Source organism: Bartonella sp. F02, assembly GCF_026929975.1.
In the GTDB taxonomy this organism is placed as follows: domain Bacteria; phylum Pseudomonadota; class Alphaproteobacteria; order Rhizobiales; family Rhizobiaceae; genus Bartonella.
In genome coordinates, this window is the sequence record NZ_JANHOK010000004.1 from 57,672 (window position 1) to 115,342 (window position 57,671).

A 57,671-nucleotide genomic window follows, 5' to 3' on the forward strand; every position below is an offset into this window, starting at 1 on the left:
TGACATCGCGCAAAATAACTCTCTCACTAATTTCCACATAGCGACCCAATTTACAGCCATGCAATCGTGCTGTAGTGTTAATATGTGGCTCGCTATCATGAAATCGAAGATCTTTTTGAATATCCATTTACATTTTACCAATTTTTTTTACATAAATAACTGAAAAAAATAGCTCAACCAAACAAAAAAAATAATGATAAAATGCTCTTTTGCGATATCAAATTATTTTATGAGATAGAACTCTTTATCACACTTGTAATGCAAACATATGTTTTCAGTGCTAAAACAAGGATTGCAAAGCTGAAATGACAAAGTTATAGTCTTTTGATTATTGAAGGAAGTAAAACTATGAAAACTATCATACGCATCTTAGGGTTGACGATTGTCTTTATTTCAGGTGTTTTTGTTTATGATGCCTTAATGAATAAACCTTTAGGTGATAACTTTACGCTCACTTCCTCTAACGGAGAAATCGTTACAGAAGCTGATATTCGAAGCAAACCTTCAGCGCTTTTTTTCGGTTATACTATGTGTCCTGATATCTGCCCTACGACGCTTGCTGATTTGAGTCAGTGGCTTACGGAACTTGGATCAGATGCTGATAAATTAGGAATATGGTTTGTTACTGTTGATCCTGAACGAGACACACCAGAAGTGCTTCGCGAATACCTCAGTAATTTTAATGATAAAATTATTGGAATAACCGGTGATCCTGAAAAAGTTCGTAACATGATCGACTCTTTCAATATTGTTGCTGAAAAAGTACCTGGTGACAACGGAAACTACACTTTTAATCACACAGCAGCAATCCTTTTACTTAAAAAAGGTGGAAAGTTATTCGGGACAATTCCTTATAATGTTGAAGAAAATGAAGTAAAAGATGAAATCGCCATTGAACGCTTAAAAAAGCTTGCTTCAAAATAAATTCAAAAACGCGTAGTGAAAAAAACAATATGTCACAGCAAATTCGTTTATATTGTACAGCTTCCAAAAATGAAGCAGAGCAGTTTTATACTCTTCTGGAAAGAGCCTTTGATGAAGAAGGATATCCTCTTGCACTAACAGAAATCGATGAAAAAAATGCTGTCTATGAGCTTTCATTGTATATTGATCAAAATAATCAAGAAAGTATTTGCAAACGTTTTGCTCATATTCTTTCTCTTAGTTCAGATAAAATTAAAATGGAAGTTCTGCCCGATATCGATTGGGTTCAACAAAGTCTTGAAGGACTAAAACCTATCCATGCTGGTCCATTTTTTCTTCACGGAAGCCACAGTCGAGAAGATATTCCACCTCATATGTTGTCTATCGAAATTGAAGCAAGTCAAGCTTTTGGAACAGGTCATCATGGAACAACATCCGGTTGTTTAGAAATGATTACCAAAGTGATGCACAACGAAAATCCTAAAAATGCTCTCGATCTTGGAACAGGAAGCGGTGTCTTAGCTATTGGTATTGCCATGCTCAAACCTATAACTATTCTTGCATCTGATATTGATCCAATTGCTGTTCAAGTCGCACAACACAATATTACACTCAATGGAGTAGAAAAATATGTTACAGCTATCACCGCTCCAGGTCTCCATCATGAAAAAATCGCCTCACATGCGCCTTTTGACCTTATCGTCGCGAATATCCTTGCTAATCCTTTGATTGAACTTGCTCCAGAAATAACACAGATAATGCAAAAAAATGGATCAATCATCTTATCTGGGATTCTTGAAGAACAGCATGATAATGTTTTAAACGTCTATATAAAACATGGCCTAAAACATATTGAAACATATCACCGCCAAGGGTGGGTTACTTTACATTTAAAATAAACGAAAAATGCTATTATGTACCAATCTTTTGAAGCTATAAGCAATCCTTTTCACTCAGCAGACCGCATTTCAGCTCTTCGTCAAAAACTAGATCATTTTGGATTAGATGGATTTCTCATTCCACGAACAGATGAACATCAAGGAGAATATGTTCCTCCACACGCTCAGCGTCTTAGCTGGCTAACAGGTTTTACTGGATCAAATGGAACAGCATTAATTTTAAAAAACAGAGCCATCATATTCACAGATGGTCGGTACACACTCCAAGTCCGTCAACAAACCGATCCTAATATTTTTGATTATGAAGATCTAACAACTTGCTCACCATCACAATGGCTTGAACAAAATGGTCAACAGCTTTCTATTGGTTTTGACCCATGGCTTCACACTATTGCAGCAACAGCAGCCCTAAGACAAGCTGTAGAGATAAATTCAGGCGGACAACTTATAGCAGTCGAGCATAATCTCATTGATATGATCTGGGATGATCAACCGCCATTACCACAAACGGCTCTATCAATTCAATCTCTCAAATATGCAGGCTACCGTCCTGATGAAAAATTAGCAGTAATTTGCAAAAATATACAAAAATCCGATGCAAGCGCTTTTATTTTCACAGACTTATCTTCTATTGCATGGCTATTCAATATACGAGGCAATGATGTTTCTAACACACCTTTTTCTCTTTGCTTTGCCATTGTCCCTGTTAAAGGAATGCCTTCCTTATTTATTAATAGCAAAAAAATTGGCGCAGAACAAAGACAATATCTAGAAAAATATACAGAATTATATGAACCAGAAAAATTTATTCCAACAATAAAAACTTATATTCAAACAGGTATAGTTTTTGCTTTAGATCCATTGCTCACATGCGAAAAACTGCACACTGTTATTAAAGAAGAAAAGAGTTCTTTTATTCCACTAACCGATCCTGCAGCTTTACCACGAGCCACTAAAAATAACACAGAATTAAACGGTGCACGCAAAGCACATTTGCGTGATGGTGTAGCGCTAACTCGCTTTTTTTCTTGGTTAGATAGACAAACACCAGGAACAATTGATGAAATTTCTGCCGCTCAAAAACTAGAAGAATTCCGTATAATAACAGCAAACGAAATGGGAGAAAAACTCGAAGATTTATCTTTTGATACAATCTCTGGAGCGGGTGCTAATGGAGCAATTATTCATTATCGTGTTACGACAGAAACAAACAGAAATCTTAATGCCGGTGAGCTTTATCTCGTTGATTCAGGAGGGCAATATCGAGATGGCACGACAGATGTCACACGTACCGTGGCCATTGGTCATATTGGAACAGAAGAAAAGCGTTGTTTCACGCTTGTCTTAAAAGGTATGATCGCTCTCTCTACCGCCTATTTTCCAAAAGGAACACGAGGGCAAGACATTGATGTTTTAGCGCGTATTGAATTATGGAAAGCTGGTTTTGATTATGCACATGGAACCGGTCATGGAGTGGGTTCTTATCTCTCTGTTCATGAAGGACCACAAAATATTTCGCGTTACGGAAGCCAAGAACTTCTTCCTGGAATGATTGTTTCTAATGAACCAGGATATTACCGCAAAGGAGCTTTTGGCATTCGCATTGAAAATTTAATGATTGTAAAACCAGCACAAAAAATTATAGCTGGTGATATAGATATGCTTTCATTTGAAACATTGACAAATTGTCCTATTGACCGAAAACTCATTTTACCAGAACTTTTAACCTCACAAGAACGACAGTGGCTTAATGATTACCATGCGCATGTTTATCAGATGAATGCGCCTTACTTAAATAAAGAAGATACAGACTGGCTAAAAGAAGCAACAACCCCTCTTTAATACGATAAAAACCTTTTTCTTATAGTTTTTCTTTAAACCTTTCTCTAAGTTTTCTGTAAGAGGTTTTGAGTGAAAAAATAACGTCTATAATGGATAGCATGCAACCGTTACATCAGTATATTTTGTGACGTCTCAAAAAAATAAAACTTAATACCCTTTTATCAACTGAAGCCAAGATTCTTCATCTATAATCTCAATTCCCAATTCTTTTGCTTTGGTCAATTTCGATCCCGCTTCAAGTCCAGCAACAAGAAGATCAGTTTTTTTAGAAATAGAACCAGATGTCTTTGCACCTAATCGTTCCGCCAATGCCTTTGCTTCATCACGTGACATATGTGTAAGAGTTCCAGTAAAAACAATCACTTTGCCTACAATTGGAGAAGATTCGACCATAACAAGTTCTTCATCAAGAGGAGTTACTTCTTGAAGCAGAACTGACAAAATGTCACGATTATGTTGTTCTTGATAAAAATCAACAATTGCTTCCGCTACACGAGGTCCAATTCCTTCGATATTCGTTAGTTCTACCCATGCTTCATTCCCTTTATCAGTCTTATCTCGTGGCATAATAGCGGTTATTGCCGCTGCTTCAAAAGCAGTATAACTGTGATAAGAACGTGCGAGACGCCGTGCATTAACCTCCCCAACATGACGAATTCCTAAAGCAAATAAAAAACGACTTAAAGAAATTTTTCTTCGAGCATTAATGGCATTATAAAGTTTGCGAACAGAAACCGTTCCAAAACCTTCCATATTTTCTAAGCGAATGAGTGAATGTTCTTGACGCCGCTGTAAAGTAAAAATATCTGCTGGCGAATGAATATAAAGCGCTGGATCTTGAGCATGAAAGAAAAATTCAACTTGTTTTTCACCAAGCCCCTCAATATCAAAAGCATTCCGTGAAACGAAATGACGAATACGTTCAATCGCTTGCGCAGGACAAATAAGCCCCCCCGTACATCGACGTACTGCTTCATCCACTTCGCGAACAGCATGACTGCCACAAGCAGGACAAAGATCAGGAAAAACAAAAGCCTGTGCATCTTTGGGACGCTTTTCAATGATAACGTCAACAATTTGAGGAATGACATCACCAGCACGCTGCACAATGATAGTATCACCGATACGGATATCACGTCCTTCTCGAAGTGTTTCACCTTTATTGCCAATTCCTTTGATATAATCTTCATTATGCAAACTGGCATTCGTGATGACTACACCACCCACTGTAACAGGTATAAGACGCGCTACAGGTGTTAATGCTCCCGTTCTCCCTACTTGAATATCAATATCTTTTAAAAGAGCCATCGCTCTTTCTGCTGGAAATTTATGTGCAATTGCCCAACGTGGCGAACGAGATACAAAGCCCAACCGCATTTGCAGTGCTAAATCATTAACCTTATACACAACACCATCAATGTCATAATTTAAGTGCGGGCGACACTCTTCAATAGAGTGATAATATGAAATAAGATCTTCGACTTTTTCAAAAACGTTTGTTAATGAATTAGTAACAAAACCATATTCTTTTAATTTTTCTATCATCTCTATTTGACTGTGAGCAGGCATCTCACTCACCTCGCCCCAAGCGTAAGCAAAAAATTTGAGCTTTCTTTTAGCTGTTACGCGTGAATCAAGCTGACGTAAAGAACCAGCAGCAGCATTTCGAGGATTCGCAAAAGGTGACTTCCCCTCCTCTTGTTGGCTCATATTGAGCTCTTGAAAATCATCTCGTCCCATATATACTTCACCACGAACTTCTATAATATGAGGAAATTCTCCCTGCAAAATCTGTGGAATGTCAGAAATTGTCCGTGCATTTAAAGTAACATTTTCACCTACATACCCATCACCACGCGTTACAGCACGAACCAGTTTTCCTTTTTCATAACGCAAAGACAAAGATAAACCATCAATTTTCGGTTCCGCTGTTATTTCTAGTATCTGTGTTTCTGGCAGTTGTAGAAAACGGCGAATACGTTGCATAAATTCACTAACATCTTCAAAATTAAATGCATTATCAAGAGAAAGCATTGCTTGTGCATGAACAGATTTTTCAAATTTTTCAGAAACCGGCGCACCCACTTTATAAGAAGGAGAATCTGCACGAATTAATTCTGGAAAAAGAGCTTCAATTTCCTCATTACGACGACGAAGTGCATCATAGTCCGCGTCCGAAATTTCAGGTTGATCTTCATTATTATAAAGCACATCATGACGTGCTATCTCTTTAGCTAACCACTCTAATTCACTTGCTGCTTCCAAAGCAGTTAAGTTCGTAACATCTTTTTTACTCATCAAAACTCTATTCCAAATAGCTAGCTATAATCATATAAATCTGCTCTCTTTGGCACAAAAAAGAAGCCAAATGAGCACCATTTTTGTATCATTTAATTCGTTACATTTTCGCTAAAAGCTTTTTGGCTGCTGCACGGGCTTCTTCAGTAATTTCTTCTCCAGCCAACATGCGTGCAATTTCTTCTATGCGTTCGTGTTCCTCAATTTTATGAACAGCTGTAATAAACTGTCCTTTGTCAACACTTTCAATTTTTGAAATCAAAAAATGAGTATGCGCTTTCGAAGCAACCTGAGGCGCATGGGTAACAGCAAATACTTGCACATTTTTTGATAAATGAAGCAGACGTTGCCCAATAGCAGCCGCAACTGCTCCTCCAACACCTGTATCAATTTCATCAAAAATCAGTGTAGGCGCAGATCCACGATCTGCCAAAACAACTTTTAATGCCAATAAAAAACGTGATAACTCACCACCAGAAGCAACACTCAATAGTGGTCCAGCCTGTGTTCCTGGATTTATTCGCACCCAATATTCAACACGATCGATACCATCTGGGCCGCGTTTTTCAATACTACTTTGTATTTCAACGATAAATTCTGCTTTTTCTAATTTTAATGCTGGTAACTCATTCATTACACTGGCAGATAGATGATGTGCGACTTCTTGACGTTTTTTAGAAAGCGACTGTGCTAACGTGTCATATTTCTTTTGTGCTTCTCGTGCTTCAGTTTCTAAATGCTGCAATGTCACTTGAGCCGTTTCAAAATTAGAAAGTTCATTCGCCATTTTATCGCGTAATTGAGCTAATTCAGCTACAGTAACACGATATTTTCGTGCAAATCCCCGAAGAGAAAAAAGACGTTCTTCTATTTGTTCCAATTCACCAGTATCAAAATCTAACGCCTGCATAGCAACTTCAATCCCCTCCTGTGCTGTTGCAAGTGCATGCAATGCACTATCAATAGATTGCACCACAGGCGTAATCAGCTCTTGCGCTTCAGGAATTTTTCGCTCTAAACGTCTCACTAAATTGGAAAGTACAGGAATTGGTGATTTTGAACCATTTAAAAGATCATTGGCTTCTTTAATGTCTATTGCTATTTTTTCTAATTTAAGCATATCCGCACGGCGATTGGATAGCACTTCTTCTTCATCAACTTTGAAATCAAATTTATCAAGCTCTTCCACACTCGCACGAAGATAATCAGAATCACGCAGAGCATTTTCCACTTTAAGACGCTGTTGCTGTACACGTTCTTCTAATTCGTTCCATATCCGATAACACTCACGTAAATGCTCTGTTTCCTTTTCAAGCCCACCAAAAGCGTCTAATAATTGACGATGCGTCCCAATATCAACAAATGCACGATCATCATGCTGTCCATGAATTTCAACTAACAAGCGACCAACATTGCGCATCAATGCAACACTCGCAACTTGATCATTAATGAAAACACGACTACGACCATCTTTTGATTGGACACGTCTTAAGATAATATCACCTTCATCATCAAAACCACTTTCACGAAGTAGTTGACGTGCGGGATGTGCAAGAGGAACATCAAAAACAGCTGTCACCTGCCCACGTTCTGCACCATGGCGCACAAGCGAAGCATCACCTCGCCCGCCAAGAGCTAACGATAAAGAATCGAGCAGAATAGATTTTCCAGCACCCGTTTCTCCCGTTAAAATAGACAGCCCTTCTGCAAAGCGAACATCGAGCTTTTCGATCAAAACTATATCATGAATCGAAAGCTGCACCAGCATATGAAATTAACGCACTTTATTCTTGTTACCACTCAAAACATTTGAAATCCAAGAAGATTTATGCTCGTGCGGTAATATATTACTTTTTCGTAGCAAATTATAAGCAAATTGATACCATTGACTTGTAGGATAACTACGCTTCAAAATAGCTGTAGCTGTTTGCGCTTCCATGATTAAACCAAGAGATAAATTAACTTCAGTCAAGCGATAAAGGGCTTCTTCAATTTGATGTGTATCGGAATATTCTTCAATGACCGTACGAAAACGTCTACTTGCAGCAAGATACTTTCGTCCTTTTTCATAATAACGACCAATCTGCATTTCTTTACCAGCCAATTGTTCTCGTGCCAAACGTATTTTAGCTTTCGCATCCTTAACATACTTAGATTGCGGATAAAGTTCTATTAAAAGCTGCATAGCAGCAATAGCTCGTTTAGTTTCTTGCTGATCACGCGTAACATCACGAATTTGGCTAAAAGAAGAAAGACCAATGATATAATAAGCATAAGCAGTATCATCTGCTGAAGGATGCAGCGTCACATAGTGTTGTGCCATACTAATTGCATCATCATATTTACCTAATTTATAATTTACAAAAGCACCCATCACTAAAGATTTACGCCCCCACTCCGTATAAACATGCTGTTTCTCAATAACAGAAAACTTCTTCGACGCTTCCTCAAGTTTTCCTGCATTCAGATAAGCAACAGCTTGTTTATACAAAACATCTGGTGGATCTATTGTTAAAACATGCGCTGAAGGATTAATAGTATTATTCCCTTTATTGAAGCATCCTGACAGTACAAGTACGCCCCCTCCCAAAAAACCAATTAATATTTTGCGTACAACGTTAGATTTCCTATGTGCTATATTGTTAGTATATATATTATTTATCATAGTTTTTCTAACCTCCAGAAAATACCACCCTAGTAAAACACTCATCATAAGCGGTTTATACTCTTACACCCTCGGCCTCATAACCGAATTTATAAGCATCCCAAAAATCATTTGCCTCAACAACAAAATAGAATACAGCTATTTTTTTCAAATTTACTCTTATTTTACCTATAAAGTGCTTTTTTCATAACATGATTCGTCAACCAAAACAGCTTTAACTAATTGCGAATTAAGTTTGTGGCCACCATAGTAAGAGCGAAATAAACCAATAAAAGGCGCTCCCAACAAAGCAGTATCACCAATAGCATCAAGCATTTTATGCCGAACACACTCATCTTCAAAATAAAGTCCAGTTGGATTCATAACTTGATCATTAAGATCAAAAATTAAAGAATTTTCCAAAGAAGATCCTAATCCTTTTCCTAAAACTTGCAACTGCTCTAAATCTTTAAGAAACCCAAAGGTTCGTGCACGCGATAAATCATCCCTAAATTTCTGTGATGTCAGATCAAAAATGAATTGTTGCTTTCCAATAGCAGGGGAAGAAAAATTGATTGTAACATCAAACTGACATCCATCGAATGGCAAAATTTCTGCGAAACCATTCATTGTTTCAATACGCACTGGTTTTTTTATAATAAAATAGGTTCGTAATGCAGACTGTTGCATAACACCAACGTGTTCAAAACTCTGACAATATTGCCAAGAAGAACCATCTAAAATAGGAACCTCATTACTCGATACTTCAATAACAAGATTATCCAAATTATAAGCCGCAATTGCAGCCATCAAATGCTCAATCGTCTCAACCCTTACATCTCCATGTCCGAGTGTTGTTGACAATGTAGTTTTTCCCGTTTGAAACGCATGTGCTAAAAATTTTTGTTCTTTAATACCTAATCCACAACGTTTAAAAACAATACCATGCCCAATATCAGCCGGATATATTTTTACTACAGACCTTTCCCCACTATGAACTCCATATCCTTCAAATGTCACGATATCTTTAAGTGTTGATTGATATTTGTTCACTGAATTTATAACATCACTTTCCTATTTTTTTAATAATTTTTAGAGTATCCATAAAATTACTAAAAAATCATCATACCATAATAAACCCGCTTATTATAAGCGGGTTTATAAAGAACAACAAAAAAATTATACAAGTTTCACACAATTTTCTGTCATAAAAACTTTTACTTTACGAAAAAATCTTTCTATTCATTAATGTGCTTGACGCCGTAAAAATGCAGGTATTTCCAACTGCTCTTCTTCACCAATAAAAGCCTGTTGATCTCGTGATACACGTGACTGTACATCCGAAGAACGACGAGGAGCATAAACAAGAGAATCCTGAGATAAAGCCTGAGAACTTTTATTAGAGACATAAGGCTCTCTACTCTGAACAGGCTTTACCGCAGGTTCTAAACGAGCTTCTGGTTCAACCTCTTCACGATAGATTAAACTTTGTTTCAAACGCTGCCAAAGATTACGAGGTCCCTGATCAGCAGTAGAAGATCCTCTATTTTCAACATGAGAAACGGAAGGAAAATCTTTTAACTCAGGCATACGCATCGAAACTGAACGTGGCTGCGCTTGTACTCTCTTTTCTTTATGTTCAACAACTTCAGTTGCTTCATCAGAAATGCGCACTGCCGCTTCCATATCCATAGCTATAGCTGTAGATTGTTGAGCAATACGACCAACCTGCATACGCTGCGTATTGTATACTTGTCCCTGTGAAACATTTTGCTCATAAAGATTAGGATTCACGCTTCGTGTAGAGATTGCATCTGTAGGCTGCACAAAAATTTTACTTTTTGGACGAAACTGCTCTTCAAGAGATTGATTTCCACCAACTTCAAATGTCTCCATCGTCTCTGTCGCTGTCTCAGAACGTGATGATGGCGTTTGTTGAATCTGAGATGAAGACTGTGATGAATTATTTTCACTTTTTCGCAATGGAGCCGTAGGTTTTTGAAGTTTAGGATTAGAAGGTTGAACAATGTCACTTCCTTCACGATCAATTCCCGTTGCAACAACCGACACCCGAATAACGCCTTCAAGCGATTCATCATCAATAGCACCAAAGATAACATTCGCATCAGAATCAACTTCTTCACGAATACGATTAGCAGCCTCATCCACTTCAAATAAAGTCATATCACGACCCCCAGTAATGGAAATCAAAAGACCGCGAGCACCACGCATAGAGGTATCATCTAACAACGGGTTAGCAATCGCAGCTTCAGCTGCAGCCAAAGCACGCCCTTCTCCAGATGCCTCACCTGTTCCCATCATCGCACGACCCATTTCATGCATAACAGAGCGAACATCAGCAAAATCAAGGTTAATAAGCCCCTCTTTTATCATCAAATCCGTAATAGAAGCGACACCAGAATACAAAACCTGATCAGCCATAGCAAAAGCGTCTGCAAATGTTGTTTTTTCATTCGCAATACGAAAAAGATTCTGATTAGGAATCACAATCAACGTATCAACAGATTTTTGCAATTCTTCTATACCAGCTTCCGCCGTTTTCATACGGCGCGCACCTTCAAATTGAAACGGTTTTGTTACAACACCAACGGTCAAAATACCTTTTTCACGCGCTGCCCGAGCGACAACAGGCGCTGCTCCTGTTCCAGTACCTCCGCCCATACCAGCAGTAATAAAAACCATATGAGAATCCGCAAGATGATCAATAATCTCATCGATACATTCTTCTGCAGCAGCTTGCCCAACTTCCGGCAAAGCGCCAGCACCCAAACCTTCTGTAACGGCTGCACCAAGCTGAATAACACGTTCAGCCTTTGACATAGCTAAAGCTTGTGCATCCGTATTGGCAACGACAAAATCAACCCCTTGAAGAGCTGCATTAATCATATTATTTACGGCATTCCCACCACCACCTCCAACACCAAAAACGGTAATACGTGGTTTCAATTCCGCGATATCTGGCCGATGCAGATTAATCGTCATTTTCTTTTCCTTCTCATAAGACATCGCAAGCCAAGCGATGAAATTTAACTTACTTTAACAGACTTACTTAAAAACTCTCACGCAACCATTGACCAACACGCTGAAGATATCCACTCGTGCCTGTCGATAAATGTTTCACTGCAGCTTGCACTGTTTTTTCTTCAAACCCCACCAATTGCGGATAAACCAACAATCCAACAGCAGATGAAAATGCCGCCCCTTTTGCAAGAGAAGGAAGCCTAGAGACACCTAAAGGCCGTCCTATACGAACATTTCTTCCCAATATTGTACGTGCCATCTCAGGCAAACCAGTTAACTGACTTGCTCCCCCTGTCAAAACAACACGCTTCCCAATAATATGACCAAAACCAGAACGATTTAAACAATCACGTAACATTTCTAATATTTCTTCAACACGCGCACGAATAATACGACCAAGAACAGCCCGAGGATACTGAATTTCATGATACTCACTTCCAATTTCCGCCACATTAATCATACGTCGATCATCAGCACTCTCCAGAAACGTCGAACCATACATAACTTTTAAGCGTTCCGCTTCTTCAATAGACATAGAGAATCCACGCGCAACATCAAGAGTCACATGATGTCCACCAACTGCAAGTGTATTCGCGTGAACAAATTTTCCTTCAGCAAATACCGAAAATGTGGTTGTACCACCACCAAAATCAATGCATGCAGCTCCTAAATGCGCTTCATCACCAATTAAAACAGCAAGACCACTAGCAAAAGGTGTCGAAACCATTGCCTCAACGCTTAAATGTGCCCGATTAATGCATACTTCTAAATTACGCAAAGATGCGGTTTCCGCTGTTACAACATGCACATCAACACCAAATAATTCTCCAACCATTCCAACGGGATCAGAAATTCCTTTATCCCCATCCAATGTATAAGACACTGGAATTGAATGCATAATATGGCGTTCAGCATCAAAAGTTTGACGAGAAACATCTGCTAATGCTCTACGCATATCGCGCGGAGTTACTTCACGCCCTCCCAAGCGTACTGTTCCTTTCACAAAAGTACTTTGCAACCGGCTCGAAGAAAAATTCACAATCACCGAATCCACAATCAAACCAGCCATTTTTTCTGCTGCATCAACAGCCAAACGTATTGACTGTTCCACAGCAAACATATCCATTACAACCCCAGACTTAATCCCTCGTGAACGCTGGACACCAAAACCTAAAATCTCTACAGAATGCGTGCGACCGTGCAAATATTGCGTATATTCTAAAGGACGCAAACAAGCAATAAGACAAACAATCTTACTTGACCCAACATCAAGAACTGTCAGAAAACGCGCCTTACGCCCCCCTCCATGATGTGATCTCAGTAACATCATAAACTCCCTGCCTTTAATTTCTTTAAGATACGTTCTTCCTCTTTGACATTAGCATAATAACGCGCTAATTCCTCATCAGATAAAGCAACAGTCATGCGATCAGAAAGACGCAAATCAATACTTAAAATATTACGAGACAAAAGATCTTCTATTACTCCTCGCTCAATAAGAGAAGCAAGTCTTTCAATAGCTTTCTTCTCGGGCAACATAATCTGCATTCCATTATCTAAGAAAATATCCCAACGCCGATCACCTACACGCACATAAGAACGAATCCGAGTATGCAAGTGCGGATACGCAGAAAGTGCTTGTATAAAAAATTGAGCTTCCTTTTGCGCACCAGAACCAACCACAAGAGGCAACCCAGAAACCAAATCTGCTTGGAATGGAACAATGACATACCCTGTGCGATCAATAATATCCACCATACCATTATGTTGCCAAATCGCATAAGGTTCACGTTCAATCATAGCAATTTTTATCTGATTAGGATAAATTTTTTGAACAACAGCCGATTGTATCCAAGGTTGCTGTTCCAAAATAGAACGTGCTTTATCAACGTCAAAATCAACAATTGATAACTGAGCATTCAGCCCCAAAACTGTCAAAACATCTTTCTTCGCAGTACGTTTATTGCCACTCATATAAACATCCGTAATCATAAGACCGACACTAGATGTTGTAGTTTTCACAACATTCTTCATACGCCCACTCGATGAAATTCCATAAAGCGCAGAAAGAAAGAAAAAAAGCAAAACAGCAAAAGAACCAAAATGGCGCGGAACATAATTATCTAACAAAGCGAACTGGAGAACAAACCCTGAAAAGCGACGATAAAAACGCGGCAAAAATGCTCCTGAGCACACCGCTAAAGTATCTACCTTCTCAACACTCAACGCATACATGACGCGTCCTCCACCATCCACTTAACAAGATCACCGTAAGTACGGCCACTTACTTTTGCAATATCAGGGACAAGAGAAGTTGGCGTCATACCAGGCTGCGTATTAATTTCAAGCCAAACCAGCTCTCCTGTTTCCTCATCAAAACGAAAATCAGAACGACTAACACCTCGACAACCAATAGCCTGATGCGCCGTTAAAGACATTCTTTGCACCTTTTGGTAAATATTTGGTGAAAGTTGAGCAGGGCAAATATGAAGAGATCCACCAAACTTGTATTTCGAGTCATGATCATAAAACCGAAAATGTTTATCCGGCATAATTTCACAAACATCTAAAACTTCATCACCCAAAACAGCACAAGTAAGCTCACGCCCTCCAATATATTTTTCAACAATCACCTCATCTTCATACCCCCACTGTGCACTCACAATACTTTGTGGAGGCAAAACTTCACCACTCCTCACAATCACAACACCAAAACTCGACCCTTCACGCACGGGTTTAATCACATAAGGCGGCTCCATTGGATGCTCTAATTCTATAGCAAAACGATTCATCACACGAGAAGGAGCAACTGTAACACCAGCGCTCTCCGCAACAATTTTTGCACGCCCTTTATCCATTGCTAACGCCGATGCCATAACACCAGAATGCGTATAAGGTATTTTCAAATATTCAAGAATCCCTTGGATACATCCATCCTCACCAAACGTTCCATGCAGTGCATTCAAAGCAACATCTGGCTGCATTTCTTCCAAAACAGAAGCAATCCGGCCATCAACATCAACACGACTTACACGATATCCTTGCTTCTCAAGAATATCAGCACACCCCTCACCAGAAGATAAACTAATAGAGCGCTCAGATGAAAACCCGCCCATCAGCACAGCAATATGCTTATCCTCCATAACATTATCCCTCTTTACACACTAGATATAGATTTCTAAAAATCGTAAACACTACACATAGGAAAAAGTATGATTTATCCTTGCGAATCAATCATCTAGCATTTGCTCTAATGAATCAGAATCACACGCATGAAGCAAGAGCTTCTCTGTTAATTTGTTGATTTTTAATGTATTTTTTTATTATCTCTTTGAAATGACTCATTTTTTAGAGACATAAAAATAAATTGATGAAATTATTCAAAAAAAGAAACAATACGCCCTAGTTCAAATTGACCAACACGCTGTATTTCCCACTGTAGCGAATGAGCCGAATGTGAAAAAACGCGAGCGCGAACTGTCTCTCCCAATGTTTCAAGATCATAACCTGTCGCTTGCCCCGTATTAATCATAAAATTACAGTGCATTTCACTCATTTGCGCATCACCAACTCGTAAACCACGGCACCCTGCTTCATCAATAACGCGCCATGCAGATATCCCTTCAGGATTACGAAAAGTTGATCCGCCTGTTTTTTCGCGAATAGGTTGCACTGTTTCCCGATGATGTACAACCTCATCCATTGCAGCACGAATTTTATCTTTATCTCCTAGCTCTCCTTCTAATAAAGCAGCCGTAAAAATAAGATTTTCAGAAACATCACAATGACGATAAGAATAATGCATATCTTCCAAACTCAAAACATGATGCTGTCCTTGACGATCAAGGGCATAGACCTCAACAACGCGCGCAGCTGTTTCAAGGCCATTAGCCCCAGCATTCATTCTTAAAGCTCCCCCGAAAGATCCAGGAATACCATAATAAAAATGGAACCCAGAAATTCCAGCATTTAAAGCTGCTGTTGCTAAATGCTTATCGGGCACACCCGCACCAACTAAAAAACGCGTTGAAGAAATTTGTTGAATCTTTCTAAAATTTTTCTCTGAAAGACGAATAACAACACCAGGAATCCCTCCATCACGCACCAAAAGATTAGAGCCAATCCCTACAATGGTTACTGGAACAGATTTAGGAAGCACTTGAAGAAATAAAGCTAGATCAGTTTCGTCAGCAGGTTGATAAAAAAGTTCAGCCAATCCACCCGCACGAAACCACGTCACCTTACGAATATCAACATTGGGCGTTAATTTCCCTTTTATATCACTTAATACTGGACGCAATTGAGCTAAAAGCGCTTCACCATCAATGGGCTGAAAATCCATCATCACGATCTCAATCCTGCTAATTGATTTGGAAAATCATAAGCCCATTGTGTAATATTACCCGCACCAAGAAAAACCACATAATCTCCAGACTGAGCAAATTCAGCCACAACAGAAACAGCATCCTCTAAAGATTGAATCAAACGCACATCACGATGACCAGCCATTTGAATATGCTCTACTAAATCTTCAGAACCGAAACCAACAATAGGCTCTTCACCAGCTGCATAAACTGGTGCAATCATCACTATATTAGCATCATTAAAGCAAGTAACAAAATCATCAAACAAATGATGTAAACGCGAATAACGGTGCGGTTGCACAACAGCAATAACACGCCCTTTTGTACTTTCTCGAGCCGCACATAAAACAGCTTTTATTTCAGCTGGATGATGTCCATAATCATCAAATATTTCAACACCACGCCAACTCCCCACTTGTGTAAAACGACGTTTAACCCCTCCAAACTCTGCTAATCCTTTTCGAATAAACTCATTTGAAATTCCAAGCTCATGAGCAACGGCAATTGCTGCAGTTGCATTAGAAACATTGTGTTGTCCTGACATTGGTAAAACTAAATCTTTAAGTTCAGTTTCGAGACCTGTTTTGCGTGAGCGAATGAGAATATCAAAATGTGTTTTCTGACCTTCCATAACAAGATTAAGAAAACGGATATCAGCTTGTGGATTTGATCCATAAGTAATCACACGACGTTCATCAATCCGACTAGCCAGTGCCTGCACCTCTGGATGATCAAGACATATAACGGAAAATCCATAGAAAGGGACATTCTTGACAAATTGTTGAAAAGCCTCACGAACAGCATCAAAACTACCATAATGATCTAAATGCTCAGCATCTATATTCGTAACCACAGCAATATCAGCAGGCAATTTTAAAAATGTACCATCACTTTCGTCAGCTTCAACGATCATCCAATCACCGTTCCCTACACGGGCATTGGTTCCATATGCATTGATAATGCCTCCGTTAATAACAATTGGATCAAAATGGCCAGTATCTAAAAGCGCTGCAACCATTGATGTTGTCGTTGTTTTTCCATGCGTTCCACCTATAGCGATTGCACGACGAAAGCGCATCAATTCAGCAAGCATTTCCGCTCGCCTCACAACCGGTAAATTTTTTTCCTTAGCAGCAATATATTCAGGATTTGTTTTCTTTATAGCAGTAGAAATCACAACAACTTCTGCGGCTCCTAAATGATCAGGATGATGCCCTATATAGACTTTAATCCCTTTATTCCGTAAACGCTCAACATTTATGCTATCCGATTGATCAGATCCTTGAACTTCATACCCAAGATTATGTAAAACCTCAGCAATTCCACTCATTCCAATACCGCCGATCCCCACAAAATGAATAAGGCCAATATTAAGCGGCATTTTCATCCCAAAACTCCCTTTTAATATCTGATAATGATTGTCCTGCAATCAGCCCTTCTGCAACATGAGCAAGAAGATTAGTTGCATGAGATTTTCCAGCTTTTTTTGCAGCCATTGCCTGTTTTGTCAATAAATGTGGCTCATAACAAATTTTCGTTAGAAAAGAAGCGAGAGTTTGCGCATTTAAATCTTTTTCTCGCATAATTTCAGCTCCTCCTGTCTCAGCAAGTATAGCAGCGTTTTCTGCTTGATCATGATCAAGAGCTTGAGGATACGGAATAAGTAAAGCTGGCCGACCAATCACAGCAATTTCACAAACTGTTGAAGCACCAGCACGCGACATTATAAAATGCGATCGAGCAATACGCTCAGCCATATCATCAAAAAAAGGAGCAATTTCTGCTTGCACTCCCATATCCGCATAAATTTTTGCTAAATTTTCTGATTCACCACATGTCTGCTGAACAATACGTAAACGCTTCCGCAATTTTTCATCAAGCAAAGCAATCGCCTCAGGAACAACTTGCGAAAAGAAAGAAGCTCCTTGACTTCCACCAAAAACCAAAAAGTGAAATGGTTCTTCACCCATAGAAGGAGAATAGGGAATCTCTGCAGCCTTGAGAATAGCATCACGAATAGGATTCCCTGTTAGAAACATTTTATGAGTGTAAACGCTATCCATTGATAATAAACCACCTGCTATTGCATTAACTCGAGCTGCCAACATCCTATTTGCACGCCCCATAACTGCATTTTGCTCATGGATAAATGTAATATAGCCCATGAAGGTAGAAATTAAAACGGGTGGGAAACTAGGATACCCTCCAAATCCACCAACAAGAGCAGGACGCAATTTACGAAAAAGTAACCACGATTGCCCCATTCCTTTCAAGATATGCCAAAATGTTTTTATAAGCGCAAAAGGGCAGCGTCGTTTTAATGTTGCCGATGAAATAATATGAACATGTTCTTCATCAAAATGACGCACAAAACGTCTTGCTCTTTCATCCGTTGCCAGATGAACATCATATCCACGCCGCCTTAACTCAACTGCAAGAGCTTCTGCAGGAAAAAGATGTCCTCCTGTACCGCCAGCAGCTAAAATAACAACTTTTTTATGTGTCATAAGAAGCATCCGAAATGATAGGTGTTGAAAAAGCTGAATGTCGCGCTTCTGGCCAACGGCGCGTCAAACTCAGTAAAATACCCATAGAAATAGCGATCGCTATCATAGATGAACCACCATAAGAAATAAATGGCAATGTCATTCCTTTTGGAGGAATTAAATGAAGATTAACGGCCATATTAATTCCTGACTGAAAACCAATCATCATCGCCATCCCAGTAGTCGCCAGACGTGTAAATAAATCACGCGTATTTGAAGCTATATAGAGTGAACGTACAACAATAAAACAAAAGAGAACTACAATAAATAAACAGAGAACAATACCATATTCTTCAGCGGCAACAGAAAAGACAAAATCAGTATGACTATCAGGAAGAAGACGCTTAACTGTACCTTCACCAGGGCCTTGTCCAAACCATCCCCCATTTAAAATAGCTTCACGCCCTACATCAACTTGAAATGTATCACCTTCACCGGTTAAAAAACCGTTGATCCGTTCACGCACATGATGAACAAAAGAATAAGCCAAAAAAGCACCCAAAGCACCTAAAGCAAGTAATATTCCAATAACGACAAGAGAAACACCAGCAATAAAAAACAAACCTCCCCACGTTAAACTGATCAAAAGAGTTTGGCCGATATCAGGCTGTAAAATAAGGAGAACAGAACAAAGAGCATAAAGAACAATCGCTAATACATAACCCCAAATACTTTTACGCCGTATCTGCTCTGAAAATAGCCAAGCAGACATAATAACAAAAGCTGGCTTCATAAACTCTGAAGCTTGTACAGAAAAACCAAAAACAGAAATCCAACGCCGTGCTCCTTTTAATTCAGGCCCTAATAATAAAGTAGCAACCATAAGCATAAGCGTCACAATCAACAAAAGAGCACATAAACGACGGATATTACGAGGAGTAAAAAAAGAGAGAATAACCATTGTAAAAAACGCAGGAATACTAAAAATGATATGCCAACGAACAAAATAAAAACTATCAATAATTCCTATTTTTTTTGCAACAGAAGGACTCGCTGCAAAAGAAAGCATAATGCCAATTCCTATCAGAATGATACATACAGCAAAGATAGAGCGATCAATCGTCCACCACCAATTAGCAATTGGATCTCGACTTGCACGAGTAACCATGATCCTCACCGTACCTTTTTATCAGCTTATTAAGAGCGATATAACTTCTTTATTTTTTAATAAATATTCGAGAGATAGATTATACCTAAAAAGATTCTGGATTATTAACACAGAAACATTTTTTTAAAATTCATTCTCTTTTAACTGCATGACAAGAGAAACAAAAGCATCACCACGCACTTCATAATTTTGAAACTGATCATAACTGGCACAAGCTGGTGAAAATAAAATAACCGCTTCTTTTTTTTGCTCACGAGCTACATCAGCAACTGCTTCTCGTATTGCATTTTCTAAAGTAATACTCATTGAAAAAGGACAAGCCGAACCAATAACGCGCGCAAATTCTTCTGCTGCATTTCCAATCAAATACGCTTTACGAATTTTATAAAAAAAATCCTTAAGCGAATTAATCCCCCCCTCTTTTGCTTCTCCTCCAACAATCCAAAAAACATTTTCAAAAGTAGAAAGGGCAGAAGCTGACGCATCTGCATTGGTTGCTTTACTATCATTAATAAAAACAACAGATCCAATTGTACGTACTGTCTGCATTCGATGGGAAAGCCCTCTGTAATTGGCTAAATATTTTTCTATGTGTGGATCGGTAATTTCTAAAGCTTTTAACGTCGCTAAAACCATCAATGCATTTTGCGCATTATGATGACCACGTAATGCCGTCATATGAGCAAGATCTGCTAATTGATGTAAACACCCATGACGAACAAAAAAAAGTTTTGTGCCATCCGCATAAAATCCATTTTCAAGAAAACATTCTTTAGAAATTGCCTCAACTGGATAACCTTCATTAACAAGCTGCTGATACAGAGTTTGGCAAGGAATATCATCAACCGCTACAAGAGCATGAAAAGCTCCAGCAACTAAACGTCTTTTAATTTGTGTATAATGAGCAAACGTCCCATGGCGATCAATATGATCAGGTGTTAGATTCAGCAAAACACCCACTGTTGGTTTAAGAGAAGGCGCTAGGTCAATTTGAAAAGATGAACATTCAATAACATAAATACGATTTTTAACAAATGGTTTCAGCATTAATATTGAAGGTCCAATATTGCCTCCTACCTGCACATCATAACCCATCTGTTCTAAAACATGGCCAAGCAAAGCAGATGTTGTCGATTTTCCGTTTGTCCCTGTAATAGCAATAAACGGAACATCTCGATCACAAAAGCTATGCTGTTCTAAAAAATCATTCCGCGCACGAACAAATAATTCAATATCTCCAACAATCTCTATATTTTCTTGGTGCGCTTTTTTGACAACCCAATGAGGTTTAGGATAAGTTAAAGGAACTCCAGGAGCTAAAATTAATGCAACAAATTCTGACCAATCTTCATGATGAAGATCTCTCGTTGGGATATTTTGCTTACAAGCTTCTTCGATAGCATAAGAATTATCGTCCCAAGCAACCACCTCTGCACCACCAGCTATCAATGCTTGCGCTGCAACCAACCCTGATTGCCCTAGTCCAAATAAAGCAACCTTTTGACCTTTATAACATTCAACAGGAATCACGATCGTTACCTCAACTTAAGTGTTGAAAGACCAATTAATGCTAAAACAATTGAAATAATCCAAAATCGTATAACGATTTGGCTTTCAGTCCATCCCTTTTTCTCAAAATGATGGTGTATTGGTGCCATGAGGAAAACACGCTTTTTTGTTAATTTAAAGTAACCAACTTGAATAATAACGGATAACGCCTCTAAAACAAAAAGCCCGCCAATCACACCCAAAATAATTTCATGTTTGGTTGCTACGGCAACAACACCTAATAATCCGCCAAGAGCCAATGAACCAGTATCGCCCATAAAAATAGCTGCCGGAGGCGCATTAAACCATAAAAATCCAAGACCAGCACCAACAACCGCTCCCAACAAAACAGTTAATTCTCCTACCCCAGGAACATAATGAATCTGCAAATAATTCGCAAAATTCATATTACCAGAAAGATAAGCAATGAGCGCAAAAGACAAAGCCACAACCATGACAGGAACAATAGCAAGTCCATCAAGGCCATCGGTAAAATTAACGGCATTACCGGTTCCAACAATAACACATGCTGTAAAAGGAAGAAAAAACCAGCCTAAATCAATAAAATATTCTTTCAAAAAAGGTAACGCTAAACCCGATGAATTAATTTCTAGAATAATAAAAGACGCCCCAATCGCAATTAAAAATTCTAGCCCTAATCGCGCTTTCCCAGAAAATCCTTTATCTGTTTGTTTGGTTACTTTTAGATAATCATCATAAAAACCAATTGCTCCAAAAAGCAGCATAACCAATAATGATACCCAAAAATAAATATTCAATAAATTACACCATAAAAGAGCTGATACGACAACACCGCTTAAAATCATCAACCCACCCATTGTAGGTGTTCCAGCTTTTTTAAAATGAGTTTGAGGACCATCAGCTCTAATTGGTTGTCCCTTACCCTGTCGCACCTTAAGAGAAGCAATAATGCTCGGACCAAATAAAAAAACAATTAACCCTGATGTTAGCATAGCTGCTATTGTGCGAAATGTAATATAGCGAAAAACATTAACACCTGGAAGCCAATCACTTAACAAAGATAAAAATAGCATCATAGCACAAAAACCTTATCCAAATTATCAGGAAATCACTTTATAGCGATTGAACATTTCAGTCACAATACGTGATAAACAAATGCTATGGGAAGATTTAATCATCACCAGATCTCCATTTGAAACTTCTGCAAAAATCAAAGGCAAAATTTCTTCAATATATTCTGCATAATGAACTCTAACAGATGCAGGAAGATCCATAGCCAAAAACTTCATTTCCTTACCAATTAAGAAAACTGGATTAGCACCAGAGTGACCTATGGGATCGACCAATTCACGGTGCAATTTCTCACTATAATCTCCTAATTCAAGCATATCACCTAAAACGGCGATTCTTCGACCTTTCTCACCAACTGGCCCTGTAGCAAGCAGATTAAGAGCAGCACGCATAGAAGCAGGATTGGCATTATAACTTTCATCAATTAAACGAAATTCACCCCCTCCGGGTAAAGACAATTGGTAACGAATCCCTCGACCTTTTGGAAGAGAAAAACTGCTTAAAGAAAAGATAACACGTGTAATATCAGCACCAACAGCATCACACGCTGCAATAACCCCTAAACTATTTTGCACAATATGCCGACCAGGAGCTCCAATTTTAATCATTGCATTGTGAGAAGAAATACGTGCAAGCATACAAGAGCAATCTGCTAACAGACGAATCTCTTTTGCTTGATAATCCGCACAATGAGCTTCCCCAAAACTCACAATATTTTTTACACCGTATTGCTTTGCTTTGTGAATTAAATAAGAGAAAAAATCACTATCCGCATTTAAAACAGCCACACCATTATCACTCAACCCTTCAAAAATTTCAGCTTTTGCATTTGCTATTTCTTCAATATTTTTGAAAAATTCCATATGTCCGGCAGCAATATGTGTAATCAAAGCAACATGTGGGCGCACTAATTTTACCAAAGGACGAATTTCATCTTTATGATTCATACCAATTTCAAATATAGCATAATCACAATCTTCAGGGAGACGCGCCAAAGTTAAAGGAACTCCCCAACAATTATTTAGAGAAGCAAGATTAGCATGAACTTTCCCAACAGATTTAAGAACATGTTGGAGAATATCTTTTGTTGTTGTTTTTCCAACAGAACCCGTTACTGCTATAATCTTAGCTGTTGAGCGCTTACGGGCTGCCTGCGCGAGACTTTCTAAAGCTTGTAAAACATCAGGAACAACAATCAACGGAGCTCCTATTTTTTTCATCTCTTCCAAATGATTTTGCTCGATCACAAGAACACCCGCACCCTGTTTATAAGCATGCATAGCGAAATCATGACCATCAAGATGATGACCTTTGATACAAAAAAAAATATCACCTTCTATAAGAGTTCGGCTATCAATAGAAACTCCTGAAAAAGTTTCTGGTAAAGCTCCAATTACAAAACCATTGATTGCAGTCAGAAGTGTTTGTCGATCCCATAAAACCATTATTGATTCCGCTCTTTCAAAGCAGCCATTGCTTTCAAACGATCTGAAAAAGGATAAGTTTTCTGCCCTATAATTTGGCCTTCTTCATGACCTTTCCCAGCAATAATCAATGTATCACCAGTTTCAAGCATCTTCACAGCAAAATCAATTGCTTCACCACGATCTGCTATTTCTATAGCTTCCGGAACCGCCTGTAAAATATCTTTTCTAATTTTTTCTGGAACTTCAGTACGAGGATTATCATCTGTTATAATAACAATATCAGCTTTATTTCGTGCGATTTCTCCCATGATCGGCCTTTTTCCTTGATCTCGATCACCTCCACAACCAAAAACAAGAATTAAACGTCTTTGCGTAAAAGGACGAACAGAAAGTAAAACTTGCTCCAAAGCTTCTGGTTTATGGGCATAGTCGACATAAACAGGAGCATTATTCTCTGTTTTTCCAATTAACTCTAATCGCCCAGATGCTCCTTGTAATTTTTCAAGAAAATTAAACACTTTATCTGGAGATCCATTTGTGACAATCGCTAAACCTGCAGCCATAAGCGCATTAGCAACTTGGAAATCTCCGATTAAAGGTAAATCAAAGGTATAAATATTGTTTCCCATACGACATTCAACATATTGCTTTGAACGTTGATGCTCAACACGATTAAGCGTGATAAACTGCCCTTTACGCCCAATTGTTAACACACGACGACCTGCTTTTGTGACATAATCAATCACTTTTTGCGAATAAATATCATCGGCAAAAATCAAAGCAGGAGCATCTTGCGGCAAAAGAGTATCAAATAATCTCATTTTAGCACGAAAATAATCATCGACATCTCTATGATAATCCATATGATCTCGTCCTAAATTAGTAAAAGCAGCAGCAGAGAGCTGCACTCCATCAAGCCGACTCTGATCAAGTCCATGCGAAGAAGCCTCAAGCGCAGTATGCGTAACACCCTCTTCTGCCATTTCACATAATAAACGCTGCAACATTACTGGATCAGGTGTTGTTAGAGAACCATAATCATGACGTTTAGGAGAGATAATTCCTACCGTTCCTATACTCGCAGCACGAAGCCCAACATGTGTCCAAATTTGCCGAGTAAAAGATACAACAGATGTTTTTCCACTTGTTCCCGTAGCAGCTACGATAGTTTCAGGTTGAGAATTATAAAACCGTGCAGCTGCTATAGCTAAATGATGACGCACATTGGCAACACGCAAAATTGGAATAGATGAATGATCAAATACAAATTCACTATCTGTAACGATAATCTTTGCACCACGCTTTATAGCATCGTCTATATATTTTCTGCCATCTTCATGACTTCCTTTAAGAGCTACAAACACATAACCTGGTAACACTTCTCGAGAATCTATGCTTATTCCTGTAACTTCAAGAGAGGAAAGACAATCATCTTTAATACACTCTGTAAATAATGTTCCAAGCAACATGATGGCTTATCCTTATATGAATTGTATTAATTTTATTGTGTTTTATATAGCTCAAAATTTTTATTTCTATTTAAAATCGGCTCATATTCCTTTTTAAAATCTGATTTTACTCCAAGAAAACTCGCTGAACGGCGAATAATATTAGAAAGCATTGGCCCCGCATTCATTCCTGCCGTTGCCGAGCGTTTTCCTTCTTCAGGCTTAGGTTCATCAATAATTGTTAAAACAACATAAGAAGGATTATCGATAGGAAAAGAAGCAAGGAAGCTATTAAAATTTTTTGTTTTAGAATATTTTCCATTCTCAACTTTTTCAGCTGTTCCCGTTTTGCCACCAATACGATATCCTTCTACCTTTGCATTACGCCCTGAACCGATATCACTATTTAATTTATAAAGGTAACGCATATCTTGACTTGTTTGTGACTTTAAAACTCGCTTAGCTTTTTTCAACGCCTCTTCTCGAGTTCGTTTTAAAAATGTCGGTTCAATCAACCAACCACCATTCATTAAAGCAGCTGCTGCAACTGCTGTCTGTAATGGTGTTGTTGCCATACCATGCCCGAAAGAAATCGTCATAGAATTAATATCGCGCCAATGACGCGGCAATATAGGATGAGCAACTTCAGGCAGTTCTATTGTCATCCGATCCAATAGGCCAAGTCGTTTTAAAAAATCACGATGCTCATTAACACCAACTGCTAATGCCTCTTTAGCAGAACCAATATTAGAAGAATAAACAAAAACCTCCCATAATTTTAAAGGACGATTTTTCCCGTGGAAATCATGAATAAAATAACCTCGACTTGCATGAATTGGTTTTGAAGCATCGATAACACTATTTAAATGAAAAAGACCTGAATCAAGCGCCATTGCTGTCGTAAAACTTTTGATAATCGATCCCATTTCAAAAGCTCCAGCTGTCATTCGGTTCAAACGATTATTTTTGAGAGCATCAACAGGATTTCCAGGATCAAAATCTGGAACAGATGCCATAGCGATCACTTCACCGGTATGAATATTTAAAATGACAGCACCCGCAGCAATTGCTTTATAGCGTTTCATAGCTTGCATCAATTCATCACGAACAATTGTTTGAACGCGAATATCAATCGAAAGCTGAACAGGGCTTAAAGACGTTTCCGTTCCAAGACCATTTTCACGCAGAACACTCAACCCAGTATCATCAATATATTTTTCCATTCCCGCTATACCCTGATTATCAACATTCACTATACCGAGAATATGAGAAGCGACAGGTCCACTGGGATAAAAACGACGTATTTCATCGCGAAAACCAATACCCGGAATACCAAGCGCCATAATTTGTGTCTTTTGCATCGGCGTCAATCCTCGCTGGATCCAAGAAAAATTGGATTTTCTTTTTAAACGGTGATAGGTCTCCTGCCAATTAAGCTTTGGTAAAACTGTTGAAATTAATTCAATAGTCTCATCCACATCAATAATGCGATGCGGTTCAGCAAAAAGAGAGTAAGTTTTAATATCTGTCGCTAATAAACGTCCATGGCGATCAATAATCTCTGGTCGTGTCGATAATTGCTGTATTTCTGGATCTTTTATCTTTGCAGGTTTTCCACCTTCAAGACCATAAGAAATAAGACACCATCCTATAATCCCATATAAAACAAGAAAACATATTAAAGAAAAAATCAAACGTGAACGACCAATATGTGGATGATAAACAGAAAAATCCTGTGAATTCAATTGACTATTTAAGCGCTTGTTTTTACGCGAAAACAGGCTTGATAATTTCATCACCGTAAGCCTTTTGAGACATCACTATTCATAGGATAAACATGATTATCAGCGAGAAACGTTTTACTATCTTCAAAATTATTTTGTCTAATCAATTCTTCAATTTGATCATTTAAACGTATCGGAATATCTTTGAATTCAACGACCTGATGAGGTTGTATCATCTCTAGTCCCAATTCTTGTTGATAACGTTCTGCAAGTTTTTTCATACGTAAGGGATCTGTCATCACAGCCCATTCAGCACGAAAAAGATTGATCATATTTTTTTCCGAAGCAATCTCATGTTCAATGCGACGCACTTCGCCAATTTGTTTTTGGACATCATACTTTATTTTATATGTAAAACCTGCAGTACAAATCATAATGATCACTAAAACGACATCTAATGTGCGAAAAACTACCATTTCTTATTGCCTTCAAAATCAGCAATTTCTGCCAAACCAAATAATTTCATATCTTCTGCAATAACATCTGCCTGAGTACGAATGCCAACGCGCAATCTTGCAGAACGTGCACGAGAATTTTTCTGCAACTCTTCTTTATCTGCAATTTTAACACCTCTAAACAAAGGAATAAATGTTGCTGAAATACTTTCCACCTCTGGAAGATAGCGTGATCCTTTCTTTTCACCTGAACGAGCAGAAAAAAATTTTTTTACCATACGATCTTCAAGAGAATGAAAACTAACCACTCCCAAACGACCTCCTGGTTTCAAAATGCGTTCAGCAGCAAATAAACCACGCGCAAGCTCACCTAATTCATCATTGACATAAATGCGAAGCGCTTGAAAGACACGGGTCGCAGGATGAATACGATCTCCTGGTTTACGCCCTACTAAAGATTCAATCGCATGAGCAAGATCGCTTGTCCGTAAAAAAGGTTGAAAATGACGACGCTTTTCAATCATCCGCGCAATTCGACCCGCATAGCGTTCTTCACCCAATATCCGAAATAATCGTGCCAAATCATCCACTTTTAAATGGTTAACCACATCACCTGCAGTAAAACCGCTCTGCGCCATTCGCATATCTAACGGACCATCTTTTTGGAAAGAAAATCCTCGTCCTGCTTCATCCAACTGCATGGAAGAAACACCAATATCAAGGATGACTGCATCCACTTTTTCTTCAACAACACGATCCAACTGAGAAAACTCCGTTTGTACCAAACGAAGACGTGGAGAAAATTTATCGACAAGTGATTTCCCTTCACGAATTGCTTCAGGATCACGATCAAGAGCAATCACATTTGCCCCAGCTTCTAGAAAAGCGCGCGTATACCCTCCAGCACCAAAAGTGCCATCAATGACTTTAGCTCCAGATAACGGCGCAAGATCAGTTAAAACTGATTGCAACAAAACTGGAACATGACGCTCAATTTCTTTATACTGTTTTACCAAAATAACTCATCTTAATTTATATTTTTCAATATTAACAAACGCCAATTGCAAAAAATCATAAATTGCAAAAGATATTGTCATCACTAAAACTTTAATTTTCATACCCATGATTACATGGCTTATTTTATAGAAAATGGATTAAAGTTTACTCAATCCATTATACATTGGCTCATTATGTTTAAAAAAATGTTATGATTTTTAAAAATACTCTTTCTTGAATATATCATTCAAGAAAAAATAAAATCGATAGAAGTTTTATATAAAAATTATTGATAATATAAAAATATCAGTCGGCCTATAAGCCGGGTTCTGTATAGTAAAGCTTGTGCTCTACATGGCAACCATTCATCTGGGACAGATGTTACCATCCGCCTCGTGCAACCTACCCAAATGACTCACCTGGAAAATGGCTGCAAATTAAACTTTGCGCGTCATTTCTATTCGGTCTTGCTCCCGGTGGGGTTTACCTTGCCACACTCATTACTGAGTGCGCGGTGGGCTCTTACCCCACCCTTTCACCCTTACCTATAAAAATAGGCGGTTTGCTTTCTGTGGCACTTTCCCTAGGGTCACCCCTGCCGGGCGTTACCCGGCACCGTTTTTCCATGGAGCCCGGACTTTCCTCACCTGCCTACATTTTATATTAAACAAGCGCGGCTGCCCAGCCGACTGACTAATTATTTATAAAACATTTTTCATAGAGTGAAAAGAACTACTCTAAAATATTTCAACATCCCATCAAATTAGCTAATCCATTACAACAACATATGCATTATTTGAGAGACGCAAGGTAAATTTTAACTTTTGAACAATATTTTGCTGAAATAGAATTCATTTTTTTTGCAGCATGACCAGCATTATATTTCAGAATCGTGCGGCATGTATTTCCACTGCTTAATTTGTATGCCTTCGCTAAATAACGTATACCATATTCTAGATTTGTCCTAGGATCGTAAAGATCCTGCACAGAACCGTTAAATCCTAACCATCGCGCAGTAGAAGGTTTGATTTGCATTAAACCTATTTCACCTGCAGCTCCTTTTGAAAAGACTTTATAACTACTCTCAACATTGATAACAGCATGTGCTAAATCAATGGGAACCTTATACTTAGTAGCAAGTTTTTGAACGAGAGCTTCATATGGTCGAATAACTTTCTTAGAAGAAATTGATATTATGTTCTTACTTGCACCCACAATACCCGATATTGCATGAGCTCTATTTAGACTAAACACAAAAAATATAACAAATGCCATTCCTAAAAAAAATTTCAAAAATTGTATTTTTTCTCTTTTCATTAAAACACTCTTCAATAACAACCATAACAGTTTTAAGAGAGCATTTTATCAAGAAAAAAAGCCAAAGAACGACACGAACATGAAAATATAAAGGCAATTTTAAGATAAGATTGCATATTATAGAAAAAATACTCAACATATGAATAATATATTTCTTGAATTTTATTAATATTCATTGAGAGCAAATAATATTTTCAATAAGAAGTTGTAACATACTATAAAACAATACGAAAATTAATTATTCATGATATCTGTTGTACTCTTAAATTTAAAAAAAATGACACTGAAAAATTTTTAAAATTAACCACATCAGTAACGCTCAAACACTCTCATAAACGAAAGTGTTTTATTTAATATCTGTCTTGAACTGTTCTCACCAATCATTATCAAAACGGATATGCATTACATTCTTCAGACAATGCGTAGAAATTCATACAAAAGGGAAAAATATTTAATATAGAATCAATTATTTATTTAAGAACATGCTCAACTGCTAAATTTTCAAGCACATAATAAGTTGTATATACAACAGATACACCCTGTTCTGGTATACTTGATAATCATCGCTATTTTTATTTTTTAAAAATTCTATCAAAATCTAAACATTCAATACCAGCGCATAACAGCTCAAAACATCAGTTTTTTATAAAGATAAACTCATTAAAAATAAGCATTAGTAATAGAAGGTTGCAAAATTGCTTTTGATATAGCAGTAACAACAGCGTCACCAAATTTGCGAGCATCCTCATCACTCTGACCACTCGCAATAGCAGAAGAAATAGCATCTCGGCGCGCTTGCTCGATAATTCTTCGCTTGTTCTGATCACTCATCTTAGAAAGATTAACTATAAGATCTGGAGATAACACAGCTAATCTTTCTAAAACCTCATCCTCTGTAGCACGGTTTCTATAAGAAGCAGCTGTTTTACCAAGCATACTCTTATAAAATGAAGAACCTCGATGAATCAAAAAAGCGACAGAAAGAATAAACAATACAGACAAAATCAGAATAATTACACAACGCCAGTGAACTTTTACCATTGCCTATCCTAAATACTATAATAGTATACAAAATACACACTACTCACAGAATGCCTAAATAATATTTTTTGATTTCCTTACCTACTCCACCTGTTTCAGTCTTTAAAAGCATAATCTAAGAAATTTGGATCGTCAAATTACTTCTTACATATATTACAAAATAGATACAGTTTCTTCAATAATTACTCAGCAGTATATCATTTACAAAAAATAAAACCCGACTGGATATATTCTCAGTCGGGCCAGACAATCTAAGGAATCCACGCGGGGGGGGGGAGGAGGCTCCCTGATTGTCCTACGACATCAGCCATATTTCTGATGTGATATCTCTGCTATGGTATAAAACGTTTTAAACGACAAGAAATTCTTATCATCCTATCAAAAAAAAATGCAAAAAAAATTGTAGTGCGCATAAAAATGAAAATAATAAGGCATAAGTCATAAAAAATGATCCAATTTGAAGCAAATTTATTTGAACGATATCAATAAAATGATTTCTAACAATTTTATTTCTCTGCAACATGCCTCTCAAAACATAAATCCCGAACCATTCAATTTCTTTGAAAGCAAAATATTAAAACTCAATCTCCTCACCATGTTAAATTAAAAAATCATCATGGTTTAGGAAATGATAAATTTATTAATCAGTATTGATCCTTGCTATCAAAAATACAAATAAATCAGAGAAAAATAGAACTTTACATTCATTGCATTGTCAGCACATTAAAAATGAGTAGCATTAACTTTCAAATCTTTAGTTTTGAGAATGCAATTAACAAACATAATATTTTCAAACAATCAGTACTTTCTAATTTGTTTATACACGCTCAGCGCTACTCATTCTTACTTATATCAAAAAGCTAAAAGTGATGCTCTCTTTCTATTAATTTTTAATCAAAAAGCATACATCACCCTAAAATACTAATGTAGGCTCAATTTCTTGAAGGCCTAATATAGAAACCATGAACTTTGTTTAGCAAAACTTGTCTAAGAAGCAGTATCAACGTGTAAGAGGCTTATAATTTACACGTTTATTTATAGAATCTGAACCAAGACGACGAATTTTATCTGCTTCATACTCAGCAAAATTACCCTCAAACCACTCTACATGCCCCTCTCCTTCAAAAGCCAAAATGTGAGTTGCCAAGCGATCAAGAAACATACGATCATGCGATATAATGACTGCACAACCAGCAAAATTTTCCAATGCATCCTCTAACGCACCTAACGTTTCTGTATCGAGATCATTTGTTGGCTCATCGAGAAGAAGAACATTTCCTCCTTCTTTTAAAAGCTTAGCTAAATGAACACGATTGCGCTGCCCTCCAGATAAATTTGCTACTTTCTGCTGCTGATCTGCTCCTTTAAAGTTAAAGGCGCTACAATAAGCGCGGCTATTCATTTCGCATTTGCCTAATTTAACAATATCGTTTCCACCGGAAATTTCTTCCCAAACAGTTTTATCACCTGCCAATGAATCACGACTCTGATCGACATAACTCATCTTGACCGTTTCCCCAATCCGTATTTGACCTGAATCTGGCTTTTCTTGCCCCGTTAACATTTTAAATAAAGTGGTTTTTCCCATACCGTTAGCGCCAATAACCCCAACGATTCCACCAGCAGGCAATTTAAAAGAAAGAGAATCGATCAACACACGATCTCCATACGCTTTTACTAAATTATCAACTTCAATAACAACCTGCCCTAATCTTTCACCAGCAGAAATAACAATCTGTGCATCCCCAGGGCGACGTTCATTTGCAGCCTGAACCAACTCATCATAGGCCTTAATACGGGCTTTAGATTTTGTTTGACGTGCCTTCGGACTTGACGCCATCCATTCTCTCTCGCGTGACAAAGCCCGTTGACGCGCAGCTTCTTCACGACCTTCCTGTGCCATACGCTTAGCCTTAGCACTCAAATAAGCAGAGTAATTACCTTCATAAGGAATACCTTTCCCGCGATCTAATTCTAAGATCCAACCGGTTACATTATCCAAAAAATAACGATCGTGCGTAATCAATAGTACTGCACCTGAATATTCACGCAAATGTTTTTCAAGCCAAGCTGTCGTTTCAGCGTCCAAATGATTTGTCGGTTCATCTAAAAGCAGTAAATCAGGTTTTGACAACAGTAACTTACAAAGTGCGATACGTCTCTTCTCTCCTCCGGAAAGTTTCGTCACATCTTCATGTGCGGGAGGACAACCAAGAGCAGTCATCGCCATTTCAACTTGATTTTCTAAATCCCACAAATTTTGACTGTCTATAATATCTTGCAGACGAGCACTTTCATCAGCAGTTTCATCACTATAATTCATCATTAATTCATTATAACGATCCAAAATTTTCTGCTTATCTGCAACTCCTTCCATCACATTGCCAAGCACATCTTTACTCGCGTCAAGAACAGGTTCCTGTGGGAGATAACCGCAACGTGCACCTTCAGAAAGCCATGCTTCTCCTGTATATTCTTTATCTAACCCAGCCATAATCCGTAAAATTGTCGACTTACCAGCACCATTTGGTCCTAAAATACCAATCTTTGCATCTGGATAAAAAGACAAATGAATGTTTTCTAAAATTTTTTTATTACCGTAAGCTTTATTAAGCCCAGCCATATGATAGATAAATTGACGTGCCATAAATTTCTCTTTAACGTTATATGGATATAAAAGGTTAGAACTTTAAAATACTATTTCTCTTTTCTTGAATTAAAAAAAACAAATAAAGCTTATCTTAATTTTGATGATTTTTTGCTCTACATTGGTACATTCTTTTCATCTAATAAGCATTACTGCGATTCTAATGATAGAAATACTCCTTTCAAAAAGAATACTAAAAATTCTACATTCATATGCTTTACTGTTCATAATAATTCCTAACCTATAATACTATTGTCCTATCATTGTACAACAGGAAAAATTAACCAATACATCATAAAAATCCCCTTTATCTAATGGGATATACAAAAACAATGCTAACGATCATAAAATAATTTCAAAACTTCAAAATGAAATATAAGTTAAAGGTTCTTACAAAAAATAAGCTCCTTACAGGAATAAATTCATGGAAAAAAAAGCCTTGATTGTTATTGATGTTCAAAATGATTTTTTACCAGGAGGAACACTCGCTGTGCCACAAGGTGATACGATCCTTCCTGCTGTTAATAACTTAATATCTCGTTTTGATAATATTATTTTAACTCAAGACTGGCATCCCAAAAACCATTGTAGTTTTGCCTCTATTTATCCTAGAAAATCGCCCTATGATACAATTAATCTCAATTACGGTCTTCAAATACTTTGGCCTAATCATTGTGTACAAGGAACACAAGGAGCAGAGTTTCATAAATCTCTTAGAACTGAAAAAGCGCAACTTATCTTAAGAAAAGGCTATAATCAAAGCATTGATAGTTATTCTGCTTTTTTTGAAAATGATCAAAAAACACCAACAGGATTACATGTGTATCTTAAAGAACATGGTTTTACACACTTGGTTATGTGCGGTTTAGCAACCGATTTTTGTGTTGGATTTTCTGCACTTCACGCTATAAAATGCGGCTTTAAAGTGAGTATTTCACTGAATGCCTGCGCTGGAATTGACCTAAATGGATCTCTTAACCTAATGCTTAAGACCATGAATGAAGCCGGCGTTGAACTCTTGATGTCTTCTTAAAATATTCTTCTTCTAACATATTGCTATAAGAATAAAAAGATTTTGATATTTATTTTAATGAGATGCAGAACGCTTATTGTTAAAGCGAAGAGAAGAATAAAATGCAGCACCAATAATACATATACCAATAAGCCCTGTTACGATTTCAGAAACTGGTATAATCGTTTGCATATACATAATTACCGCAAGGATTAAAATTGCATAAAAAGCGCCATGCTCTAGATAGCGATACCGCAACAATGTTCCTGTTTCAACCAACATAATCGTCATTGCACGGACATAAAACGCGCCAATACCAAGACCAATTGCAATGATAAAAAGATTGTGTGAAAAAGCAAAGGCTCCTACAACACCATCAAAAGAAAAACTAGCATCTAGAATTTCTAAATAAAAAAATGATCCTGCCCCTCCCTTAACAATTGAAAATAAAGTAGTTTTTGAGGAATCCAGCAGTGAGCCAATTGCATTGACCACGATAAATGTTAAAAGTCCATAAAAGGCAGAAAATAAAAAAGTTAATTGATTTTCTGTTCTCAATTGTCCTGAAAAAAATAAAATTAGCATCAACATTATAGCAATCTCGATCCCCATAATGGAACCAAATTTCTGAGCCGGTTTCTCAATAAAAGCTAACCAATGCACCTCTTTCTTAGGATCAAAAAAATATTTTAAGCCAACCATCATAAGAAAAGTTCCCCCAAAAGCTGCAATACTCATGTGGGCATCTTTTAAAATGGCAGCATATTGATGCGGTTCCCATATTGCTAATTTAATTGCAGTAATTGGGTTAACCCCAACAGCAAAAACAACAACTAACACCGGAAAAATAATCCGCATCCCAAAAACCGCTATCAAAATTCCCCACACTAAAAAGCGGCGACGCCATAGCTGATCCATTTGTCCAAGAATACGTGCGTTAATAATAGAATTATCAAAAGATAAAGAAATTTCTAAAATTCCTAGAACACAGCAAATAAAAAAATATTCTAAAAAACCAACAATACTGCCAGTTTCTAACCAACCAACAATACCACCTAAAAAAACACCAATAATTGTGAAAACAAAAGCCCATCTAAAATAACTGAACAGGGCCATGATCCTTTCCTAAAGTTTATCTATTTTGACGTCGATCAAGAATTTATATTTCTATTATTATAAAAAATGCATATAGCAGGATTTATATGCATTCTACTCAATAAAAGACAAGACGAAAACTAACAAATCTCTATATTTTTATAAAGAATAATGCTTAAATAATAAAAAATAAATAATAATAAAATACGAAAAGTTAAAATTAAATTCATATCCATTAAAATTAAAAAAAATATATTAAAACTTACAAATATCAGTTACAAATATTGACATTACGTAATGAGATATTAATACTAATATTTAGTGATACATTGTGTGCCTTTATTGGCAAAACTCATACCATGATGATTTACTGAGGGAGATAATTCGTGGCGCGTCCTGAAACTAAAGCAAAAACTGCATTTGGAAAACGCTTACGTCGTGTACGTCTCGCTTTAGGAGACCCGTCACGTGAAGCGTGGGCTAAAAATTTTAGCATGACAAAAAACTCTATCGCTTTTTATGAGCGTGGGGAAAGAGAACCTAATCTTAGTGTGTTGCAAACATATCGTATGTTATATGGTGTCAATATTAATTGGCTTTTAACCGGACAAGGTAAAATGTTTGATGCCGAATACACTAAAAGTGAGTTTGATTGGAATTACTTTATTAAAAAAATTGAGAGACTTGAAAATATTCTCTCTAAAGATAACCATAGTAATCAGACTCTCCCTGAAAATATTGAAAGTTCTTATAAGAAATTACAGCAATATTTGTCTACAAAAGATATACCTAATGGTTTTAATCAAAAAGCAGCAACATCTTTAGTAGATATCAAAGCAAAAATGGTTAACTCTTATGCTCTTAGCCTTTTTATCGATTTACTGATCCGAAGTGTATCACACAATAAACCTTTTGCTAATCAATAAGTTTTTGTGTTATTAATCAATAAGTTTTTGTGTTATAAAGAAAATTAAATAATTTCAATTTTTCAGTGTGGGGAGCGATTATTCAGCTTGCCACACTTTTGGATTCTGATAGATTCTAATTTTTTAGTATAAATACTCAGATATTACTATTTATTTGAATTCAAATACAACGATTATTACAATTATTAGTTCTGATATTAACTCTGCAAGGAGTTGTTAAAAAATAACCATAATTCTTCTATTTATTTTAAGAATATTTTATCATCTGCAGTCAAAAAAAATAAAGGGAATATATTGACGGTTTATGATGCGAATATACTTATATCCATATTAGATGGGTTGAATGCTTACTCTATAAGTCTGTGACTATTTTGTGAGGTAGGAGATATGTATTTTGAAGTATTTCAAGGAGTCCATAATCAGTGGTATTGGCGTTTAATTTCAAAAGATGAACAAAAAATTGCTTTTTCTAGTAAAGGTTATCCCACCAAACAAGATATTCTTGCAAATATTGAGCAGCTGAAAGAAATTACGCGAAATACCTCTATCAGAGAATTACAATATTAATGTTAGCGAAATTTACTCAATCTCCACATATTTTTTCAAAAATATATTTGTTCAATTGCTTCCCTCTGTAGCATTAGATGGCTAACCACAGAATAGTAACATTTATCTCATACATATAATTTGAAATAGCGTTTTATATTATCATAAAGTTATTACAATTCGTACTTTTTCAACGATTTTAAGAATAGATTTCCGTACTAATCCTCACATTGAAATTATGTCATTCTCTAGAAAAATAACATTCCTATTGGGTTAGAAATATTTCTAGTTTTTTGTTTTGTATCTTAAAACTCTTTAAAACCGAATATGGAAACAAGCTTACATTTAAAAAATATTCTTATTCTCTTTATACAGTCATAGCTATAGTCTCAAAAAAGACAAAAGAATTGTACGCCTTCATTTCAACCTCAAGAAACTTTCAGAAACTCAAAAATAAACTTTCCTCTAATAGGAATCGTCAGCAATATTTTTCTTTGGTTTCAAAATTTTCTTTTTTCACACATTTCATACAGAAACATGAATGAATTAATATTTCGATTTTTCTCTAATAATTTTAATATTATTAGATACATAAAAACAATAATTTAATAATAAAGAATACAATTAGTATAAATATTAAAAATACGAATTGACATTAAACAAACGAATCAATATTAAGGCCATATCGTAATTGATAGAAGAGTAAACAAAATATCTGATTGTTGTCTTTTACAGTTATAGATAGAAATATTTTGTCATAAATTGAAATTAAGATATTTCTATAAAAAAAAGAGAAAATGCTTTCGTGTTTTATGAATAGTGATATTTAGTGTAAACTAGAGTAAACTATTTAAATAATGAAGGAGGTAGTGTGATGGTTATTGAGCCATTTTTTTATGTCATTGTAGCAGGTATAACGTTTATCATTGCTCTTATAACATCATAGTTATAATGTATCAAGCAAATTCAAAGTCTATACACAATCGATATCTTTTAGAAAATAAATAGTTTTTATAAATTAAAAATTTAAAATCTTGTAATTTGTATAAATATTATACAGAAAAAATAAAAAAAGTGAGTGTCTTGATCGGTTGAGAGTTTTTTTACTTGGCCATTCAGTTATTACATACGAAGAGAGTTTATTATTATACAAATAATGAACTTAATCTTAAATGTTAAGCGTGTTCATTCAAAAGAGACACTAAATAGTTTTTATGGTTACTCAATATATCTAAAAAGAAAATATTATTGTTACTATTTAGCTTATATGAAAATAAATTCATATGAGCGAAATATAGTGCCTAAAGTGAAGGAGAATTTAAAATGCTTGCTGAATTAGGAATATCAGGTCTCTCTGTCTTAGTGATGGGGGTTGTAACTGGGTTTGCTGTTTTTAAAAAGTTAATTAGTACAATCCTTGCTTACACATTATAAGTAGGTTCAAATAGTTTGATAGAAAGGAAGTACCAATGCCTTTTATAGCAATTATAATATTGATGGCGGTTATAACTGGGACAACTCTTCTTGTTGATATGGTTGCTGATACGACTTATGAACAGGCAATAAAAAATAAGGAACGTTCAACATAAAAATAATAACAACCCCAAAATAGTTCTTCAAGGTAGAATTAGAACATAATAAATAAAATATTATAGAAGGAAAAAGGAATGTTGTTTACAGGAGCTGCATGGATAGTGACAGTAGCGGTTTGGGCAGGAGTAGTTGTTGGAAAGTTAGTTGTTTCGCTCACTAAATTAGTTAAACTAGCATCTGGATAAATAAGTTTTAGTTCTTACATTTTGGAAATATTTTTAAAAAATGTATTAGAAATAAATTGATTTTGAATATAAAAATTCAATCTTTTTCAAAAGGTGGATCTGTTTCTTGTTACTTTGTTATGTTTAAAAAGTTATGATGGCAGCTATCTTTAATTTTTCTTCATTTTATTTTTAACTTCCCCTTATATCATATCAAGCTTTATATTTTGGTATAAAAATCACCAAGTCTATAATGATATTAAATCAATTAAATAATATTGTTTTGATATGATGAGGCATTACTTTTCAATAGAGATAATATTCATTGTTTTCTAAATCTTAGAGAGGTAATTTGTAATGTTTAAACCTATGATGTATATTATACTATCAAAAAATTGTAGATAGTGAAATTTATGAATTTTAAGTATTATATTCTATATCAATTTATCCGTAATAAAAGATCAAATTGTCAGTAATAAAAACGTAATAGAATGAAAAGAAAAATATGTGGAGTTGGTTAGACATACTGTACTCACTTGTAATGCTATGTGTGTCTTTTATAACTGTTGTGAGTTGTTCACTTACTGCGTTTTAATTATTTGCTTTGTTCTGTATTCTTTAAAGAAAATATAATGTTGTATAAATTGATAGGGCAAACAATAACTTATTAATTTAACAAGATTATAATTAAGTAGAAAATTAATAAATAAATTGCATATTCCCACCTTAAAAGGTGTCTTCATTTAATTTCTGAAAGCTTTGTAAAATAATAAATGCGAATACCGATATTATTATATCGTATTTTATTAAAAATAAAAATTGACAGAAAATAAGCGAATCAATAGTAAAAAACGAATTTTAATAATTAATTTAAAGAAAAAAATATGTTTATTCTCGTTAGCTCGCTTATAGTTAGTTATTTTGCTATGTCAGCTTTTGTTTATGGCGTTTCAACATTAATATAATATCTAAACTTATAAAGACATATAACTCAAAACAATAATTTAAACAGTATAGGATAAACAGAAAATGTCTATATTTGTAATAGCAGGAATACTTTTAGGATCATTACTTTTTACACCCGTAATAATTGATACTACAACAAGCGCTTTAAAGCTTCCTAAAAAAACAGATTTTAGAGGAGATCCTATAAATCCCGTCGTAAAAAGATCATCTAAAAACTCAACAAGTCAAACTCAAACCCCAAAAAGACCATAAGAAATTGATATGAAAGAAACTCGAATAAGAACTAATTGACATCATTACAGGCAGTGTTTATAAACATTTTGTGTCGTTCATAAAAACGACTTAAATCTTAAACTATCTTTTTGTGTTAATTTCATTTTTCCTCATCTCGTTCATCGGTAAGTATAAACGGATTAACATTAGATGATAAGATTCCAAAAAGGAGAAAAAATATGTGTCCATTTCTCATAGCATTGCTTTCACTAGCTAGTATGTTCGGTTTTATGGGTTTCGCAACACAGGTGGCAAATAGCGTCGCTTCATAAAATAGAAATTTTTTTCGATAATCTTTATACATCTAAAGAAAAATTTTCATTATCTCTAGTATATAACTAGAGATAATTTTTGCGAAAACGGTACCACTTCACTGTTTTTGCAAAGACGGCACTACTCCACTGTCTTGTCAAAATTCTGTTTGTCAAGCAAAATGCAAACCGACAAACCCCGTACAACACAGTATTAAGCAAAGAAAATAACTAAGGAGAGAACTGCTTTTACTGATGAAGTCCGCTAATTTTGCAATAATCAGTGGAGTAGACCGTAAGTTTAAAACAGTATTAACTTCTTACCGTTTTTTGCAGAAAAAAGAGTCAACTCATGCCCTTTTAACGAAAGTAATATATTGTTTATGCTTTGAATCCTTCTATTTTGTGAAACATTTAACTTTCATATTTATCATAAATAACACTTTATAACACCACTAAGAACTCATTACGTTACTATTTGAATATACTTTGTGTCAATACTCTACAGAAATATTTTATGATCTTGATGAAATTTTTCTGTTTATAAACTGAATGATTTTGCCGTTGATATTATAAAGTTCTGAGTTTTTCTAACTTAATAATACAAGAATGCATATTTTTTGAAAATACAAAAAACATTTAAAGAGCTTCATCTGTTCTGCAAACTGTTTTTGTTTATGAAATCAAAATACCTCGTAATAATTTTAGAAACTCTCTACATCTTTATGAGAAAAAGTATTAAATCAGTCGGCATCTTACAATTATAGAATATATCAACAAGAAAATGGTAAAATTTACTTATGAAATAAGACGCAGCATCATTTATATATCATAATTATAATACAATGCTGTCTTGTATGAGACTGTTCAAATTCAATAGAGTTTTACTTTATTAAATAATTATAAATTGCCTCTAATAGCTTTACGGACTCATTAAAAATACGCTCAACAGTCACATTTCTTTATGTTGACGAAAATAATTTAAAATGCATTATTTTACAATTTAACACTTTTGTACTTAATCTTTTTAATAGAGAAACATTTTATCGTTTAATTTTCTTGCTCTAAAAAGATAAATTATATTCTATTATAGTTTCTCTTCTATTTTATGACTTGTAATTCTCGTCTCAGATTATTCTTTACTGTTTATTATAAAAAATACAAATTATGGTATATAATTGCACCAAAATAACACTATCATAAAAGGAGTAAAAATGCCCATTTTTGCATTTGTTTTCGGATGTTTATTAATTACAGGAATCATTGGCGGGACACATGCACTCACTACGCATCTCGTAGAATCAAAGCGCGTTGGTCGGTGTGGTGGCGGAATGCATCAGCCCCCCCCTTTAATGAACAGTTAACAAAAAAGTAATTTTACGCTACCGATTAATTATTTTATAAAATTCACTAATTCATAAATATTTGTCATTTCTAAGAAAGTTGAACTTTAATCACGCCAACTATATTAAGAGATAGCGTTACATCAGCATAAAAATAGAGAATGCTTTAATTATTGTACTTAAAAGGATTATGTAAAACTATAAATATGCATCAATCACTTTTGAAATCTTAGTGTTTTTTTCAAATATTATCAAAAAATCCATTTATTATAATTGTTAACGAGCACTAGAGTCTAGTGCTCTTCACGCAGATTTGTTATACAATACTTTAATGTGCGAAAAACATTGAAAGAGTATTTTTTGTTTCAAACCGTACAACAATTTAAAAATCAATATTTTCTTCTCACAGTGTAAAACTAATAACACTTTTTACAATAAAAACCCTATCAGAAACAGATCTTTAATACTAGTTTCAATAAAAAATTCCAATCAACTCTTCCAAGCGTGATTTCACTGCAAGACTGCGAAAATACCTAAGCAGAATAATCGACTATGCGAATCTCAAACAAAAACCAATGAAAAAAATGATTAAAGAGAAATCTTTGTTTATAGTCGAAAATAAACTTTATAAAATGGTGGGCCCGGAGGGACTCGAACCCCCAACCAAGCGGTTATGAGCCGCTGGCTCTAACCAATTGAGCTACAGGCCCTAAGACCGCTCCTCTCTAAACTAAAACACTTTCTAATACAAGACCCTGTTTAAATTATAATAAATATTTTTTCTTTTCTTTCTATTTTTTCTCAAAATATTAATTTAATTTACAGAAACTACAAAAAACACAATGAAGGAGTGGATATGAAAGAAATAACTTTTCAAATATTGAAAAACTCTCGGATGAAAGTAGCTATATTGACTGCATTAACACTGTTAAATAGTTCATTCTCTGGATATGCTGAAAAAAATACGATCAATGAAACTATTACAGTTACCGCCATAGGTGAAAACCAAGCGGAACCAGATATAGCGATTATCCATCTCGCTATTGTTACGCGCGATAAAACAGCTCAAAAAGCATTAGCAGACAATAATAAATCTATGAATGATGTTATCAATGCCTTTAAAAATAATGGAATTCAGGCAAAGGATTTACAAACATCAGGATTATCTATTTATCAATCCAAATCAGAGACCTACAATAGCAAAAAAAACAGCGAAAATTTCTATGAGGTTTCAAATTCTTTAACAGTACGTATCCGTGATCTTTCCAATGCTGGAAAAGTATTCGATCAAGCAATGGCACTTGGGATTAATTCCGTTAATGGTATTACTTTTACCAATGCAGATACAAAGCCATTATATAAAGAAGCGCGCGCGCAAGCTATCACTAATGCTATTGAAAAAGCTGAAACTTTAGCACGAGCAGCAAATTTAAAATTAGGAAAAATCCTTCAAATCAATGAAAGTGATAATAACAATCGTCCTATGCCGCGTCTCATGAGAGCTACACCAAGTGCGAGCTACTCAGAAACAAATTTTTTAGGAGGTGAATTGAATTATAATGTCAATGTCACTGTAACATTTGCAATTGATTAAATGAATGTAAAATAACAAATATCCTATAAAACGATTTTATCATCGGTGGTCATAGAGGACACCGGTGATATATTGAGGGTAATCCTCATCAGAGGATAATTCGTTATCATAAATTCGAATTTGTTCACACGCAGAAAATTGAGCTTGATGCACAGTCTGGCAACTTTTGGATACCAATGGATGCCACCATTGAAGGTCTTTTCCTTCATAAATCAACCGATAAGCACAATGTTCCGGCAGCCAACGAGCCATTTTAATTGTTTCAATGTCAAGTAATATACAATCAGGAACTATTGACATACGATTAACATAATCTCTACATTGGCAAGTTTCTTTATCCAAAAGACGACAAGCAACACCTGTCGTATAAATCACGCCACTATCGTCATCCTCCACTTTATGCATACAGCAACACCCGCAGCCATCACAAAGACTTTCCCATTCAGCAATGGACATTTCTTCTAATTTTTTAACTTTCCAAAAAGGAAGCTCCCTATTCATAAAACGAACTATATCCTTTTGCTCAATTAAAAAAACTATTCAGAAAGTGAAAAATAAATAGAATTTCACACCGTAATACAACACATTTTTTAATTTTGAAACGACCTTACAAAAAGAGAAGCACTCTCAAAAAACGCATATCAATAGAAACAATTCATAAAAGCATAAAACGCATGCTTTTTCATATACACTCATATCCACTTTTTATGAATATTTTTCACAAAAAAATCGTATCTTTTCCGCCATAAAATCCGTTTGATGATATTGAATATCTTATCAAGAATCAAGAAAACTGCGCAATTTACGTGAACGACTTGGATGTTTCAATTTACGAAGGGCTTTTGCTTCAATCTGACGAATACGTTCTCGCGTAACTGAAAATTGTTGACCAACTTCTTCTAATGTATGATCAGTATTCATTCCAATACCAAAACGCATTCTCAAAACACGCTCTTCACGCGGCGTTAGTGACGCAAGAACACGCGTTGTCGTGTCTCGCAGATTAGCCTGAATAGCAGCATCAATGGGTAATAATGCATTTCTATCTTCAATAAAATCACCTAAATGAGAATCATCCTCATCACCAACTGGTGTTTCAAGTGAAATAGGCTCTTTCGCAATTTTAAGAACTTTTCTTACTTTTTCTAACGGCATAGAAAGTTTGCTAGACAATTCCTCCGGCGTAGGCTCACGCCCTATTTCGTGTAAAATTTGACGCGATGTACGAACAATCTTATTAATTGTTTCGATCATATGGACAGGAATACGAATAGTTCGTGCTTGATCAGCAATTGAACGTGTAATCGCCTGACGTATCCACCATGTGGCATACGTCGAAAATTTATATCCACGCCGATATTCAAATTTATCAACAGCTTTCATCAAACCAATATTGCCTTCTTGAATCAAATCAAGAAATTGCAGACCGCGATTCGTGTATTTTTTAGCAATTGAAATTACAAGACGCAGATTAGCCTCTACCATTTCTTTTTTAGCAATCGCTGCCTCACGCTCACCTTTTTGAACTTGCGTAACAATCCGGCGAAACTCTCCAATTGAAATAGCCGTTGTTTTTGCAAGCTCCTGTATTTCACTTCGCAAATTTTGAATAACTTTTTCTTCTCGGGTTGCAAATTCTTTCCAACCATTTCCTGGCAAAGCTGAAATATACTTAATCCAATCAACCTCAAACTCACGGCCCTGATATTCTTTCAAGAAGTTTTCATGACCAATTCCATAATTATGAGCAATCCTCTTTAACTTACCTTCATTATGCATCAACTGCTTATTGATAGTATAAAGCTGCTCAACTAACGACTCAATACGATTTTGATTTAAGGAAAGAGATTTGACGGCCTGAATCAATTCATTTTTCAATTGAGTACATTTTTTCTTTTGTGAAGAAGACAGAGCCTTCTCTTTATGATCAGTTAAACTGCTTTCAACGTGCTGATCTTGCAGTTTCCGTAATTTAGCGTATGTCTCAGCAATAAAATCCAAAGTTTCCATCACCTGAGGACACAACTCATTTTCCATTGCAGCAAGTGATAAATTAACTTCATCATCATCTTCATCATCATCTTCGAGGTTAACATCTCGAGAAATATCATCTATATTACGTGAACGAGCAAAAGAAGACTGCCCCTCTTTGATCCTATCGATATCATTCGGCTCGATAACAGGCGCTTGTTTCGCTTCCGGTCCAGCATAAGTCATTTCAAGATCAATAATTTCGCGAAGAAGAATACGCTGCTCTTTCAACTCTTCACGCCAAATAATCAAAGCTTGAAACGTTAAAGGGCTCTCACAAAGCCCCGCAATCATCGTTTCACGCCCTGCCTCAATACGCTTAGCAATAGCAATTTCACCTTCACGCGATAGAAGCTCAACAGCACCCATTTCACGTAAATACATACGGACAGGATCATCTGTTCGATCTGTAGCATCTCGTCTAGAAGTTGTTGTAATCGCACGACTCGTAGATTCTACTAAATCTCCACCTTCTACTACAGTATCTACTTCATCATTCTCTAATTCAATTTCATCTTCATCATTAACAACATTAATACCCATCTCAGAAAACATTGCTAATGTATCTTCAATTTGCTCAGATGTGACTTCATCAGAAGGAAGAACTGCATTCAACTCATCCATTGTCACGTAACCATTCTTTTTGGCAAGTTTAATCATTTTTTTGATGGCATCATCAGAAAAATCAAGAAGAGGGCTATCCAAACTCACTTGGCTCGTTGCTTCCATATTGTCTTTCTGTTTAACTTGTGTCGCCATACCATTAACTCCACTTGATCACTCTGCCTGTTTTGTGTGATCAACTTCTCTACGTTCTTACTGAATAGATAAACAATTCTTCATATACATTTCTTCTCAAAAAAATCTTTGTTAATAAAGAATACATTTTTTACACACAATCTTATTCACACAAAAACACGGGAAAACTCCAGAAGTTTCCCCGACACCTTTCAGCCTTTCTGAAAAAGTTTTTGTACCATCTAGTAAGAACAAATTTCCCGCTTTTCTTAAATTCAATCGCCATTTTTAAAAAAAATACCGCCTCGATAATATTTCCTTATATCATGCTCTAGGTGACTGATTCGCTTCAAAAAAGCGAATCATTTTATTATAACTTGGTTTACTTTTTATCTGTTCGCTCATCAAACCAATATCCAAATCCTTCAATTAAAGCTGCTAAAGTCTCCGTTTCCTGCATATGCTTTATTTCGCTTTGCATCTCACGCAGTGAATTTAAAATCTCATCATTGGGATTTTCTATATACTGTTCTTGAATATCTTTTATCCTCTTATGTAGGTGGTGTTCCTTAAGATGCAAGTAGACAGCTTGTTTTAATACAATACGAACATCTTCAATGGAAGCGCCAACAAAAAACTTATGTATCCCAACATTATGAAGACGTTTCTCCATTTGTTCTAAAATCGTTTTTTGTCCTCTTTCTTCTAAAAATAAGACCATTGTTTCTTTATCATAAAGTGATTGATTTCCCAATATTTCTAACATAGTTCTATGTAAAATTATTAATTGAGAATTTTTAAATTCTAGTGCAGAAAGCGTTTCAAAGTCCTCATGCCAAAGCTCCGGATAATGAACCAATATTAGTAAAATTAACATATCGCGTACAGACGCAGAATGCATTTTTGGAGTACGCAGCATATTAGACTTTTCTAACAGAGGGAAAGAGGTCTTTCCAAAAAGACTGTTTTTTCGATTTTCGCTATATCCTTGCATAGTCTTTTGTTTAAAACTAGACGAACGAAAAAAAACGAAGAGGCGTTTTTTTATATCTTGCAAATAATAACGACGTATATCGCCATCTTTAATTGTAAAAATTTTCTGTCTAAGTTTTCGTTCCAGTGCTGCTCGTTCTTCTGGCGTTTCAAAATGCTTTCCATAAGTAGCACGCTGCCATAAAAGCTCAACCAACGACATTGATTTTTGCAACAAAGAAGTAAAAAATTGTGCGCCGTTAGAGTGAATAATTTCGTCAGGATCTGTACCCTGTGGCAATAAGACAACGCGCACAGAAACCCCTGCCCTTAAAAGAGGCAAAACACGATCAGCAACACGAAGAGCGGCATTTATACCAGCGTTATCACCATCAAAACACAAAATCGGATCAGGTTTTATCTGCCATAACAGTTGGATTTGTGTTTCTGTTAAAGCTGTCCCCAAAGGAGCAACAACTTGCTCGAAACCAGCTTTAGTTAAAGAAATAACATCCATGTAGCCTTCTACAACAATGAGAGAGTGCCTCTCTTCACTTTTAACAGAACGACTGTTTTTTCGAGCAGAAGCCGCATTATAAAGAATATTCCCTTTATGAAAAAGAACTGTTTCAGGGCTATTAAGATATTTTGCCAGTGCCTCTTTATCAAGTGCACGTCCTCCAAATGCCACCACACGTTCGCGAAGATCTTCAATAGGAAACAGGATACGATTTCTAAATCGATCATAGGGAACTGCAATATCTTCACCCGATATGAGAAGACCACAATCTTCCATTTGTTTTACCGAAATGCCTTGGGCACTCAAAGCATCCTTCAAGGCCGTTCGTCTTGCTGACGCAAACCCTATCCGAAAACGCTTTATCAACTCTATCGTTACACCACGCTCATCAAGATAACGAAGCGCTTGTCTTCCTTCAGAACTGAATAAATTTTTGTGAAAAAAATCTGTAGCAATCTGCATAATATTATAAAGATCAGATTTTTGCTTCTCACGTTTATAACTTTGTGGATCAAGAATAGGAACAGCTATTCCTGCCAAATGAGCTAAACGCTCTACAGCTTCTGAAAAGTGCAATCCATCAAGTTCACAAAGAAAAGTGAAAATATCACCCTTTACTCCACAACCAAAACAATAATAACGTCCTTTACGATCATCACAATGAAAACTCGGTGTTTTTTCCCCATGAAATGGACAGCAACACCAAAAATCTCCTCGTGAAGACTTGCTTTTTCGAGAATCAAATGTCACTCTTTGTCCAATAACTAGAGAAATTGGTAATCTAGTGCGAAGATCATCAAGAAAATCAGACGAAAAATGCATGATTCCCCACAAAATTCTAAAATCTTTTCTATATATTTAATGATTTTAAAGGATAATTCTAAATATTTTATTTGCAACAATTGAAAATTCTAGACCAATCATGAATTTTTCAGAAGGAAATAGCAAAAAAATGACGAAACTGTTTATTCAATACCCCTTGCTAGAAACTATCTCTTGGTTATTTGGCCTGATTTTTATTGCACTTCTCATCAATTTTTTAGCACGAAAACTGCTCATTAATGGTATAAAACAGCTTTCTCATTTGCTCCCTAAAGCAACAAATGTTGATATTGAAAATGCTATTCGTTATATGGCAAATATCACTTCAGCCTTAATTCTCTCAATAGGTGTCAATTTTATCCCCACATTGCCCGATGCACTCAGCACTGTTATTCGCAATGTCGCTAACGCTTTTATTATTTTTATCGTTACCCTAACCATTTCTGCTCTCTTTAATATCATCAATATTCTTTACGAACAAAAAGAAACAGCACGGTTAAAACCAATAAAAGGCTACATTCAAATCGCTAAAATTGCGCTTTTCACAATTTCTGCCGTTTTAATGTTAGCTACATTAATCGATCGCTCACCTCTTATTCTCTTTTCTGGATTTGGTGCAATAACCGCTGTTCTTATTTTGGTTTTTCAAGATACGCTCCTTTCTTTCATTGCAGGCATTCAAATTTCATTCACCGATATGGTTCGTGTTGGTGATTGGATTGAAATCCCCAATCTCGGTGCAGACGGGGACGTCATTGAAATTGCACTGCATACTGTTAAAGTTCAAAATTTTGATAAAACAATTACGACAGTTCCTATTCGTAAATTGGTAACCGATCCTTTTAAAAATTGGCGTGGAATGACCGAAGCAGGTGGAAGACGCATTAAACGGTCTCTATTTATTGATCAATTAAGCATTCACTTTCACACCGAAGAAGAACAAGAACACCTAAAAAGATTTAATCTGTTAGAAGAATATTTTGCACAAAAAATATCAGAAATTAATGAATGGAATGCTACATTAAACAAAAATCACGATATGCCAGCTAATATGCGTCGTTTGAGCAATATCGGAACTTTCCGCGCTTATATTTTTGCCTACTTACAACAACACCCATACATCGCACAAAACATGCCTCTCATGGCACGACAATTACCTCCTACATCTGAAGGGTTACCTTTGGAAATCTACTGTTTTACCAATACAACTGTCTGGTTAGACTATGAACAAATTCAATCTGATATTTTTGATCATCTTTATTCCATTATTCCTAATTTTGGTTTAAAAATTTTTCAAAATCCAAGCAGTTATAATTTTATTCATACATTTGAAAAAAGTGAAACTATAAATCAAAAATAACCATTCTTAAAATTAGCTCATAATTCCGAACAAAGAAAGAAAAAGTATTATGAATGGCTCACTGATACTCCTTCATCTTGCAGGAGCTATTTCTTTACTTCTGTGGGCTACACGCATGATACGCACAGGAGTTGAGCGTGCTTATGGTGATAAACTCAAATATCAATTACATCATGTCATATCCAATCCATTTTATGCAGTAGGATTTGGACTTTTTTTGGCAATAATCTTACAAAGCTCTACAGCTGTAACACTTTTGGTAAGTTCTTTTGTCGAATCTCATTTTATTTCTGCCTTAGCAGGACTTATGGTTGTCCGTGGAGGAGAGTTAGGATCAGCATTTGTTGTTAAAATTCTCTCTTATGACCTTACAATTGTCGTACCTCTATGTCTTTTGATTGGCACATTTATTTTTATGACAACTGAAAAAAAAGATTGGCGCCAAATAGGACGGATTATTATTGGAGTTGGTCTCTTAATTCTCTCTTTACAAATGACAAGCGCTGCTACAGAACCTTTACGTGAGAGCGCTATTTTACCCAATATCGTTCACTATCTTTCAACAGACTCTATTTCTGCTTTCTTGTTGGCAGCAGTTTTAACCTATTTCTTACATTCATCCATTGCCGGAATTGTTCTTCTCATTAATTTTGCCAACTACGATCTTATTCATACTCAATTATGTGTCGTCATGGTCCTTGGTGTTAATTTAGGTTCTTCTTTTATAGCACCACTCTTAACACGAAATGCTCCTTCTAATGCACGACTTATCCCCTTAGGAAATTTACTCACACGGGGCATTGGTTCAATTCTTATTCTCATTTTATTCCTCTCCTTTAAACCACCAATCACATGGCTTGGAAAAGAAGCTGCAACGCAAGTTATAAATGCTCATATCATTTTTAATACTCTTATCCTTTTTGCAAGCATACCGCTATCACAGTGGATTTTAAAACTGACCACTAAAATCGTCCAAATATATGTAAAAAATCAGCCATCCAATAATATATTTGATTTAACGGATCAAACAGCCCTTGACGAAAGTGTTTTGGATCGCCCCACTTTAGCACTCTCAAATGTAACGCGTGAAGTTATCCATATTTGTAATCTTGTTGATATCATGCTGGAAAAAATTATGGAGCTTTATGAAAAACCTGACCGCAATATTATAAATGAACTCAATCAATTGAATGTTATTTTGCACAAAAAACATATTGCGATTAAACTCTATCTTGCACAACTCGCTGGACAAAAATTATCAGATGAAGAAGCCTTTCAAACTCAAGAGCTTTTAGATGCATGTATAAAACTCGATCAAACAGGAGACGTCATCATCCATAATATGATCACGTTGGTTAAAAAGAAACAACAGAAAAAATTACAATTTACCAATGATGGTTGGAACGACTTGCTCCATTTTCATGCAATTGTTTTAGCCAATGCGCATATTGCATTTAACGTTCTTGTCTCACGCGATACGCACACAGCACATTTGTTAGTACAAAAAAAAGATAAACTCCGTGACTTAGAAAAAGAAATGAGTTTAAAGCATTTTAAACGCTTGCGCGAAGGAAATGTTCAAAATATAGAAACATCCAGTCTTCATCTTGATACTGTGCGTGATCTCAAACAAATAAATTCTCTTTTAACCTCTATGGTCTATCCTATTTTAGAGGCACAAGGTCTATTAAAAAGTTCTAGATTACGAACTCCTTCTGAGTAAAAACATTTAAACCTTAATTTCAATGTTGTTCTTAACACGAAAAATAAAACAATATTATGAGAAAATATAACTGAATACTCGCTATTATAGCTATAATTTCTTTAGAGAATCCAAGTAATATGGATTAATCATTGAATTAAAAGAAGCAAACGTCTCTGCTTATATTCTATTGGATATGTTTTTTAATTCTGTTATTCTTCAGAATATTGCATTTTAAACGATTAAGATCTTATATTTTCATTATTGTTAAGACTTTATTCTTAAATACAATTTTTTGAGATTTAAAATCATTATCGATCATATTTTGTCTGTTGGTCTAGAATTTAAGTTGTTCTAGTGAAGAAAAATAATACTAAATTCAATTATGTTTTCTTTTATTTGAAACTCAATACAACATAAACTACACACAATACTTCTATCATTCATCTCTCTTTAGACAATAAATAAGAAAACCTTGAACTGTATAAAATTTACCCTAACTAAGCTTACCAACAGTTTAAACTAAGGGATAAGGAGGATAGAATGGAAGATACAAATATTGGCTGGATTATCGCTATTATTATTGGCGGCCTTGCAGGATGGGCTGCACAGTATTTTATGAAAAGTCGAGCAGGAATATTACTAAACATTGTTTTAGGGGTTCTTGGTGCTGCGTTAGCTAGCTTCTTTTTTGGTCTTTTAGGTATCAATTTTGCAGGATGGTTTGATTACCTCATTTCAGGTTTTATCGGAGCCTGCATATTAATATGGATAGGTCGGAAAATTCGACCATAAATACTTATTAACTCTTCAACTGCGTCTTGAGTGCCTTTCTAAAGCTATCCGAAATCAACTTCTATTCTTAACGTTTTATACCTATATCTTCTACAAAATAGAAGAATAAAAACTTTCTAATTTGTAGTTTTTATTGTACCCACGTTAAAATCAACGAATAGTTAAAAATTCTACTCATTGTATTCCTTTATACACAGGTAAACTAAAAAGCATGTTAAATAACCGTAATGACTCCCACTTCCATCAAAAGGCATATTTAAACAATCTTGAAGATATAAATATTAAGTCATTATGAGTACAAAAGCAGATCTATTTTCCTCAACTCACTTGTTATAACAATCTTATAGTGTATTCATCTTATCGATCAATACCGCTTCATACTCTTTCCTTACCAAACAATTTGAGAAAGAAAACAAAATTTTCGTCTATGTTCTGGAATTTTTGAAAATTTATCTTAATTTTTCACGAAGATTATTACTAACCTTAGAAAAATCCATTTGGCCTGCATAGCGCTCTTTTAACCAAGAGATTACTTTTCTAATATCACAAACCCCTTTGGCTTTTGTCTGTTCCAAAGCTTCACAAAGAACTTTCTCAATTTCCGCTTCATCAAATTGATGAGGAAGAAGTTCACGAATAGCCGCTGCTTCTATCTTCTCCTTTTTTGCCATATCAAAGCGACCAGATTTTTCATAAATATGCGCTGATTCTTCACGCTGTTTAATCATTGTAACTAAAATAAATTGTATCTGATGATCATTCATTTCCTGTTTATCTTCACTACAACGAAGAATATCACGATCTTTAATCGCAGCATTAATTAAACGAAGTACAGAAAGGCGCGCTTTATCTTGCTTCTTTAAAGCAATGTTGAAAGCCATATCAATCCGATCACGTAACATAAATATATCCAATGTAACTCAAACAAGAGCGTAATTCTAAACCAATCCTTAAACACCTTTCAATGCATAATAAAAAATAAAGCCACAGAAAATCTAAAAACAACTCTTTACCTATTTATCGAATAAACTTATAATCCGTGGCTTAAGTGAAGTATTAAGATAACATAAAATACGGCATTTATTAGAGTAAAGAGAATGCGTCTATTACGGTTGCAGTTTTCATATCTCATTCATTATTACATTATTAGAACCATGGATTGTGAACACGCACTATGACACAAACTATCCCGTCTCCCAATCCTTGGGGCACCAGTAAGCCTACAGCTCTTTTAATCCTAGCTGATGGAACAATTATTGAAGGAAAAGGCGCAGGTGCTACAGGTATCGCTGAAGCTGAGGTATGTTTCAATACTGCCATTACAGGCTATGAAGAAATTCTTACTGATCCATCGTACACAAAACAAATCGTCAACTTTACATTTCCTCATATTGGCAATGTAGGAACGAATAGTGAAGATATTGAAGATCTTAATCCTCTCGATTGTTGTGGTGCGGTTGGTGCTATTTTCAAAGCCGATATTACCTGTGCTTCAAATTATCGTGCAAATGAAAATCTTAATCAGTGGCTTAAAAAACGCAATATCATTGCACTTTGTGGCATTGATACACGGGCATTAACGGTTCTCATTCGCGAAAAAGGTTTCCTCAACGCTGTCATTGCTCATGACCAAAATGGAAACTTTGATATTGAAACTTTGAAAAAGTGTGCGCAAAAATGGCCTGGTATTACAGATCTTGATCTTGCAAAAAATGTAACATCAAAACAATTAATGACATGGGACGAAAAACCGTGGATATGGAATAAAGGTTATAGCCAAAATAAAAAACACAATTTTCATATTGTCGCAATTGATTATGGTATTAAGCGGAATATCCTTCGCCTTCTAGCTGCGCAAGGAGCTCGCATAACAATTGTACCCGCAGATATAACTGCAAAAGAAATTTTAGCAATGAATCCTGATGGCATTTTTCTTTCTAATGGCCCTGGAGATCCAGCTGCGACAGCTGAATACGCCGTTCCAACAATAAAAGAATTAATTAATTATAATATACCGCTTTTTGGCATATGTCTTGGTCATCAACTTCTCGCTCTTGCGGTTGGAGCAAAAACATCCAAAATGCATCAAGGACATCATGGTGCAAACCATCCTGTTAAACATTTTAATACGGGAAAAGTTGAAATTGTATCCATGAATCACGGTTTTAGCGTCGACGCCACATCTTTGCCACCGTATGTTGAAGAAACACATATTTCTCTTTTTGATGGATCAAATTGCGGTATCCGATTCATTGAAAAACCTATTTTTTCTGTACAACATCATCCTGAAGCTTCTCCTGGGCCACAAGACAGTCACTACCTTTTTCAATATTTTTGTAATTTGATTATTGAGTACAAAAAAAACAATTTAACTCAATCGTCTCATCTTTCCGAGTGTCACGTGTAAACCTGTGTACTTTGTGTTTCATGAGATGCACACATTCATGAACAACATACAAATTAATAAAAACAGGTGAACTTTATTCTTTCTTGATCAATAAAATATTTCTACAAAAATATATTATGAAATAAACGAACCTGTAAAACAAAGATTATTGTTGCGGCAATCATTACAAATTTTCCCCCTCTCAACTAAAAAATTACAGAGAAATTATAAGTCATTTCTTTATCAATAAACCGCTCAAAAAGAGAAGAGCGGGTTCCATGATTAATTTTAATAAACGAAATAAAAAAAATGTTACAAATTTCTCTTTGAAAAAGACAGACAACTACACTGGAGTTAATTTTAGTGTATGTCTCAAAATTCCATAAACACACTCTCAAGTAATGTATCATTATTTTATGTAGATTTTTAAATCTTATCATTATTTCTTTGAGAGATATTGAGCACTCTTTCAAAATGCACATTCAAAATGCACAAAGAATCAATTTTAATATATCTCAAAAATCTTACCCTTCTAAAATTATACCTCAATTATAGTTTTTAATATCAAAATCGTATGAATAATTATGCACACGACACGCTGCTATCTTATAACTGTCAAATAGCTTAAAATTTTTAAATATAATATAAATAACAAAAGCTTATGATCAAAAAAACAACAAAAATTAATTATAATCAAAGAAAATATTAGTCGGCAATTTTATGAAAAAAACATTTTATAGCTTACTTTATTTGTTTATTAACCTATAAAAGAAAACTGAACTTTCCAATCTTAATATTCTACCTGCTACAAAATTGCATACGAATATTCGTTTAAGGGGAAAAACATGCCAAAACGCACAGATATAAAATCTATTCTTATCATTGGAGCAGGACCTATTATTATCGGCCAGGCATGTGAATTTGATTATTCAGGCACACAAGCTTGCAAAGCCTTAAAAGAAGAAGGTTACCGGATTATTCTTGTCAATTCGAATCCTGCAACCATTATGACAGATCCAGATTTAGCTGATGCAACTTATATTGAACCTATTACCCCAGAAGTCGTTGCACAAATTATCGCTCGTGAACGCCCTGATGCTCTTTTACCAACGATGGGAGGACAAACAGCACTCAACACCGCTTTATCATTAAAGCGTATGGGAATTTTAGACCGTTATCACGTTGAAATGATTGGGGCAAATGCTGATGCTATTGATAAAGCCGAAGATCGAGCTTTATTTCGTGAAGCTATGACAAAAATCGGTTTAGAAACACCGCGTTCTCTCTTAGCCAATGCAACCGAACTTAAAGAGCAACACCGCCAACTTTATGCAGAAAAATACAATAAATTTAAAACAACACTTTCCGGTGATGCATTGGACAGAGCATTAGAAGAACTTGAGAAAGATTGGCAACATGGAGAATCCGACCGGAAACAACATTATATAGCACATGCAGCAGCAAAAGCAGTTCAAGCTCTTGATACTATTGGTCTCCCAGCAATTATTCGTCCTTCATTCACACTTGGTGGCACCGGTGGAGGTATTGCTTATAATCGAACTGAATTTTATGAAATTATTGAGCGCGGTCTTGAAGCTTCACCCACAACAGAAGTTTTAATTGAAGAAAGTGTTTTGGGATGGAAAGAATATGAAATGGAAGTTGTACGTGATAAAAACGACAACTGTATCATCATTTGTTCCATTGAAAATATTGATCCTATGGGAATCCACACAGGTGATTCTATTACCGTTGCCCCTGCTTTGACTTTGACAGATAAAGAATATCAAATCATGCGTAACGCTTCAATTGCTGTGTTGCACGAAATTGGTGTTGAAACTGGAGGATCCAATGTACAGTTTGCTGTCAATCCTGATAATGGACGTCTCGTTGTTATTGAAATGAACCCACGTGTTTCTCGTTCTTCTGCACTTGCGTCCAAAGCAACAGGCTTTCCTATTGCTAAAGTGGCAGCAAAATTAGCAGTCGGCTATACACTTGATGAATTAAAAAATGATATTACAGGTGGTACAACACCAGCATCATTTGAACCTTCAATTGATTATATTGTTACCAAAATTCCTCGTTTTGCTTTCGAAAAATTTCCCGGTTCGACATCTGTTTTAACCACAGCAATGAAATCTGTAGGAGAAGTTATGGCCATTGGTCGTACTTTTCAAGAATCTTTGCAAAAAGCACTTCGTGGACTGGAAACAGGACTTACCGGTCTAGATGAAATTGCAATTCCTGAACATGCAGAAAGTGATGAAAAAAACTCTATACGTTCCGCTATTGCAATCCCAACACCTGATCGTTTGCGTTACATCGCTCAAGCGATACGAATGAACTTATCTTTAAAAGAAATTCATCAAATTAGCAAAATTGACCCTTGGTTTTTAGAACAAATAGCATCCATCGTTAATATGGAACAGCGTATTCGTACCTACGGTTTGCCTCAAGATGCCAATAATTTTCGTATGTTAAAAGCTATGGGATTTTCAGATGAGCGTTTAGCTAACTTAACCAAGAAAACACCAAAAGAAATTGCTGCCCTACGCAAATCATTGAATGTAAAACACGTTTTCAAACGCATCGATACTTGTGCTGCTGAATTTTCTTCCCCAACAGCATATATGTATTCAACATATGAAACACCTTTTGCAGGAATAGAACACTCAGAAGCACAAGTTTCTGAGCGTAAAAAAGTTGTGATTTTAGGAGGGGGACCCAACCGGATTGGTCAAGGAATTGAATTTGACTATTGTTGCTGTCATGCGGCTTTTTCTCTCCGAGATGCAGGTTTTGAAGCCATCATGGTCAACTGTAACCCTGAAACGGTTTCTACTGATTATGATACCTCCGATCGTCTTTATTTTGAACCTTTAACAACAGAAGATGTTCTTGCTATTTTAGAAACAGAACAAGAAAAAGGTGAATTATTGGGTGTTATCGTACAATTGGGTGGGCAAACACCACTAAAATTGGCAAGTGCCTTAGAAAAAAACAAAATTCCCATTTTGGGAACTTCACCTGAAGCTATTGATCTCGCAGAAGATAGAGATCGCTTTCAAAAATTGTTATTTAAACTTAATTTAACGCAACCTAAAAATAGTATTGCTCATTCTATTGAACAGGCACGTATTGTTGCTTACGAACTTGGTTTTCCACTCGTTGTACGCCCTTCTTACGTTTTGGGAGGACGTGCAATGCAAATTATCCGCGATGAACGGAGTTTACAAAACTACTTACTCGAAATCGT

The 57,671-nt window shown here is 35.8% G+C and carries 41 protein-coding genes, 1 tRNA gene, 1 other RNA gene and 1 pseudogene (2 of these 44 cut by a window edge); 14 read left to right on the forward strand and 30 right to left on the reverse strand.

All coding sequences use genetic code 11. The features are described 5' to 3' along the window. A protein-coding gene (locus NPY00_RS04240) for a DapH/DapD/GlmU-related protein (RefSeq protein ID WP_269020831.1) crosses the window boundary here: on the reverse strand, nt 1-127 show its start. Its footprint begins 503 nt before the window's first position; the window shows 127 of its 630 coding nt (coding positions 1-127); its start codon is at nt 125-127; the stop codon falls past the left edge of the window. Between the two features lie 221 nt (nt 128-348). Between NPY00_RS04240 and NPY00_RS04245 the strand changes: the two genes are divergently transcribed. Genes NPY00_RS04245 through NPY00_RS04255 form a run of 3 tightly spaced genes read left to right on the forward strand, consistent with a single transcriptional unit; the run spans nt 349 to nt 3,665 of the window. Next, nucleotides 349-924, forward strand: coding sequence for an SCO family protein (locus NPY00_RS04245; RefSeq protein ID WP_269020832.1), 576 nt, complete (start codon nt 349-351; stop codon nt 922-924). 29 nt (nt 925-953) lie between these two features. Continuing rightward, complete coding sequence (locus NPY00_RS04250) at nt 954-1,823, forward strand: 50S ribosomal protein L11 methyltransferase (protein ID WP_269020833.1); 870 nt, start codon at nt 954-956, stop codon at nt 1,821-1,823. A 15-nt stretch (nt 1,824-1,838) separates the two neighbouring features. Continuing rightward, entirely contained in the window at nt 1,839-3,665 is a 1,827-nt protein-coding gene (locus tag NPY00_RS04255) for an aminopeptidase P family protein (RefSeq protein WP_269020834.1), read from the forward strand. A gap of 147 nt (nt 3,666-3,812) precedes the next feature. On the opposite strand, the gene ligA is transcribed toward NPY00_RS04255, so the two are convergent. The 23 genes and pseudogenes from ligA to ettA all read right to left on the reverse strand — a co-directional run bounded on the left by ligA (nt 3,813) and on the right by ettA (nt 33,323). After that, nucleotides 3,813-5,963, reverse strand: coding sequence for an NAD-dependent DNA ligase LigA (ligA, locus tag NPY00_RS04260; RefSeq protein ID WP_269020835.1), 2,151 nt, complete (start codon nt 5,961-5,963; stop codon nt 3,813-3,815). A gap of 100 nt (nt 5,964-6,063) precedes the next feature. After that, nucleotides 6,064-7,731 (reverse strand): DNA repair protein RecN, encoded by a 1,668-nt coding sequence (gene recN / locus NPY00_RS04265; protein WP_269020836.1) that lies wholly within the window; start codon nt 7,729-7,731, stop codon nt 6,064-6,066. 6 nt (nt 7,732-7,737) lie between these two features. Continuing rightward, nucleotides 7,738-8,628 carry an outer membrane protein assembly factor BamD gene (locus NPY00_RS04270; RefSeq protein ID WP_269020837.1) on the reverse strand — a complete coding sequence of 297 codons (891 nt, stop codon included), beginning with the start codon at nt 8,626-8,628 and terminating at the stop codon, nt 7,738-7,740. Nucleotides 8,629-8,796: 168 nt separating this feature from the next. Next, nucleotides 8,797-9,669: a UDP-3-O-acyl-N-acetylglucosamine deacetylase gene (lpxC, locus tag NPY00_RS04275; protein ID WP_269020938.1), complete on the reverse strand. Its 873-nt coding sequence runs from the start codon at nt 9,667-9,669 to the stop codon at nt 8,797-8,799. Between the two features lie 183 nt (nt 9,670-9,852). Further along, nucleotides 9,853-11,610 (reverse strand): cell division protein FtsZ, encoded by a 1,758-nt coding sequence (gene ftsZ / locus NPY00_RS04280; RefSeq protein ID WP_269020838.1) that lies wholly within the window; start codon nt 11,608-11,610, stop codon nt 9,853-9,855. A gap of 67 nt (nt 11,611-11,677) precedes the next feature. Beyond that, nucleotides 11,678-12,979, reverse strand: a complete 1,302-nt coding sequence (ftsA, locus tag NPY00_RS04285) for a cell division protein FtsA (RefSeq protein WP_269020839.1) — start codon at nt 12,977-12,979, stop codon at nt 11,678-11,680. Next, nucleotides 12,976-13,884: a cell division protein FtsQ/DivIB gene (locus NPY00_RS04290; RefSeq protein WP_269020939.1), complete on the reverse strand. Its 909-nt coding sequence runs from the start codon at nt 13,882-13,884 to the stop codon at nt 12,976-12,978. The genes ftsA and NPY00_RS04290 overlap by 4 nt, the downstream gene beginning before the upstream one ends. After that, complete coding sequence (locus NPY00_RS04295; protein WP_269020840.1) at nt 13,872-14,792, reverse strand: D-alanine--D-alanine ligase; 921 nt, start codon at nt 14,790-14,792, stop codon at nt 13,872-13,874. The genes NPY00_RS04290 and NPY00_RS04295 overlap by 13 nt, the downstream gene beginning before the upstream one ends. Nucleotides 14,793-15,025: 233 nt before the next feature. Then, nucleotides 15,026-15,994, reverse strand: a complete 969-nt coding sequence (gene murB, locus NPY00_RS04300) for a UDP-N-acetylmuramate dehydrogenase (RefSeq protein ID WP_269020841.1) — start codon at nt 15,992-15,994, stop codon at nt 15,026-15,028. Further along, nucleotides 15,972-17,400: pseudogene (gene murC, locus NPY00_RS04305) on the reverse strand (UDP-N-acetylmuramate--L-alanine ligase). The gene murB and the pseudogene murC overlap by 23 nt, the downstream one beginning before the upstream one ends. Further along, nucleotides 17,384-18,520: an undecaprenyldiphospho-muramoylpentapeptide beta-N-acetylglucosaminyltransferase gene (murG, locus tag NPY00_RS04310; RefSeq protein WP_269020842.1), complete on the reverse strand. Its 1,137-nt coding sequence runs from the start codon at nt 18,518-18,520 to the stop codon at nt 17,384-17,386. Before murG ends, murC begins: the two are co-directional and overlap by 17 nt. Further along, a complete protein-coding gene (locus NPY00_RS04315; protein ID WP_269020843.1) occupies nt 18,510-19,667 on the reverse strand; it encodes an FtsW/RodA/SpoVE family cell cycle protein in 1,158 nt (385 codons plus the stop codon). Before NPY00_RS04315 ends, murG begins: the two co-directional genes overlap by 11 nt. 123 nt (nt 19,668-19,790) lie before the next feature. Continuing rightward, nucleotides 19,791-21,197, reverse strand: a complete 1,407-nt coding sequence (gene murD / locus NPY00_RS04320; protein ID WP_269020844.1) for a UDP-N-acetylmuramoyl-L-alanine--D-glutamate ligase — start codon at nt 21,195-21,197, stop codon at nt 19,791-19,793. 5 nt (nt 21,198-21,202) lie between these two features. Then, a complete protein-coding gene (gene mraY, locus NPY00_RS04325; protein ID WP_269020845.1) occupies nt 21,203-22,273 on the reverse strand; it encodes a phospho-N-acetylmuramoyl-pentapeptide-transferase in 1,071 nt (356 codons plus the stop codon). Between the two features lie 24 nt (nt 22,274-22,297). Beyond that, nucleotides 22,298-23,716, reverse strand: a complete 1,419-nt coding sequence (locus NPY00_RS04330; RefSeq protein ID WP_269020940.1) for a UDP-N-acetylmuramoylalanyl-D-glutamyl-2,6-diaminopimelate--D-alanyl-D-alanine ligase — start codon at nt 23,714-23,716, stop codon at nt 22,298-22,300. Further along, nucleotides 23,713-25,164 (reverse strand): UDP-N-acetylmuramoyl-L-alanyl-D-glutamate--2,6-diaminopimelate ligase, encoded by a 1,452-nt coding sequence (locus NPY00_RS04335; RefSeq protein ID WP_269020846.1) that lies wholly within the window; start codon nt 25,162-25,164, stop codon nt 23,713-23,715. The genes NPY00_RS04330 and NPY00_RS04335 overlap by 4 nt, the downstream gene beginning before the upstream one ends. Before the next feature lie 32 nt (nt 25,165-25,196). Next, nucleotides 25,197-26,939 (reverse strand): peptidoglycan D,D-transpeptidase FtsI family protein, encoded by a 1,743-nt coding sequence (locus NPY00_RS04340; RefSeq protein ID WP_269020847.1) that lies wholly within the window; start codon nt 26,937-26,939, stop codon nt 25,197-25,199. Continuing rightward, complete coding sequence (gene ftsL, locus NPY00_RS04345; protein WP_269020848.1) at nt 26,939-27,343, reverse strand: cell division protein FtsL; 405 nt, start codon at nt 27,341-27,343, stop codon at nt 26,939-26,941. Before ftsL ends, NPY00_RS04340 begins: the two co-directional genes overlap by 1 nt. Continuing rightward, nucleotides 27,337-28,338: a 16S rRNA (cytosine(1402)-N(4))-methyltransferase RsmH gene (rsmH, locus tag NPY00_RS04350; RefSeq protein WP_269020849.1), complete on the reverse strand. Its 1,002-nt coding sequence runs from the start codon at nt 28,336-28,338 to the stop codon at nt 27,337-27,339. Before rsmH ends, ftsL begins: the two co-directional genes overlap by 7 nt. Nucleotides 28,339-28,620: 282 nt before the next feature. Further along, nucleotides 28,621-29,011: RNase P RNA component class A (gene rnpB, locus NPY00_RS04355), an RNA gene on the reverse strand. Between the two features lie 99 nt (nt 29,012-29,110). Continuing rightward, nucleotides 29,111-29,620, reverse strand: a complete 510-nt coding sequence (locus tag NPY00_RS04360) for a lytic transglycosylase domain-containing protein (RefSeq protein WP_269020941.1) — start codon at nt 29,618-29,620, stop codon at nt 29,111-29,113. Nucleotides 29,621-30,295: 675 nt separating this feature from the next. Continuing rightward, nucleotides 30,296-30,676, reverse strand: coding sequence for a hypothetical protein (locus tag NPY00_RS04365; protein WP_269020850.1), 381 nt, complete (start codon nt 30,674-30,676; stop codon nt 30,296-30,298). Between the two features lie 1,000 nt (nt 30,677-31,676). After that, nucleotides 31,677-33,323 (reverse strand): energy-dependent translational throttle protein EttA, encoded by a 1,647-nt coding sequence (gene ettA / locus NPY00_RS04370; protein ID WP_269020851.1) that lies wholly within the window; start codon nt 33,321-33,323, stop codon nt 31,677-31,679. A 424-nt stretch (nt 33,324-33,747) separates the two neighbouring features. On the opposite strand from ettA, the gene pncA reads away from it, so the two are divergent. Further along, entirely contained in the window at nt 33,748-34,356 is a 609-nt protein-coding gene (gene pncA / locus NPY00_RS04375) for a bifunctional nicotinamidase/pyrazinamidase (protein ID WP_269020852.1), read from the forward strand. Nucleotides 34,357-34,410: 54 nt separating this feature from the next. Here pncA and NPY00_RS04380 read toward each other — a convergent pair whose 3' ends face one another. Next, nucleotides 34,411-35,451 carry a DUF475 domain-containing protein gene (locus NPY00_RS04380; RefSeq protein WP_269020853.1) on the reverse strand — a complete coding sequence of 347 codons (1,041 nt, stop codon included), beginning with the start codon at nt 35,449-35,451 and terminating at the stop codon, nt 34,411-34,413. A gap of 365 nt (nt 35,452-35,816) precedes the next feature. Here NPY00_RS04380 and NPY00_RS04385 point away from each other — a divergent pair, with 365 nt between their 5' ends. The 4 genes from NPY00_RS04385 to NPY00_RS04400 all read left to right on the forward strand — a co-directional run bounded on the left by NPY00_RS04385 (nt 35,817) and on the right by NPY00_RS04400 (nt 41,513). Then, nucleotides 35,817-36,356, forward strand: coding sequence for a helix-turn-helix domain-containing protein (locus NPY00_RS04385; protein WP_269020854.1), 540 nt, complete (start codon nt 35,817-35,819; stop codon nt 36,354-36,356). Between the two features lie 387 nt (nt 36,357-36,743). Continuing rightward, nucleotides 36,744-36,923 carry a YegP family protein gene (locus NPY00_RS04390; RefSeq protein WP_269020855.1) on the forward strand — a complete coding sequence of 60 codons (180 nt, stop codon included), beginning with the start codon at nt 36,744-36,746 and terminating at the stop codon, nt 36,921-36,923. A 2,765-nt stretch (nt 36,924-39,688) separates the two neighbouring features. Then, entirely contained in the window at nt 39,689-39,877 is a 189-nt protein-coding gene (locus tag NPY00_RS04395; RefSeq protein WP_269020856.1) for a hypothetical protein, read from the forward strand. Between the two features lie 1,486 nt (nt 39,878-41,363). Next, nucleotides 41,364-41,513, forward strand: a complete 150-nt coding sequence (locus NPY00_RS04400; RefSeq protein ID WP_269020857.1) for a hypothetical protein — start codon at nt 41,364-41,366, stop codon at nt 41,511-41,513. A gap of 612 nt (nt 41,514-42,125) precedes the next feature. On the opposite strand, the gene NPY00_RS04405 is transcribed toward NPY00_RS04400, so the two are convergent. Continuing rightward, a tRNA-Ile gene (locus NPY00_RS04405) sits at nt 42,126-42,202 on the reverse strand. A 146-nt stretch (nt 42,203-42,348) separates the two neighbouring features. Here NPY00_RS04405 and NPY00_RS04410 point away from each other — a divergent pair. Beyond that, a complete protein-coding gene (locus NPY00_RS04410; protein ID WP_269020858.1) occupies nt 42,349-43,086 on the forward strand; it encodes an SIMPL domain-containing protein in 738 nt (245 codons plus the stop codon). A 39-nt stretch (nt 43,087-43,125) separates the two neighbouring features. On the opposite strand, the gene NPY00_RS04415 is transcribed toward NPY00_RS04410, so the two are convergent. The 3 genes from NPY00_RS04415 to dnaG form a co-directional block, all read right to left on the reverse strand. Then, entirely contained in the window at nt 43,126-43,587 is a 462-nt protein-coding gene (locus NPY00_RS04415) for a YcgN family cysteine cluster protein (protein ID WP_269020859.1), read from the reverse strand. A 276-nt stretch (nt 43,588-43,863) separates the two neighbouring features. Next, nucleotides 43,864-45,876: an RNA polymerase sigma factor RpoD gene (rpoD, locus tag NPY00_RS04420; RefSeq protein ID WP_269020860.1), complete on the reverse strand. Its 2,013-nt coding sequence runs from the start codon at nt 45,874-45,876 to the stop codon at nt 43,864-43,866. A 361-nt stretch (nt 45,877-46,237) separates the two neighbouring features. Next, nucleotides 46,238-48,169 (reverse strand): DNA primase, encoded by a 1,932-nt coding sequence (dnaG, locus tag NPY00_RS04425; protein WP_269020861.1) that lies wholly within the window; start codon nt 48,167-48,169, stop codon nt 46,238-46,240. A gap of 130 nt (nt 48,170-48,299) precedes the next feature. On the opposite strand from dnaG, the gene NPY00_RS04430 reads away from it, so the two are divergent. The 3 genes from NPY00_RS04430 to NPY00_RS04440 all read left to right on the forward strand — a co-directional run bounded on the left by NPY00_RS04430 (nt 48,300) and on the right by NPY00_RS04440 (nt 52,026). Continuing rightward, the gene (locus NPY00_RS04430) at nt 48,300-49,529 is read left to right on the forward strand and encodes a mechanosensitive ion channel family protein (RefSeq protein ID WP_269020862.1); all 1,230 of its coding nucleotides are present in this window, start codon (nt 48,300-48,302) and stop codon (nt 49,527-49,529) included. A 49-nt stretch (nt 49,530-49,578) separates the two neighbouring features. Next, nucleotides 49,579-51,252: a Na/Pi cotransporter family protein gene (locus NPY00_RS04435; RefSeq protein WP_269020863.1), complete on the forward strand. Its 1,674-nt coding sequence runs from the start codon at nt 49,579-49,581 to the stop codon at nt 51,250-51,252. A 522-nt stretch (nt 51,253-51,774) separates the two neighbouring features. Further along, entirely contained in the window at nt 51,775-52,026 is a 252-nt protein-coding gene (locus tag NPY00_RS04440; RefSeq protein WP_269020864.1) for a GlsB/YeaQ/YmgE family stress response membrane protein, read from the forward strand. 449 nt (nt 52,027-52,475) lie between these two features. Here the strand turns inward: NPY00_RS04440 and NPY00_RS04445 are convergent, their stop codons facing one another. Next, nucleotides 52,476-52,928 carry a GatB/YqeY domain-containing protein gene (locus NPY00_RS04445; protein ID WP_269020865.1) on the reverse strand — a complete coding sequence of 151 codons (453 nt, stop codon included), beginning with the start codon at nt 52,926-52,928 and terminating at the stop codon, nt 52,476-52,478. A 272-nt stretch (nt 52,929-53,200) separates the two neighbouring features. Here NPY00_RS04445 and carA point away from each other — a divergent pair, with 272 nt between their 5' ends. After that, nucleotides 53,201-54,433: a glutamine-hydrolyzing carbamoyl-phosphate synthase small subunit gene (gene carA / locus NPY00_RS04450; protein ID WP_269020866.1), complete on the forward strand. Its 1,233-nt coding sequence runs from the start codon at nt 53,201-53,203 to the stop codon at nt 54,431-54,433. An 824-nt stretch (nt 54,434-55,257) separates the two neighbouring features. Continuing rightward, nucleotides 55,258-57,671, forward strand: the 5' portion of a protein-coding gene (gene carB, locus NPY00_RS04455; RefSeq protein WP_269020867.1) for a carbamoyl-phosphate synthase large subunit. Its footprint extends 1,072 nt past the window's final position; only the first 2,414 of its 3,486 coding nucleotides appear in the window; it begins with the start codon at nt 55,258-55,260; its stop codon lies off the right edge, out of view.

Excerpts from the sequence above, each read along its gene's own strand:
- carA (WP_269020866.1), top strand. The coding sequence starts at position 53,201 with ATGACACAAACTATCCCGTCTCCCAATCCTTGGGGCACCAGTAAGCCT.
- NPY00_RS04250 (WP_269020833.1), top strand. The coding sequence starts at position 954 with ATGTCACAGCAAATTCGTTTATATTGTACAGCTTCCAAAAATGAAGCA.
- NPY00_RS04440 (WP_269020864.1), top strand. The coding sequence starts at position 51,775 with ATGGAAGATACAAATATTGGCTGGATTATCGCTATTATTATTGGCGGC.
- NPY00_RS04290 (WP_269020939.1), bottom strand. The coding sequence starts at position 13,884 with ATGTATGCGTTGAGTGTTGAGAAGGTAGATACTTTAGCGGTGTGCTCA.
- murG (WP_269020842.1), bottom strand. The coding sequence starts at position 18,520 with ATGACACATAAAAAAGTTGTTATTTTAGCTGCTGGCGGTACAGGAGGA.
- ettA (WP_269020851.1), bottom strand. The coding sequence starts at position 33,323 with ATGGCACGTCAATTTATCTATCATATGGCTGGGCTTAATAAAGCTTAC.
- NPY00_RS04390 (WP_269020855.1), top strand. The coding sequence starts at position 36,744 with ATGTATTTTGAAGTATTTCAAGGAGTCCATAATCAGTGGTATTGGCGT.
- NPY00_RS04380 (WP_269020853.1), bottom strand. The coding sequence starts at position 35,451 with ATGGCCCTGTTCAGTTATTTTAGATGGGCTTTTGTTTTCACAATTATT.
- ligA (WP_269020835.1), bottom strand. The coding sequence starts at position 5,963 with ATGAGTAAAAAAGATGTTACGAACTTAACTGCTTTGGAAGCAGCAAGT.
- NPY00_RS04435 (WP_269020863.1), top strand. The coding sequence starts at position 49,579 with ATGAATGGCTCACTGATACTCCTTCATCTTGCAGGAGCTATTTCTTTA.
- NPY00_RS04295 (WP_269020840.1), bottom strand. The coding sequence starts at position 14,792 with ATGGAGGATAAGCATATTGCTGTGCTGATGGGCGGGTTTTCATCTGAG.
- pncA (WP_269020852.1), top strand. The coding sequence starts at position 33,748 with ATGGAAAAAAAAGCCTTGATTGTTATTGATGTTCAAAATGATTTTTTA.
- NPY00_RS04415 (WP_269020859.1), bottom strand. The coding sequence starts at position 43,587 with ATGAATAGGGAGCTTCCTTTTTGGAAAGTTAAAAAATTAGAAGAAATG.
- ftsL (WP_269020848.1), bottom strand. The coding sequence starts at position 27,343 with ATGGTAGTTTTTCGCACATTAGATGTCGTTTTAGTGATCATTATGATT.
- NPY00_RS04430 (WP_269020862.1), top strand. The coding sequence starts at position 48,300 with ATGACGAAACTGTTTATTCAATACCCCTTGCTAGAAACTATCTCTTGG.
- mraY (WP_269020845.1), bottom strand. The coding sequence starts at position 22,273 with ATGATGCTATTTTTATCTTTGTTAAGTGATTGGCTTCCAGGTGTTAAT.
- NPY00_RS04365 (WP_269020850.1), bottom strand. The coding sequence starts at position 30,676 with ATGGTAAAAGTTCACTGGCGTTGTGTAATTATTCTGATTTTGTCTGTA.
- murB (WP_269020841.1), bottom strand. The coding sequence starts at position 15,994 with ATGATGGATTTTCAGCCCATTGATGGTGAAGCGCTTTTAGCTCAATTG.
- NPY00_RS04270 (WP_269020837.1), bottom strand. The coding sequence starts at position 8,628 with ATGATAAATAATATATATACTAACAATATAGCACATAGGAAATCTAAC.
- NPY00_RS04315 (WP_269020843.1), bottom strand. The coding sequence starts at position 19,667 with ATGGTTACTCGTGCAAGTCGAGATCCAATTGCTAATTGGTGGTGGACG.
- NPY00_RS04395 (WP_269020856.1), top strand. The coding sequence starts at position 39,689 with ATGTCTATATTTGTAATAGCAGGAATACTTTTAGGATCATTACTTTTT.
- ftsZ (WP_269020838.1), bottom strand. The coding sequence starts at position 11,610 with ATGACGATTAATCTGCATCGGCCAGATATCGCGGAATTGAAACCACGT.
- NPY00_RS04445 (WP_269020865.1), bottom strand. The coding sequence starts at position 52,928 with ATGTTACGTGATCGGATTGATATGGCTTTCAACATTGCTTTAAAGAAG.
- NPY00_RS04255 (WP_269020834.1), top strand. The coding sequence starts at position 1,839 with ATGTACCAATCTTTTGAAGCTATAAGCAATCCTTTTCACTCAGCAGAC.
- NPY00_RS04410 (WP_269020858.1), top strand. The coding sequence starts at position 42,349 with ATGAAAGAAATAACTTTTCAAATATTGAAAAACTCTCGGATGAAAGTA.
- NPY00_RS04400 (WP_269020857.1), top strand. The coding sequence starts at position 41,364 with ATGCCCATTTTTGCATTTGTTTTCGGATGTTTATTAATTACAGGAATC.
- dnaG (WP_269020861.1), bottom strand. The coding sequence starts at position 48,169 with ATGCATTTTTCGTCTGATTTTCTTGATGATCTTCGCACTAGATTACCA.
- recN (WP_269020836.1), bottom strand. The coding sequence starts at position 7,731 with ATGCTGGTGCAGCTTTCGATTCATGATATAGTTTTGATCGAAAAGCTC.
- rpoD (WP_269020860.1), bottom strand. The coding sequence starts at position 45,876 with ATGGCGACACAAGTTAAACAGAAAGACAATATGGAAGCAACGAGCCAA.
- NPY00_RS04335 (WP_269020846.1), bottom strand. The coding sequence starts at position 25,164 with ATGTTGCTTGGAACATTATTTACAGAGTGTATTAAAGATGATTGTCTT.
- NPY00_RS04340 (WP_269020847.1), bottom strand. The coding sequence starts at position 26,939 with ATGAAATTATCAAGCCTGTTTTCGCGTAAAAACAAGCGCTTAAATAGT.
- NPY00_RS04245 (WP_269020832.1), top strand. The coding sequence starts at position 349 with ATGAAAACTATCATACGCATCTTAGGGTTGACGATTGTCTTTATTTCA.
- ftsA (WP_269020839.1), bottom strand. The coding sequence starts at position 12,979 with ATGATGTTACTGAGATCACATCATGGAGGGGGGCGTAAGGCGCGTTTT.